We start from the raw sequence: 55,732 nt of genomic DNA, 5'->3' as shown, positions 1-55,732 counted from the left end.
AATATGCTGTCTTGATTACCGAAAATGTGGTTCGTTTAAGTCATAAAATTCGTGGGAAAAAACGAGATGAGTTATTCTTTTTGGGGAAAAACATGAAACCTGATTCATGGGGAGTTTTATGGCGCACAGCCGCAGCCTCAGAAGATGTAACAGTGCTTATTGCCGAAATCGAGGACTTAAAAAAATTAGCACAGATGATATCTAAGAAAGCGGAAAAGACCAAAGCGCCAGCAGCCGTATATGAAGAGAATACAACAACTTTTTTGGAATTTCCAAGTCTTTCCAAAGTAAAACTTGATGAAATTCGAAGCGAAGTTGTTGCAACAGTTAGAAACCATCACCAACTCAAAGCAATGGGTTACGATTTATCATTATTAGTTGATTTTGGTGAAAGAATTCTTGCCAAATTGCCTGAACATTATGTTATTATTAACGAGGCTGCAGATTTCGTATTTTCTGAAACATTTCCTTCATTAGGCTCTGAAGTCTGTATTGACCACGTTAAGTTTAATGGAAGGACACTTTTTCTATCGCCTGGGTATGTAATAAAAAGCGATCCAAATGAAAGAAAACTACTCATAAAACGAATGTTTAAGGCTGGAGGAAAATTTGATGGTCTTAATCTTCCCAAAGAAGAAGGTGATTATGGTGTTATGGAAATAATTGAAGGAGAATTTTTTGTAAAAACGACATATTTCTCGCGAGATGGAATTTACAAAGGAGAGTATCTCAATATAAATACTCCAGTGGAGATCTATCCAGGACTCTATCCAGAACCTCATCGGATCAGATACGTTGATCTTGAAGTCGATTTAATCCGAACTGAAGATTTTACACGTGTCATCGATTTAGAAAAACTTGAATATGCTAAAGAAGAATCTATAATTTCGGAACAGTTATTCAATCTCACAATGGAAAAAATGAGCCAATTAAAAAGCATGTTCAGAACAGAAGATTCTTCTTCTACTGCAAAATAGTTGATTAGAACTATATACTCTGCAAAGAAGGTGTCATAAATTTCTAATAACGGAAATCCATTTACCAAGATTAACTACGTCCCTACTGCAAAGGAACTCTTGGATCAAGCATTTCGAAAAGCGTCTCGTACTGAAGTTAAGATTCCCAGAAAAGTGCCACGCATCATAAGGACGAAACGAAAGGAAAGTAAGAAATTAAGAGTTATAGAGGGATTTCTAGATTCACGACTCAAACGCATAGTAAAACAGATTCCTTCGATAGATGATGTACATCCATTTTATTCTGAATTAGCTGATATACTGGTTGGCAGAGATCAACTCAAAAATGCGCTTGGCTCAATTTATGGTACACGTAGAGTGGTTAAGAAACTAATTCAAAACTATATCTACAAAATCAAGAGAGCAAAAGAATTAACTGAGGTTATTAAGTTAAGTCGAGCGGCATACGGGCGTATAAGTTCAATAATTAATAGAATTAAGAACAATTTAAACATAATTCAAGAAGCTAGACCAAAATTACGGAAATTGCCATCGGTTGATCCTAAAAAACTTACGATAGTTATTGCGGGATACCCGAATGTTGGGAAAAGTAGTTTTGTGGCACATGCATCTACGGCAAAACCAGAAATAGCTGAATATCCCTTCACCACGCGAGCTGTAACGATAGGCCATATACAAAGAGGTCTTTCAATATATCAACTTGTGGATACCCCTGGTCTTCTTGATCGTCCACTCGATAAAAGGAATCCAATAGAATTACAGGCAATTACTGCATTAAAATACTTGGCTCATGTTATTCTGTATATTGTAGATCCCTCAGAAACTTGTGGATATCCATTGAAGGAGCAAATTTCTTTATATGAGGATCTTAAAGAACTTTTTGGGGAACTTTATCTTGTCGTGAACAAGATAGATTTAGTAGACAAAAGCAGGAGTGACGAACTCCTGGAACTAATTAATGACGAATGCTTTGAAACAAACGCACTCACTGGGGATGGAGTTAATGAGACGATAGATAGAATTATTGACAAAAATTTAATGAACAGTTAAATTCAATTTTCATCGAATTGTGTATTCTTGGACTTCAATTCTTCCAATTTTAATTCAATGATTTCATTTGTTAAAACAGGATCTGCCCTTCCTCTGGTTTTCGCCATTACCTGTCCTACAAGATAACGAATAGCATTCTTGTTAGTCATGGCATCGCGAACGGCATCTGGGTATTCTTCAAAGACTTCTTTTACTTTATCAGAAATGATAGAAGTGTTATCAATTTTCTTAAGACCAAGTTCTTCTATTATGGTCTGCGGGGTCTTTCCTGTAGCAAGCATTTCCCGCAGAACTGTCTTACCAATTTTTCCACTAATCAGCTCTTGATCAATTAAACGGATCATATTTGCTAAATCTTCTGGTGTAAGGAGAATCTCAGTAAATTCAAGATCAAGTTCGTTTACAAAACGTAAAAAATCACTCATAAGCCAATTACTGACTTTTTTTGCACCCACGTCATAAGTTATGCATGTTTCAAAGAAATCTGCTAAATATTTCTCACTTGTCAATACTTCTGCATCGTAAACAGGGATTTGATAATCTCTCCGAAATCTTTCTTTTCGAGCATCTGGTAGCTCAGGCATGGTTGTTTTGATTTTTTTAATCCATTCATCTGAAATTTCAATAATCGGTAGATCAGGTTCCCTGAAGTATCTATAGTCATGTTCTTCCTCCTTCGTTCGAAGAGTAAAAGTTATTCTGCGATCTTCGTCCCAATGTCGAGTTTCTTGTGCTATAAACTCCCCGCGTCGAAGAGCTTGTTTTTGTCTAATAATTTCATAGTTTAAAGCACGTTTAACTTCTTTAAACGAACTAATGTTCTTTATTTCAACACGTCTTCCGTCTCCTACAGAAATATTTGCATCGCATCGAAGAGAGCCCTGTAAATTTACATCAGTTACACCTAAGTGCTCAAGTATTGAACGTAGTTTTCGAAGAAAGATGCGCGCTTCTTCAGGTGTGGAAAAATCAGGTTCAGTCACTATTTCTAGAAGAGTTATTCCCGATCTGTTGTAATCAACCAAAGTATAAGGAGATTTATCAATCATACCAATATGCTTTAAACGGCCTGGGTCTTCCTCAAGTTGGAGACGACGAATTCTTATTACTTTTTTTTGATGATTCATTTCAAAATCAACGTGGCCTCCAATCGCTATTGGGACGCCACCTGCTTTGTCGTACTGTGAAATTTGAAAATCTTTTGGCAAATCAATATAAAAATAGTTTTTACGGTAAAACGAACTATTTCTTGATATATTCGAATTAAGTGCAAGCGAAACCATCATTGCTAATTCTATAGCACGTTTATTAGTTACAGGTAATGTTCCAGGTAGGCCAAGGCAAATTGGACAACAAACTGAGTTTGGAGGCATACCACGATAATCAGTAGGACATCCACAAAATAATTTTGTTGTCAAAGCTGTAAGTTGTACATGTATTTCCAAGCCTATTTTCACATCTGAAATTGGTTCAGAAAACTCTGTTTTTCTAGTTGCGGAAGAAGTCAATTTTAACCCTCTTAAATATATTATTAGTTCTATTCTTGAAAGTTTCTAAAGAGAAATTTGTGATTTTGTTTACGTTTCTCCAGATATAATAGAGAGTCTCCAATCGAAGCCAGGTGTTCGAGATCCCATTTTGAATACCATTGGTCCTATTCTTTTGTGTTGACTCTTACGAAGCATGATTTCTACTTTTTTTATTATTTCTAATGGAATATTGAATTCTTTAGAAATCTCATCTGGTGTCATTAATTGCTCAAGACTACTTAAGATAATATCTAAGTCATTATATGATATTCCCAATTCTGATTCATCTGTTTGTCCGGGCCAAAGTCCTGCTGAAGGCGCCTTCTTGATTATTTCTGGGGGAATGTCGAGATATTCAGCTAGTTGTCTGACTTGACACTTAAATAGATCGCCTAAGGGTAAGATATCACAGCCTCCGTCACCAAATTTGGTAAAATATCCTACTAAAAGTTCACTTTTATTACCCGTGCCAATTACTAGCCAATTATGTAGATTAGCATAATAATATAAGAGACCCATCCTAAACCTAGTTGCAAGGTTACCGTTTACAATTTTTCTTTCTGGATCGAATACTTGGAATTGTTTGAAAGCGTTTAAGGATGGCGATATGTCCTCAATTGCATATTTCACACCAAGTAAAGTGGCACTTTTAATTGCGTCATCAATGTCTTGTTGTTGAGTTGTCTGTGTTGGCATTAACAGCCCAAAGGTTTTTTCGTGACCTAAAGCACGCACACATAAAGCGGCAGTTACAGATGAATCTATTCCACCACTTAAACCAATAATTACTCCATTAGCTTTCGCATCATCAATGCGCTTAACTATAAATTTACTGATCCTACTTACAGTAATTTCAGGGTTTATTTCTAAAGAGTGCATTTGTTTTAATCTCCAATTATGAGTGCATTTGTACTCTAATCCTGTAAATCCTAAACATGAATCGTATGAATCAATTAAGCATCGCTATTTATTTCTTTTCAATGGTGTTGAAATTCAGGTAAATTATATATTCACAGCACAAAAACACCTCATCCAAAAAAATGATAAACTGAGATACAATCAAAAGCTTTTAATGGGATAGAACGATTCATAGAGAACTAAAAAGTCGTATTTACTGGAGAGGATATACATTAAAAGAAATTATCCAACAAGACCTCTTGTAGGCGTTGGTGCAATAGTCCTAGATGGTGAAAAAGTATTAATGGTCAAAAGGGGAAACGAACCAGGTAGAGGAAAATGGTCCTTTCCTGGAGGTTTAGTAAACGTTGGAGAAGCAGTTAGAGAGGCTGCAAAACGGGAAGTTAAAGAAGAAACTGGTCTTTCGGTAAAAATCGGCGATCTTGCAGGAGTCATTGATGTAGTAATTAAAGATGACAACAGGAAAGTGCAATATCATTATGTCATTATCGACTTTTTTGCCACGAGAGAAAGTGGTGAGATTTCTCCAAGATCAGACGCAGAAGATGTCAGATGGGTTCTTCTTAAAGATCTCTTTTCTCTGGATGTAACTAAAACGGCAATTAATTTGCTAAGACAACTTAATTTGTTAAGTTAGTCGAAAGAGTACCGTAGTTACTATATGTGTTCATAAGATACTATGAAGATTCAGGGTTTTGAACATAAACTTGGACTTACGGTCTTGTTTGTTGATTTTTTGATTTCCAAAAAGTGATTCATCCAAATTTCTTTTCCTTCATCTATACTTAGGCCAGTGAAGGTTACATCTTTCACACAAGTGCCTTGTTCCTTCGGAAAAAAAGGAAACACCCGACAAAGGATTGGTCGAATCTTGTGAATAATACATGCTCCGTCATCTGCATTAAAAATACAGTAGCCATATTTTGTACGCATTGATACGGGATACTTGATAATCTCACCAGTAATTAGGTCTTTACGTGTAGTTGTTTCCATAAAGTCATCAATCTCAGGTATAAACATTCGAATTGCGTTTAGTTCCACCTCTGATAGTGAAATCCCCCCAACTCAGCAACATCCACACTTTTTGCAATCACCGTTTATTGCGTTTAATTTTGAATAATATTTTTTAAGAAGAGGATATGTTTCAACGAATTTTTCAACATCATCGTCCGAAAACTTATCGACGCGTATTCTAATTTCTTTTAATTTCATTTCTAAAACAATTTGCCCCATTTCCCTCCCAGCATTCTAAAAATATAATTTCATTAAATAATTAATCACAAAATGCTTATTTCTTCTACTATAAAGTCTTCTCCTCGGGTTTCAGAAGAAAATTCAAAATTAATGAAAACTCTTTTGCACTTTGCCTGCTCTATAATACTGTGACACTTTTGCTAAGTGAACGAGGCATATCTGGAGAGTAACCAAGTTTTACGGCTGCATAATACGAAAATAATTGAAGTGGCACAACGTACGGTATTGGAGATAAAAGGGGAGGTACACTTGGGATATTTACAGAATGATCAGCAAGTTCTCGAATTGTTTGATCCTGTTCGTCAATAAATGCGATAATTGTACCTTCTCGCGCTTTCATCTCCATGATGTTTCCGATTATATGATCATATGTCTCGTCTGGAGGGGCAATAAACATTATCGGGAATCCGGGAGTTATGAGCGCAATAGGTCCATGCTTACTTTCCCCCGCAGGGTACGCCTCAGCATGAACATAGGAAATTTCCTTTAATTTTAAGGATCCTTCAGCAGCGGTTGTCGTGTTAATGCCTCTTCCCAAAAAGAGAAAATTTTGCATATGGGCAAACTGTTCTGCTAGGCGCTTTACATGTTCTTCCTCTTTTGTAATAACGGTTTGTACAATATTAGGAATTTTATAAAGCGCATTTTGTAGATTTGATATCGTCTCAATATCTTTGCATTTTTTGCGTAGTGCTAAATTAAGTGCAATCATGGATAAAGTTGCGACTTGGGTTGTAAAGGTCTTTGTGGCGGCTACCCCGATCTCAGGCCCCGCTTGGGTGTAAATGACGTGATCAGAAAGGCGTGTGATCGACGAATCGACTGTATTGACAACTGAGATAATAGTCGCTTCCCGTTCTTTCGCGAAATTAATAGTCCTTATTGTATCAGCAGTTTCACCAGATTGGCTAACAGCTATTACATAGGCGTCTGATGGAAACGAAGGGCCAATTGCCTCTGGAAACTCTGACGACAAGAGAGCTGTAGGAAATACATTGCACAGTTGTGAAAAAAGATATCTTGCAGTGAGTGCTGCGTGAAAGGAGGTACCTGCTGCGGTAATAAAGATCTTGGATGCCTCATCTAATACTTCAGCAATTTTTTCCAGACGTTCAGGTCGTTGCCTTAATGTATCGCGTAGGGCTTTTGGTTGTTCATGAATCTCCTTTAGCATAAAATAGGAATATCCACCTTTTGATGCCATCTCTGGAGTCCATTTTATGGTAGTAATGTCCTTGGAAACCATTTTTTGAGTAGGAACAGAAAAAATTTGATATTCATTGGGTGTAAGAACAGCCAGTTCCTCATCATGAAGTATTATTGCCTTATTAGTCAAGGGTAAGAACGCTGGAATATCAGATGCACAACATATCACTTGGTCTCCTATCCCCAAGACAAGTGGGCTTCCATTTCTTGCACATATAATCTTTCTTGGCTCTGCTGCTGAAATAATAGTTAAACCATAAGATCCCTTTATACGTCTTAGAGCCTGAATTGTGGCATCCTTTAAGTTTAAACCCTGTTCCATGAACTCCTCGATGAGGTGAGGCACCACCTCAGTATCTGTATCTGACTTAAAGTGATGACCTCTCTCTGTTAGTTCTTTACGTAATTCTACAAAGTTTTCGATGATGCCATTATGATTGACAGCTATTTTCTCTTTGCAATCTGTGTGAGGATGAGCGTTTTCCTTAGTAGGAATTCCATGGGTTGCCCATCGCGTATGTGCGATTCCAATACTGCCAGGTAGTTCATCAAGATTAAGTCTTTCATTTACAACATCTATTTTTCCTTTATCTTTCTTTAAAATCATATGAGCATTTGCAATAGTAGCCATACCCACAGAATCGTAACCTCGATACTCAAGTCGCTTAAGAGATTCTCGTAACAGAGGTGCGACGTTACCTTGATTGAGAACAATACCTACAATACCACACATTATTTTAACTCCGTTTTAAGAAGCCTAAAGAATTTTGAATACAAGGGAACGTTGAAATGACTTTATAAATTTTTAGCTTTACATTCAGAAATTAAAGATATGACAATGCGACGCTCCTTTTTTCGAATGTAAAGCGCAAGTTGCCTTCAACAATTTTTAAGGTGTTTCTTGCATTAACACTAATAAATTAACTTAAATTTCTATGCGTATTAAATGGAAAACTGTTGTTTGAAGAAGATTAAAATCATGGTTTAAAATATAGAACAGCGATCTTATCTTACATTTAACCTTAAATTCAAATAAACTCAAATCTAGGCCAGTCTGCATGCAAATCATGCGAAAAAGGAGGCACAATTAATGAAAGAACAAAGTTATTTTGCTCACTACTCACAAGAGGTTAGAAATATCCTTAAAGAGAAAGAAATAGAGCCTGGTGACCGTATTCGAATTACATCTGAGGATATGAGTTATGAGGGCTACATTTTGCCTCGTATTGAGATTGGAGATCCTTCGAGCATTGTAATAAAACAGGATGATGGATATAACGTAAGTATTGCGTACCAGCCGGGTGTCGAGTTAGTTCGAATAGATAAAGGCATCAGTCTTGAAAGTTTTCAGAAAACATTTCCTGAGCAAAAAGCTGATCTTCCAGAGATTTCATTACTTGCAACCGGTGGCACGATTGCTAGTAGGATCGATTATTTAACAGGTGGCGTTGTTATGGCGTTCACCCCCGAGGAACTCTTCTTCGCTATACCCGAACTTTCGGAGATCGTTCGTTTTAAGGGATGTAATCTTCTTTTTAATCTTGCGAGCGAGGATTTATGGGTCAATGAATGGAAAAAAATGGCTGACGATGCCGCAAAAGAATTGAATTCAGGTGCTTCAGGAGTTGTTATAACTCACGGGACAGATTGTATGGGATATTCTGCAGCGATGCTAAGCTTTATGTTACGTGATCTTTCAAAGCCAGTTATACTTACAGGAGCACAACGCTCATCTGATCGTGGCAGTTTCGATGGTGCGATTAATTTAATTTGCGCATCATGGTTAGCAGGTCACGCAGATCTGGCAGGGGTATTTATATGTATGCACGGAGAGCCAGATGATTCATATTGCCTTATTAATAGAGGGACAAAGGTACGAAAAATGCATACAAGTCGACGTGACACATTTCGCCCCATTAATGAATTGCCGATTGGAAAGATTTGGCCAGACGGAAAGATGGAATTTCGTGAAGATGCTGAATATAAGAAACGAAGTGAAACTGAAGTAGTTGCAGATACAGCGTTTGAGGAAAAAATTGCCCTTATTAAAGCATACCCTGGTTCGAACCCAGAGATAATTGACTTTTTAGTTGACAAAGGCTATAGAGGTATCATTATTGAGGGCACTGGGCTCGGACATACACCTACTTCTCCACCACAAAACGAAAAACATCGTTCATGGTTGCCTCATGTGAAGAGTGCCTTAGAAATGGATCTCTTTATAGGAATGACGTCACAATGCCTTTATGGTCGAGTCAATCCTTATGTTTATCGAAATCTTCGACTGATGAGCAATGCGGGAGTCTTATATCTTGAAGACATGCTCCCAGAAACCGCCTATTTAAAATTGGGATGGGTTTTAGGGCATACGCAAGAACGAGAGGAAGTAAAACGTCTTATGTTGACAAATATGGCAGGTGAAATCACTAAAAGAACGGATGAGAGAGCTTTTTTGTATTAGGTGATTAAAATGGTGGATGAAAAAGCACTGAATTATGATGAACTTGGACTTATGGTAGGTCTAGAATTTCATCAACAACTAGATACTACTAAACTATTTTGTCGATGTCCTTCTTTGGTACGAACTGATGAACCCGACATAAAGGTCAAGAGGCGGTTACGTGCTGTTGCCGGAGAAACCGGAGAAGTTGATTTAGCGGCAGCATTTGAAGCAAAAAAAGAGGCAAGAGTGATTTACGAGGGGTATTCAGATACAACATGCTTGATTGAACTGGACGAAGAACCACCCACCCCCATAAATGAAGAAGCTGTTCGTATAGCTCTTGAAATTGCATTCATTTTCAAAATGAGACCAATCGATGAAGTTCAAGTGATGAGAAAGACAATCGTTGATGGATCTACGCCTATGGGTTTTCAGAGGACTGCAAAAATTGCGATTGGAACAAAAGATTCCTACCTTATGACCTCACAAGGAAAAGTGTTCATTACGCAACTTTACGTGGAAGAAGATGCTGCAAGGATCATAGAACAAACAAAAGAAGGAACTACATTCCGAGTTGATCGTCTTGGAATTCCGCTGATAGAGATCAGAACCGATCCTGACATTCACAGTCCTGAGCAAACTAAAGCGGTTGCTGAACGAATTGGTGCAATTTTGCGCGCCACTGGTAAGGTAAAGAGAGGATTAGGAACAATTCGACAGGATGTCAATGTATCAATAAGGGATGGAGCTCGCGTAGAAATTAAGGGTGCACAAGAATTGGACCTTATCGGGGAATACGTGAAAAATGAGGTATTAAGACAACAAAACATGATACAAATTCGAGAAGTGCTGGAAAAGCGAGTAGTTCGAGAAGATGACATCACTATAGAACACAAAGATGTTTCAACTATTTTTGCTGAAACGAAAGCCAAACTCCTGCAGAAAGCCCTGAAAAAAGGAGAACACGCCTTAGGTGTAAAACTTTCGAAATTTGGAGGCTTACTAGGCAGAGAACTTCAACCTGGTCGTAGATTGGGAACAGAATTTGCGGATGCGGTTAAAATCTATGCTGGACTTGGGGGTATTTTGCATTCAGATGAATTGCCTAATTATGGGATTTCTGAAGATGATGTTAACGAAGTGAGACAAAGTTTAGAATGTGGAACTGAAGATGGTTTCGTTCTTGTAATAGGTCCCAAAGGGAAATGTGAGCAAGCGATTTGGACCATATGTAATTTAGCGAAAATCTATATCACACACGTTCCAAAGGAAGTCCGAAGGCCAAATCCAGATGGAACAACTGCCTTTTTAAGACCTCTTCCAGGATCGGCAAGGATGTATCCTGAAACTGATGCTGTGCCCTTTCGTATATCTTCAGAGATGGTAGAAGAGATCAAACAACACCTTCCTGAACTTCCAGAAGAAAAGAAAACGCGTTTTATAGAAAAATATAGACTTTCAGAAGAATTAGCTGACGAGCTAGTCCTTCATCCGAATGTTTTTTGGTTCGATAAAATTGCTAGTAGTGGGCTGGGAGTAAAACCTACGTTAGTGGCGAGTACCATAATCGGCACATCTAAATACCTACAAAGAGAAGGTGTTCCATTCGAAAATATAACAGAAGATAAGTTCTATGAAATATTTGAATTTCTCTCCCAAGAAAAATTCGCAAAAGAAGCGCTCCCAGAAGTATTGGAATCAGTGGCAAAAGATCCAGATAAACCGCTAGATGAACTTGTGAGAAGTATAGGTCTCACCACTCTATCAAAGGATGAGGTAACAAACATTATTAAAGAAATAATCGCAAAAAATGAAGACTTAGTTAAAGAAAGGAAAATGGATGCACTTAAGCCTCTCATGGGAGAAGTGATGAAAAAGGTACGTGGAAAAATCGATGGAAAAACTGTAAGTTCATTGCTCAAACAACTTTTACAGGAGTTTTTATCATAATCTTTTACTTACATAAACTCCATCACGCGTATATCCTTGCTTGTAAAACCAGGGCTTTACACCTAAACCGCTAAGGACGGAAATTTTTTTGGAATCATATTCATCTTTGCTGAGGAGTTCAGCCTCATTTAATAGTAATTCTCCAATTTTTCGATGTTGCACTTGATGATGCCTTGGTTTCTCTCCAATGGGAACTAGTTCTCCAAAAACACGCAATTCTCTTACGATAGTTGTTCTCATGTCATTGATTTCTTTCCGATGTGCCTTCTCAGAAGGAACACGTAATCGTATAAATCCAAGCAGAATTTTTTGTACTGCGTCCTCGTAAGATATAAAATTTTCGATTCCTTCTGAAGCATTGAACGTTTCTATGAGGGTCTCAAGATTTTCTATTTTTGGAGTGATTCCTGATTTCCGATAAACGATACCTTGTTCGCGACATCTAATACAAGAGCATGTTATTCCACTCTTACTTAGTTCTTCATGAGCAAGCTCTCTAAGATTGCCTTTCTTAACACCATCTTCAATCATCTTTGCAGAAATATCTCTTTGAATTCGTTGTATACGAATCCATCTTGGAATGTTCGGTAAAACATGCGATAATAGATTTGTCATTGTTTCGGCGTTATAGGGTTTGTAATTTCCGCTCTGCCACAATTCGTACAACTCTGTGCCTTTAATAACTAAACAGGGGTAAATCTTCAAATTATCCGGCTTATAAAAAGGATTTTCAAAGACCTCTTGAAACATTATTAGATCTCTTTCTTCATTAGATCCTGGAAGACCTGGCATAATATGATATGCAACTTTCATTCCTGCATCCTTTAAAATACGAGTTGCGTCAATAACGTCCTGAACTGTGTGACCTCTTTTGCATATTTCAAATACTTCATCAAAAATAGTTTGTACACCCAATTCAACAGTAGTGACGCCTAAATGAAGCATTTCATCCGTTTGAGAAATCTTAGAGTAATCTGGACGGGTTTCAACGATAACTCCCACAAGTTTTCGTTGTGCTGTTTCGACAGCCCTTTTGAGTTCTTCAAAATCAGAATACCGTTCATCACATAGGGCTTCAAGACATCTGTGAACGAAACTTAGTTGATACTCATAGGGTAAATAAGTAACCGTTCCGCCTTTCAAGGATAGGAGAATCTTATCTGTGGCATGACCAATTAGTTCCAATTGATTAAGTCTTGTCTTTACCTGCAAATAGGGGTCGTAATCGTTTTGTATACCTCGCATCGTTGAAGGTTCGTGACCAGTATAACTCTTTGGAATATCTGAAAAAGTTGGACAATAGATACATGACTGATTAGGGCAGGGATAAGGCTTCACCATAACTGCAACAACAGCAACACCTGAGATTGTTCGCATACTCTTTGTCTTTAATATAGGAAGAAGAAGCATTTTTTCCTCTGGAGTTGTGTGGGAAAGAATAGTCGCATTCGAGACAATACCTACTGAAGGATATTTCTTTGCATGACGTTTTTTGAGTTTTTGAACAAGCTGTGCATCTACCTCAGATAAAGTCGTAAGTAAATCCTCAATAATTCCTCTACAAACTCTTTCTTCTAACGTACTGGACACTATAACTGCGCCTCAATTCTCTTTAAAACGTAGATTCATTTGTCTTAAAGACTTAAAATCTTTAAAAGACTTCGTTTGTTCACAATTTTAGTCAGTAATAGAGATAAGTCTACCTGAAGGGTCTCGCTTAGAATTCCCGAACTCATGCATAGTGCGAAGTACATTAGATTCAAAAATCGGGCCATCTTTACAGACGATTTGCTCATTAATACAGCAACTACCACATAATCCAATGCCGCACTTCATATATCTCTCAAGGCTTGCTTGGAAAGCAATATTTTGTGATTCTGCAATATTAAACGTAGTTTTAAGCATAAGTTCAGGACCACAAGCATAGATTTGATCAAACGTCTCCATTTGAAGAGTTTCATCCATCAACTCTGTCACTAGCCCGTGAAAGCCCATTGATCCATCATCTGTAGCTATTGATAAGCGAAATGTTTCACGTGTTGTATACTTTTGCAGCGGCTTCTGAAATAAGAGTTCATCTTTAGTTAACGCCCCAATAAGGACAGTCACGTATTTCTGCGCTTCAACAAGTTGTAGGATAAGTGGAAAGAGGCATGCCATACCGACTCCTCCTCCAACGACCAATATGCGACTACCTGCAATTTTAAACCCATTCCCATAGGGGCCTCTCACACCAACAAGTGAACCTTCGCTCATAGAATGCATCATTTCTGTAGAAGATCCTACTTTTTTCACAGTAATTCCAATAAGTTCTTTTTTGGGATTAATATGAGATAAGGACATAGGAATTTCATCATTGAATGTCCATACCATAAGAAATTGACCTGGAATTCCTTGCTGGGCTATTAAAGGAACTTTCATGAAAAAGGTTTTGATAGAGGGAGTGTTTGTTTCGATTTTTTCGATGGGTAACACAATAGGTTTGTTCATGGTATTATCACCTTTCCTGACCTTACAAAAACAATTCCTTGGCAGCTTTCTCAAACATATCAACATTGTTTCGCTCTATTTTGAGATCTGAGCACGCTATTTTTTCTAATCTTTTATCAGCACAGGTTTTATCATTTTTTATCGTATTTGGCATAAGAGAGATCTGTCGCTTTGTCAAGGGGACATTTGCAGCGATTTCTAATGCTTTCGGTACGCACTTTTCGCCGTATTTCTCTTCAATTTGTGAGAACAAATCGTATCCTTCTGCGTAAGGATTGATAACAGTCTTCTCATATTTTAAGGCAAAATACTCATGCTTCACATTGAGTTCTTCGCTTTCAAATACCGTTTTTCTGAAACTTTCTATCTCGTGATGTATCTGTTGAATAAACTGTGAATCTTTATCTGATATTTTTTCAAGCAGTTTTTCGAAAGTCTTTAACTCTAGCCAAGTTGCGAACCCTTCATCGACGATCAATGTAGAAACGGCAAGCCATTGAATCCCCATAGCATACTTATTTGATATTTTTTCTAGCTCTTTCATAAGTAATTCTACACCTTTTTGGTGGTATTCCAGTTCTAGCAATTTTTTCCCTAATGATGTATACTGTTGAAAGAAACCATGACCGAATTTTTCATGTATGATAATGCCCAGAAGATTCGCAATAGATTGCGGATAGAGATATGTCTCCAGATCATAAAGGATATTTACTTCACCAAGAGGGTCTACAAAAGCCATCTGTTGTATTGGGATCTTGGAAATGTCTGTCTTTTTTGAACGGTGCTTCTTCCCACCCTCGTCGGTTTTATAACGGAAATAATACTCTGCTAAAGCTTCGCGATATGAATTAATGTCATGGTATAGGACCGGAAATTCCCCTAGGATGATTCCTAGTTCCTTCAAAATACCCTTCACTAGATTGATTTTTTCATTGATTGTACATACCACGCCAGATTTTAATGCATTTTTGGGGTACACTTGTAACGTAAGAGGCAATGTAAAAGCGCGGCATTTCTCGTTTTTTGTGTTGAGATATAATAATCGTGGATGTGCTTTGTTATGAAGCGGTGTGGATGCCTGAACTTGGAATTCAATTTTTATTGGATTACCAGGAGATAAAAAGCGATTTATTTCTATCGTACCGTTCTTTGCCAATTGCGAATTTGAGACCACTTTTACACCTTTTTTTGGGATCAAACCATCAATTTGTTTCATATAGACTGAATTATCGGAATTGATTTCTATTGTGTACTGTATTTCGTCATTAACCTCTACTTGATCCTTATCAAGTGATATTGCAATGTTTACGCTACTGGGCTCGACTATAGTCGTAGAGTCAAATATTGGTGTATATAGTGTAAATGGTATGGTAATGGGTTTCAAGATGTTTTCGCGTATATCTTCCAATTGAAGTAGTGTAGTGATTATATCTTTTGTAAACCTATATCGTTCCATATCTTCAGCGTCTTTAAAATATTGCAGTGCCTCACCTAGCACTGCAGTCATATTATCCTTAAACTTGCTTTTTTCTGCAAGATCATCAGTTTTTTGGAATAATAATGAATAATAGATATAACTCAATAATTTCTCGAATCCAGAAACTCCTTTGGACGTCTTCTTGAACATTTTCAAGGATCTGGTTGCATTTACGAAAGATTGACTAGCGAGAGTAAAATTAGTATGCAATTCTGTGGTGCTATGGTCTATGTCACGGCGCATAATTTCTAAAGTATTCATCCATCCCCGACAAAAGAATTTTAGTCCATCACATAACTGTCTTAGTTGTTCGTCAGATGCTAACACTTTTGATGCAGTTTCAAATTGATCAGATGCATTTGCAAGATATGATGCTGCGCGTTTATATTCACCGTTTCTTATGTTAAGTTCGGATTTTTCAAGTCCGTATAGTCCTTTTGCAAATGAAGAATAGCCTGCTATGTGAATATTTCGATCTGTAAATGGTTTGAGTAGAGTATTGGCTTCCTTTAGCAACTTTATTGATCTCTCACTGTCTCCAGTACTACGATAAATTAATGCCTGTAAAATATTCGACTGAGCAAGGCAAAAAGTCTTTGAAGATTCGAAATAATCAAGTTGTAGATCATAAGCGCGTCTATCGATAAAATACTGAAATTGGGGTTTATAATCTTCAGCATAGTGTTTTGCAGTTTCATCAAATAAGCAGGTAATATTAGAAAGAATGGTAAATGTTTCCTTATATTTTTCCTCTATAAAACGTGTAGACGCATCTTCAAATAACGCGTAAATGTTATACAGTAGGCTTTCATATAAATAAAGCTTATTTGGTCGCAAAATAGAACTTGCTTCGCGATATAAGTTCGTAGCTTGTATATAACTACCTTTACGATGTTCTTCCTTAGCTTTTACGCCCAGCAACCGAGCTGATAGATAGGTTTCTAAATTTCTATAGTACGGATAATCTTTCCCTGCCTGAATTATTTTGGCTAACAACTGAAGGGCTAAATTATAATGCTTTATAGACAAATTATGCTTCTGGAAACTTTCAGCGATCATGGCAATTTTATATGCTTCAAAAAACGCGTCTGTGAAGACCTCAGTTTCCAGCGCTGAATAGTATGCCTTTTTTGCATAGAATACGCATTTTTCGAAATATATATGATTACGCTCGACTTTTGCAAGGTCCAAGTAAATTGAAGAAAGATCACGCCAAATGGAGTACGCTCTCTGTGACCAGACAGCTGTACTTTGTTCATCTTCTAGAAGTAATTCCTCACATTTTTTCAAATATTCATGTTTTTCTTTTTGTGAAGTGGCGAAAGACGCGGTCATCATATATACAAAGATAAGGTTATGATGTAAGTCAATTTTATCGCGTTCGCTTATCATATCTTTAGATTCGTATACGAACTTCAGTTTTTCTGCAGATTTTAAAGCTTTGTTAACGTAATAGTTATATTCTTTTTCACTAAAAACTTCAAAATAAAGGAAACTTAAGTAGGCTTCAGTTCGCACGGTATAATAATAAAACAGGAAGTGTGGCATTCGAATTAAGTTATTGTATTCTTCTAGTTTCTTACAATCATTCAATATATCATGGAGTAACTCTCTTTTTTCCTCATTTGTCCCTATTGTGTAGGCATAGCGTGATAAATTTAACCGTGTATGGTTTAATAAAGCCAAATATTCGAACTCGATTGAGCCATACGAGTGAGCAGCCTCAAACAAGACATCGTAAAGGCCTATAATTTTAATAAAATCTTTTTCAGTAGTAGCTTTATCACCACGTAGAACCATTTGTGACGTTTCGACAAAAGCAAAAATATAAGCTGACAAAACGTTTGCATCTCTGTTATTTGTACTGTTACTCGCATCCACAGCTTTATGTGTCAATGCTCTAGCGTTCTCTAACATATCGCGTCTTTGTTCAACATTTAATTTCTGAAATTTATGGATAAGTTGCGACATGAGTCCGTAGGCACGCCAAACACAGCCTAAAGAACAGTAGTCATCATATTCCGTATATGGATCGTTTGTTTTGGCCTGTGTTACTCTTTTGATGATTTTCCCACCCAAATTAAAGATGTCGAGAATAGAAGCTTCTTCATCTCTGTATTTCATGGTATGGTACTTTATAAAGCATTCAAGATGGTATGATCGTAGAAGCAGCCTCGTCTGGCTTTTTTCTTTCAAAATAAGACGTGCAATCTGAACTAGTTCAAGTGCTCGGTTGTAATGTTGTAGACGATCTTCATCGTTGTCAATTAATAAGCAATTTTCAATAAGTGCTTCAGCCATGTTTAAACTGATGACTGGATCGTTCCTTTGTTGCATTTTTTCTAATTGAGAGAGTATATTATGTATTTTCCCTTTTCGTGCTGTTAGGTCACGCAAATTGAAAAAAAATTGCATTTCGCTTTTAAAATCCATTTACTCTCGCCCAAGAAGAATATAATTCTGTGAATTCTGTAGCACGTTTATTCCGTTGCGCTCAGTTTGATATTAGTATGCATTACAATAGAAATAAAGCCTGTTGAAGAATATAAATGTAAGTAAATAATGTGGACTTGAACAACATCTTTTGGAAGTTCTTCCAATTATTCAAATTTTAGTTTATTTGTCTAGCCTCAAGAGTGTCTCTAATTTTGTGAGCATTTTGTCATAACGACATTTACTTTCATTTATTGAATCTTAGTTTTTATTCTTGTAACTATAATTCTCTTTAAAGAGAATCTGAGTTTCGGAAAAATACGTGGCCCTTATATTTGCGACCAAATAATGCCCAACGCTCAAAATATGTATTTTGTTATCTATTATTTTTTAAAAAACTATTTAAAAAAACATTCAGGAGGGCGAATTGTTGGATCCGGGTATACCTTTTCCATGGTAAACACTCTTAAGCGTCTTATATTGTATAAGACGACCACCAATGTTTTTTGAAGCACTAGAAGCACCTGAAGCGATTTTAAACTCATAATAAATCTTTTTTTTTGAAGAATAAAGCTTTTGTTTTTAGAAATATATAAATATAACACATAGTATTATAATATATATTCGACACAACTTAATAATAATATCAAAAGACAAACATGATAGGGCGTTATAACAATATAACTCGACAAAAGTTGATAATAATGCCAAAAGAAAAGGAAAATCAAGAATCGAACCAAAAAAAGGCAAAAGAAGGTAGTACTCTCTTATTTGCTGGGTTAAATATGATATCCTTCGCTGAGGATGACATAAATGCTCTATGTGATCTATTTAGTGTACTTGCTAGCGATAAAAGACTTGCTATATTGAAAACGACAGTCTTTGATAGCGCCACCCGATTGAAGGATTTAGCAAATGAATTAGGAAGGAGAAATAGCGCGCAAATTGCAATACACGCTAAAAAACTGCATGACTCTGGTTTCCTAAGAAAAGAGGGGACATCTCTTAGGGATTCTCGTGAATACATCCCTACAATTCCAGAGGTGACATATATTTTTCTTCGGTTAGCGTTAATATACACAAAGATTTTACAATCAAGAAGGACTGAACTTAAACTTGAAAAACTGAAAGAAGTTGCAGAAACTGCAAAAGAAACATTTGAAACCAGCCCTATTCAAGCGACTACCGTAAAGTTGTCTAGAATTCCCGCCCAATATGAAGAATCGATAAAACTTGCTCATACGGCCTTTCAAAAATTGGTGAAGCAGTTTACAAAGATAATCAATATAGATGAACTTTGACTTTTTTGAACGCATTATAAGATTTAAAGGGGGCTTTTATAGAATATTACTCGTATAAAGATCCCCTATAAGATTTAAGTCTATGAGTAAGTCCAATGATTTCTTCTAAACGAGTATAGCCTTTTCTTCTGAGATAACTTAGAATTCCTTCGGTTAATTCATTAAACATGTCTAGGAATGATGTCCGCAGAAGCCCAGTCCCTACTTGAATTGCAGTAGCTCCAGCAAGAAAGAATTCTATTGCATCTTCCCAAGAAACAATACCACCCACACCGATAAGAGGGATCCCTACTTCTTTATAGAGATCATAAATATGTTTGATTGCGATTGGTTTTATTGCAGGCCCAGAAAGCCCTCCAAACGCGTTTGATAATAAGGGCTGCCCAGTTTCAATGTCTATGCACATAGCGCGTACTGTGTTGATTGCAGTAATAGCATCGGCACCATTATTTTCAGCACTTTTTGCAATAGGAATCAGATCAGTCACGTTTGGTGTGAGTTTAATAAAAACAGGGATCTGCACGGTATTTTTTACGGCGTATACAATTTCACCTGATAATTGTGGATCCTGTCCGATAGATGCACCATATTTTCCTCCATGAGGACATGAAAGGTTAAGTTCAAGTGCATCAGCACCACTCTTTTCCATTTTCTTCGCAATTGTACAAAATTCATCAATATCTGCGCCAAATATACTAACAATTATTGGAACGTTTTCTTGTTTTGCCAAAATTATTTCTTTGGAAAACTCTAAATACCCAGGGTTTGAAAGCCCAACAGCATTCAAACAACTAAATTCATTTAAAGGAACGACTGTTGGATTATTGTAACCTTCTCTGGGCTCAGGACCGATAGATTTTGTGACAACCGCACCCGCACCGGCATTCGCTACCCGTTTAAGTACTGGTCCCGAAATACCGAGAACTCCAGCAGCTAACATAACAGGATTCTTAAGTTGTAATGTTGCAAGGTTAGTCGATAGAGTTAGCATAAAAATCTAAACTTCACTTTCATTCGTTTATCTTAACTCTTACTTTTATATTAGACTTCTTAACTTTTTCTGAAGAAGTATAGAAGAAACAATAGGATAAAATGGAAGCGATGACAAGCGTTTAACTTGCCATCGCTTAAGAGAGGCTTTGCAAGGTTAGTCGATAGACTTAGTAAACTCATAAACATGTTTACGACATTTATCGTCCCCTGCGAGTCATCCCTCCTCATCAAAGGCGTCAGACCTTTATAGATGAAGAGGTCTCATGCACAAGAACGTGCTAATCGCTATTAGCGAGAAGCACACCGTCTTGGATATCATCGAGATAAAGGTTAGCTATGAGGAGCAGGTGATTTTTCAAAGAAGAAAAGCCAAATTTTAAGGACTCATTGATCATATTAAGGTCTTGACATTTTCTGATGAACGTGTAAAGAGCATAAGGAGAATGTTGTTGCAATTCGATCTCTTTTTTAAGGGCATCAAAATCTATGTTTTCTGATTCTACCACACGATAACGTGAGAATGCAGTCCATCTAAATTTTCGAGAAATGGAAGCAGAGAGTCTGTCGTAATATTGGAGTATTGAGAGGAGAGGAAGCACTCTCACATCAATGTCATAGTTATGATGATTTTTTACTAGGTTGTAAACATCATCGTCAACAATACTGACTTCAGTATATATTTTACTGGTATGCCGTTCAGTATTTACAAAGTCATGGAGGAGCATGGCACAAATTAGTTTATTCTGCATATCAGAAAGTTTAGGAAGCTTTTTACGAATCCTAATCTTTTTGGATGTATGAAGTGGTTTCTTGATTTTGCTGACAGTTTTCCATATTATTTGTCCCATTCCCTCATGGGTATACCTCCCGATGCTGTCAATGGCGAGTGCTTCGTCAAGTTTATTTTCGGGCACAATAAACTCAATATTTCCATACCACGCTCTGTACGTTTTTGGGGCACGTCTTTCTCCTTTCTTCAATTTTCCGACGACCCGTGGACGACCCTGTATTGTGACAACACCAAGTTTATGGAAGAAATGCCTTCTTTTGCTTACGATAGGTGTCGTAGTGATACCCCTCATTTTAATCCAATGTTGTGCCACTTTTATTCACCTTTGTGAAGATTATCAATATATCGCCATTTTAAAAGGAGATATAAGCCCATGGGAAAGAAAAGGTTTTTGCCACCGTCTCTAATAAAGTAGATACGACTTTTATCGTCCCCTGCGAGTCATCCCTACTCATTAAAGGCGTCAGACCTTTATAGATGAAGAGGTCTCATGCACAAGAACGTGCTACTCGTTAAGAACAGGTAGCATACCATCTTGCGTGCCTTGTGTCCATGAAGGTATTGAATCCCTCCAACTCTCGATATCATCGAGTTCTAAGGGCGTTATCGACTCATTCTCAACAACTTTATAACTTCCATTTTCGCGGTCGATCTTTCTGGTAATTTCAACCTTCTGAAACTCGAAACTAATAATTTTGATACGTCCATAACCCGAACGCTTACCAGCACCAAGTGTTTCAATGTAGAGTAGAGATTCCATGAGAAACTTGATTTCATAGTCAGTTAATTCAGTTACATCAATACAGAAACTAAAATACCCTGAGAAATACGATTCCTTGAAGTCCTGAATAGGTATACCCGTGAACGATTTCGCTATTCTATATTCGCTAGCGATATGTACCTTTTGCACAGGAACTTCAGTGGTAAATTCTTTGTGCTTAATAGAAGCTATAGGATCTGACAAGACAGATATTGAGGACTCCTCGCGAAATGTACCAAAAATTCTTTTGAGGATGCATGGAGGTTCACATTCACCCAGTGGATGAAACCCTGAGGGAGTCACCTTTGTACCGTCTTTGAGTTCAGTTTTTTCGCTGGTATGACACACCTCGATACTACAATCCTGAGCAAGGCTCATACAGGCATGTCTTAGCATTCCACGTAATCCTTTGATATAATAAAGCTTAGTAGTGAATATTTTTGACCCGTTTTCGTAGGGAATTTGACCTAACAACAGCATGGTTGAATTTTTTTGAACAGAGGTGTTGATCGGTTTTGCAATGGGAGTATAGGCATGAATCATCATCAGTTTTTTTGTTTTTCTCATATTTCCAACCTCGATATAATCTCATTTATACATTCTATAACTAGATTTATAAACCCATCAAAAAAATTAGGTTTTCCCATCTCCTCTAATAAAATGGGTGTATAGTTGACTTCCTTTCTTTGAAAAAATTGTTCTAAGCGGTTTTTAGTATAGAAAATTATGGAAAAAGAACTCTCTCGCTATAACTAACAGAACAGCGAATCAATTTATAACTACTTTTTATTTAAAATTTTAAAACCATGTATCTAATCGTGGATAATTAATTAATTCTCTTTGAGTTTCCTTGTCTTCAATTTCACCTTGTTCCAAATAAATCGACTTAAGAATGAAGTCCAATTCTTTCTTCTCCCGAAGTTTTTTATAAACCACTCTAAATACCATAGAACCGTCTTTTTCACCATACGTAACCAAAGGTTCGAGTTTTCTAGTTCTTTCACTTTTAATTTTAACCTTTGAAAACATAGTCATGGCTTTCTGTATTATCTTGGTTGTAAATTGCTTTTTGTCAGTTGCACTCAAAGATGGCAATGTATACATTTTATGTAGATATTCAATTAACTCATCTAATTTTACTTCGAATATGTGTTCCTTCCTGTCTTTCCATTCGATTATCTTCTCTACACGACTTTTTTTGATTATCTCAGGGAATATCTGTGTCCAAAGCAGAACCATTACATATTCAAAAGGTGTTTGTTTACTTTCTTCATATATTTTAAATTTCGCTAAATCTTCTTTTAATTCTCCTAAAACCTTTTTGTAACCAACTTTTAAAATATCTGTAGCCTTCTTATCAGTAATAGTTCCATAATCCAATTTAATGTATATGAACTCGGTATTATTTGCTCCTGATTCAAGTGTATAAAGAAGAAGTGCAAAATTGTGTTTAAACAGATTATTGACATTCTCTTTTTCTAGATACTTAAACTTCAAAACGCCTATTGCATCTGTTGCTAATGATGGAGTCATTAGTATAATATCATGCTGATAAGAATCTAATTCCTTAAAAGATTCATCATATTTTTGCAACTGTTCGATAAGTTTTTCTACAATTTTCTCGACATATTCTTCTTCAGAAGTAAAATTTTTAGGTTCAGGAAGCGATCTTTTAAGCTCTCCTATCCATGCAGTATTGCTTAGTTTTGTAATAAAGTCAGGTGTTTGAGGATCTCCTTGTTTATTTTTGTAATTTAACTTACTACCAAAATAGAATTCACCTGATAACTCGTTTATAATCATTTTCCTTAAACATATCAGAGATTTTAGCGCTTTGATATAGTTGCTGATATCTATTTTTCTAAATCTCATTAATTCTTCATTATTATCTTTAGACATTTTCAACAACTCCATCATAATTATCAACAAGAAAGTTGACTAGAGCGCCAAAAGAAATGCTCGTAACTTGAGTTTGTGGAGTAACAAATATTTCATAAGGAGAACTGATCAAAATATCGTAACTTGAACCTGTTTGATAATCGTGAAGTATGAGATAAAGGTAGTTTCTTTCTTTAAATAATGTTGAATATCCCCAATTAAGCAAATATTTATGCAAAGCTTCTAAGAACCTATCGATATCTTCTGATGAATTGAAGACGTCTTCGTTTATAAAAAACCTTACTGGTCGGGGTTCTAAATTTTCAAGACTTCTCGATCTTTCCATTAGGATACTTGTATATATTTTTGAGTATTTAATAAGAATTTGAGAGATAAGAATCAAATGAATATTTGAATAATCTAAATTCCTATAATATGATATGACTCCTCGTCTATTTATCCTAATTTTACTCTTGGATCTTTTTTCAATTGCTAAATAAATACTATCTACCCAAAGAAAATCATCTGATGCCTTATCAAAGACTTCTCTAAAACTGATTTTCTCATAGGCAATTCTTGTCTCTGGCCTTACATAGTATCTTTTAACAACATAACTTAAAACGGTCAACTTCGCTTCTTCTTTTTCCTCTAGATAGTTTAATAAGTCTTTTATTTCATTTGAGCGTAAAAAAATTCTTGATAATAGCGGATAATGTTTATTGAAAAATGATAATACTTTTTTGAAATAATTTCCCTCAGAATTTGTAATCAAAATACAAAATGGCTTATTCTTATCTATTATAAGAAATACTTTTCTCCTATCACTTGAAATTATATCTAAATCTTTTACGATCTTCACATCTAACAAGACAACATCATCGTTTTCAAATTTAATTTTATAAGACGATTTTTGATATTCCTGGGGTGTTATTCTATCTAAGATGTCTAATAATTTGTACCTGAAATCATAGATGAACAATACCGTTTTAATAGGCACATTTGGGAATCTTTCTATTGTATCCAATCTTCTAAACAGTTCTCCTGCATCGGTAAAGTGATTAATCTTAGATACCATTCATACCACTAACTTATTTTAAACATCTATACTAATTATTATCTATTTTTGCTCAACTGAGTCGTTTGAAATTTAAGATAACTCAAACTCATCTATTAGAGATTTCTACATGTTTGGACAGATAATAATACCGTTTTGAAATAATCTTTTCAGTTGTTCGCCATAATTGTCGCTTATTAGTGATTTATCGATTATGTCAACTAACTTATTTTTTCCTTGTTGTTGATTTATCAGAAAAAATATTAAAGACATTCTTAGATAGTCGAGAAGTTTCAGGAGGTTTTTTTCCATTTTCTCTCTTTGGTTTTGTTTAATATACATACCGTGAACAACATCATTTCTGAATTTATACCCACTTTCTATCAATGTTCTTACTTCTTCAATATCCGGTCTCATAAATCCGAGTAACTTCGCAACTCTAACGCCCAATTTATACGCATTTTCGCCCCTATCCTTTTCAAGAGAAAATAAAGATTCTAATCCCATAATTGTAGTCATTACTTTTCGATCAATATCTAAAGATTCTAGAAGAGCAGAGTTGTATCTTTCAAGAGAAATAAGGAGCCCCCAATTTTTCTTTTCTTTTTTGTTAAAATTCAATTTCTGTTCAATTTCAATAACAATATCAATAAAATCTTTAAGTTCAGTTTCATTTACAGTATAATTTTTGATGGAAGTATAATTTCCATTCCAACTTATTTGAGAACCTCCCCAAATGATAGACTTTCTAGTTTCAATCTGATTAATAGGGTAAATTGAACCCAGTTTATATAGCCTTAATGCGTTAAGTATTCTATTGGCGTAGGCTCTACATTCTTTGTTATCTTTAGCGATCATATTCATTTCCAGTATTGATGAAGGAATTCTAATATGATGATGTCTTGGAATATCGAAGAAAATATCTCTAGTATATTCAAAATCCTCTTTTTGCGGTTTTCTAATGATTACGTTATCATTAATCTTTACCGATTCACATTCTAAGAAAATACCGTTTAAATAGAAAGTGTAATTATATTCTGAAGGATTTAATTCAAGATCAGAATTAAACAATACAGCATATTCTATAATTTGATTTTCTGAAAGTTCTTTATCTAAATTATTATAAATTATCTTCTGAATAAATCGCTCCAACCAAAAAGTGACTTGTGCTAACTCATTGCACCCTTCGGCCAGATCTTGGATGTTCTTTTTATATCTTGCTGCAATTGATTGAGCAAGTTGTGCGAAGGCTGGCTTTTTTTTGATTTTGTCTATGAAATTAAATATTATCATAGACCAGTCCGGTTTATGAACTATTTCTCCTGAAAATCCACAACTGTGTCCTGATTCGGTTAATTCAAATTTAGTAGGAAATTCTCTAATATAGGCTCTCATTGGTGGTTCTAGGTTTTCCTTAATAACATGTTCGTTAAATATTTTGACCGATTTTTTTGCTAAATTTACCAAATCTGTGACTATCATTTATTAGTTCCTTCTTAACGCATTTGAGTATCTACACATTTCTTGAAATCAAATTTCTAGAAATATTTTACGCTCCCACTATTGTGAAATATAATTTAGAATAAGATAATTTATTCTCTCGAATTATAAACAAGTATTGCTTTCTAAAAGGATAAATAAGTTTTTGGAAAAACATTAAAATGGTGAAAAAACCCTTATTTTCTCGTGAGAAATAAAATCCAGTAGATACAAAAGATACGTGATATTCTATTAAGTTCTTAAAAACTTAATAATAGAAGATGGGATCTGAATGACATCAATACGTGCATATATTGTGGAGAATGTTGCAGGAATCTATGGGGTCGATGAGAATAGCGAAATTATTTATCGTGCGCTTTTTCCAAGTACGCCAGAGAAAATTGTAGAAAAAATTGAACTTCTTCAATCAGGACAACTTATTGACGAATTAAAAGATGTTCTAGGTGTACTAAAGCAAAAAGAGGTTCAAGAAATCGTCCTTGAAGACGAAAAACTAGCAAGGAATATTCAGGAGCAATTTGATATTCAAACGTTAACTGAAAAAGGAAATTCAATATTCAAAAATTTTCGTGAACAGTCCTTCAGTATAGCAAAAGAAGAAGGGATCAATAACTTCCAGTTTATATTACAATCAGTAGGTTTGCTGCAATCACAAAAGAAGATAAAGCGTGCCTCTGAACGAAGAGATAAAATGGTTGCACAAGCGATTAAAGCTATAGATGATATCGATCAAACGTTAAATTTATTCTCAACTCGAATCCGAGAATGGTATGGTCTTCATTTTCCAGAATTGGATAAAGTCGAAAATCACGAAATATATGTTGGATTAGTAGGAGCATTGGGTCCACGCGATCGCTTTTTAGTTTCGGAAATTCAAAGAATAACAGGCGTACCTTTAGACAAGGCAAAAGAGATAGAGGGTTATGTTAAAAACTCAATTGGAGCAGAAATGGATGAAGCAGATCTAGAATCGCTTGTTAAGTTTGCACGAATTACAGATGACTTATACAAAGTCAGGAAAGAAAGTGAGCACTATATTGAAACTACAATGCGTGAAGTTGCGCCAAATGTGACTGCAATAGTCGGCGCACTACTAGGGGCTCGAATTATTAGCATTGCAGGAGGTCTTCTTGAACTAGCACGTCTTCCCGCTAGCACAGTTCAAGTCCTAGGTGCGGAGAAAGCACTATTTAGAGCCATTAAAACTGGGAGTAAACCTCCGAAACATGGTGTATTATTTCAGAAACCTGAGATTCACAATGCTAAGTGGTGGTTGCGAGGTAAAATAGCAAGAGCGATAGCTGGAAAGCTAACGATAGCAGCAAGAGTAGATGCTTACGCAGGCGAGTTTATTGGAGACGAATTAGTTATCGAAATTATGAAGCGTATTGAAGAGATTGAGAAAAAATATCCCTCTCCACCTGTAAGAAAAGAAGTAAAAGCAAAAAAGAAAAAGAAAAAGAAGAAGAAAAAGAAAAAGAAAGGCAAGGGAAAGAGAATGCACGAGAAGAAAAAACCGCCTGAGGGGTAAATATGAACGAAAATATTCATTTTATAGAAAAAAGGATCGCAACAAAGAATCTAGCTCCGGGGAAAACCGTCTACGGGGAGCGTTTACTTCAATTCGAAGGGGAAGAATTTCGCGAATGGGATCCGTATCGTAGTAAATTTGCTGCAGCTATTCGAAAAGGGTTAAAACAAATCCCTATCCAACCAAAAATGCATGTACTTTACTTGGGAGCTGCATCAGGCACAACAGCTAGTCATGTTTCAGATATTTTAGGACAAGAGGGTATAGTGTACTGTGTAGAATTTTCCCCTCGTGCGACGAGAGATTTGTTACGAGTATGTGAAAACAGATCCAATATGATTCCAATATTAGCGGATGCGAGGTTTCCAGAAACTTACAGGATGTTTATTGGACCTGTAGATGTGATTTATCAAGATGTTGCCCAGCCTGCTCAGGCGATCATTTTAGTTGATAATGCAAAACTTTTTCTTAAAAAAAGAGGTTTTGCGATGCTGGCTATTAAAGCAAGAAGTATAGATTCCTCCAAAGAGATATCTAAGATATTCTCAGAGGAAATTGATATTCTTAAAAAAAGTGGTTTCGTAGTGGAAGAGAACATTGAAAGTCTGAAACCTTTTGATAAAGATCACTGTATGGTGATCGGTCAACTTATTTCCTAAAACAAGTTTTGTCGCAACAAGAACAGATTATTTGAGATAAGACAATAGGAGGGAAGTTCATGAAGATAGCGATTATTGGTATAGGAGGAGTGGGAGGATATTATGGAGGGAAGCTAGCACAGAAATATGGCAGCACAGGTGAACATGATATTTTTTTCGTAGCTCGTGGCGAACATTTAGCCGAAATCAGGAAAAATGGACTCAAAGTGATAACTCAGGAAGAGGGGGAATTTACAGCGATACCTACTACTGCAACAGATGATCCAAAAGATCTAGGATTAGTAGATCTTGTGCTCTTCTGTGTAAAGACTTATGATCTTGAATCTGCAGCACAACAACTAATAGACAATATCCACGAAAAAACTGTAGCTATTACCATCCTCAATGGAGTCGATAACACAGATAGATTAAGAACTATACTAACAAGGAGCACGGTGCTGAATGGATGCGTATACATTAGTTCTACCATTCAGGCGCCTGGTGTCATAAGACAAATTGGTGGTCCCCGAAAATTGATATTTGGACCTGAAAACAACGATCCCGAAAAATATCGGTATATTGAGGAAATATTAAGGAATGCCGATATAAGGGCAGAGTTAACTGCCGACATCTCAGTCCAAGTTTGGACTAAGTACATTTTTATTGGTCCGCTGGCAACAATCGACTCATTGTTACGAAAACCTCTTGGTGCAATTATTGAAAATGAAAATAACAAGCAAATGTTGAAAGGGCTTATGGAAGAAGTTAATTTAATTGCCAAAAAGAGAGGAATATTTTTACCGGAGGATATCATTCCATTGTCCTTGGAGAAGGCGTCCGGCTTTCCATATGAGACAAAAACTTCGATGCAAAGAGATTTCGAAAGTGGAAGAAAAACAACAGAAATTGAGACATTTGCTGGTTATATTGTAAAAACTGGCAAGGAATTAGGAGTGGAAACACCATTATATCAGGAAGCCTATAATGAACTCCTCAAGAAACTTATCTAATGCATGGACAAGAATGTATTTTAGAAAATACAAGTGCAAATATTGTGAAATGCATCTAGTCTGCTTTTATAGATAGTTGCACTTCTCGAATGGTTTCAGGTATATCCCTTAACTCGTTAATAAGACTAAATACGACACTACGAAAGACTGCTTTAACAAACGGATGAAGTTTTATTACGTCATCGTTTACTTGTAATTTAACTTCCATTAAAAAACCTCCTTTCTTAGAACGCAAGAAAATGGAAACTTGCGAAGTATTTCCTCAACAACCGTGGTAAGCAGTAAGCATAAATTTATAAATCTCACGTACAGATTGAGTAGTGAGGTGAATAAGAAATGCCAGGTTCACATGGTTCATTGACCAAAGCAGGTAAGGTTCGCTCCCAGACACCAAAGGTTAAGGGTAAAGAGAGACATTCAGCAATACCGAGAATGCGAAATAAGAAAAATTATCTTAAACGATATGTAAAAGGGCGCGAAGTTGGTCAGGCACGTTAATTTTTAATAAAAATAACTATTCTTTCCTTAAATTTGTTTAATTAACATCTTATTTATTTTAATACGAGTCTTAATTTTCTATGTCAAGGCAGTGACAAAAGGTGAAATCAACTCCCAAGAAGTCCATAGATATTTTATTCAAATTAGACATCGCAAAAATAAATAATCATCTACCACGACAATTTAAGACTCTTGATACACTTTTAAAAGAAGACAAACCCTCTGTTTTGACGAAAGATGGGACGAAATTTATCTTTAACAAAAATGAGTTAGCAGAATTAAAATCACAATTACCAGAAGAGTTTCATTCTCAGCTGAGGTTGCCATTTCTTTTTATTCGTCGTACTGATCTCGGGAAATCTATTTTTGTTCTTAATGGAGGAAAACTTGAAAATTTAGTAGCTCGAAAACTCATTGACTTAATTGACGATCCCATCAATCAGTATAAAATATTTAATCTTGATCTTCCAAAGTATTTCTATTGGGCGGATTTGCGTGCGTTTAGGAAAAAATTTAAAACACTTTTTACGATCGGATTTAGCGCCGGCGCTAGCACCATCTAACTCAAAGTGTATTACAGGTAAAAGTTCTCACTTTCACCTCAATACGCCTCTTAGTACTCTTCCTCAAGATGGTCCAGTGAAAATCCTTGGAATTGATGAGGCTGGTAGAGGGGCGGTTCTAGGGAATTTAGTTATTGCTGGAGTATCTTTTAAAAAAACTGACATAAATGAACTTATCAATATAGGTGTAAAAGACTCAAAAAAACTGACGCCTAAGAAAAGAGAAGCATTGTTTCCTGAAATCATGAATTTGTGTAAAGAATGCAAGATTATAGAGGTCGAACCTCGGGAGATAGATGATTCAGTTTTCGATATTAAATCGAACTTAAATCTGCTCGAAATACAAAAAATGGGCGAGATAATTGACGCTCTAAAACCTTCAATGGTATATATTGATGCTATCACATCTAACCCTAAGAAATTCACGGAGATGTTAAAACAACATCTCGTTTACAAAAACACTACAATAATTGCTGAGAACAAAGCTGATGAATTGTACCCAATGGTAGCTGCCGCATCAATTATTGCTAAAGTAACAAGAGACCGCGCTATAGAAGCACTGAGAAAGGAATCTAAGTTTCAGGATATAGGAAGCGGATATCCTTCTGACCCACAAACTATAAGTTCCTTGAAAGATTGGATAAAAAATAGAAATATTCCTTTTTTCGTACGAAAAAGCTGGCACACATTTGTTAAGATGAGAGATTTGCAAAAAAATGCAAAAATTACACAATTTTTTGATGTTCGAGGAGAACGCTAACTAGAACTACCCTTACGCTTCTTAATCGTTCTTTTTAATTCATTTGGAGTCTCAAATTTTGATAATTCTTTGAGTCTCATAATTGGTACGCCTTCGATATTTTTGGTTGATGACCCCTCCAACACAAACATTGCAATTTTTCTCGTGATATCAGAAATGCTTCCTGTTATTTGAACTCTCTTTTTGATGTTTTTTTCGGATTTATGTCCTACACCAGCAATAATTAACTTTTGAGTCTCATTTTCTGTTTCTTTTTCTTTTGTGATAGCGTTAAATGGCGTACATTCCGTCCAGAAAACATCAAAACCTATTTCTAGTAATTTTTCTTGGATATTTTGTTCAAAATCATCAATCTTTGCTGGAGTATGTTGTTTTATATTGCCGAAATCATACTCTAAAAGATCAATTGGTAAACTTAAGTCGGTATCAAGAATTTTTTCTAGTCGCAGAAGGTTTTCTTTACTAGCATCCATTGTTCCACGTTCATACTCGTAAATGCAGCGTTCTGAAACACCAACTTTTTCTGCAAGTTGAGCCCGTGATAAATTCTCTTCTTCTCTTCTTTCTCTTAAGGTTTCTCCAAGAATTCTAGCATAAAGGCCACCACGTTTTGCAAATACTTTTGGAAAGAATTCATGAAATAGAATAGACGCTAAGGTAGGTGGGTTCACTGCAGGAACTGAATATCTATTGTACACCACACCATCTTCTAATAGTTCTCTGTGCGTTTTTTCTCCAACAAGTAAAGGTGTTCCTGAAAATAAGTTACCCAGAAGTTTCAATTCATCTGCATGATACTGTTGTAGACTGTCGATATTGATTAACACTTTAATAAGCCATAATATTACATCCTTTCGGGCAAAAAAATCAAAACAGGCAGATTTAAGATTACACTGTCCACTGATAGCAAACTTTTTTTGAACAAACAGTTTTTGCACGTATTGAGCGAGCTCAGAGCGATTGCCGAACATTAAGTTCACTACTCCCGCTTTTGTAAGCTCTTTCCCTATTAGGATGGGCAGGAAAGAGGCGTTTAGCCTAACATAAGTTGAATAATAATCCTTTTCCGTATTTAACTAATTCCACTTTGGTGATCACTACACTCTTGTCTTGTCCCTTCACATTTTTTAATATAACCCGTGTTCCATAACAATGGACTCCCTTTACTTTATAAGTGCTACCATCAAATTTTACTAGATCGTGGGGTTGTAAATGGTATCGTTGTCTCCTAATTGACGGTTTGAAGCCTTTACGGTTCAATTGTAAGGAACGGTTTCTCCTCTTAACTTGAATTACTTGATAAGGACGACATCGTTCTTGATTGGTGCCGCTTGAGATTACGAACGCGTCATTAACATGAGACTTTTCCAGATCTAACTTGTTACGCTGGTATTTGGTAATGTATCCGTAAGTATGTTCTGCTCCTAACTGCTCCACTATCCTCCAACGAATGTTGTTCAGACATGCAGCTGCTTTAAGAGGCTGCTTTGCCTGTTGCTGGATGACAGGGTATCCAAACTCCTCGGCAGTCTGATCTCCCTTCTTTACATTGCAGGCTCTACATGAGATCGTCAAATTCGACACGCGATCTGTTCCACCTCTACTAGAAGGGATAATATGCTCTACTTCTAAGGGAACGCCTGATCTGCCACAATAGGCACATGTACGCCCCCATTTCTCTAAAAGGTATTCTTTAACTTCGTAGCCCTGAAGTTCGCCCTGTTGATATTCCATTCCTGTAATTTCAGGATTCTGCATTTTTTGTGTATCTAAATTGCTGACCTCGATTCTTTTGAAGGTTATCGGCAGTAAAGACTTAAGTTTTTTAACTAGGCTAAGATGAGAAGCTAACCTGTGATGAGTACTATGGGCTATCCATCCTTCGTCCTTTTTCCTATTAAAAAAACGCGGTTTTCTATACCACAATCTGCCTCTACGAGTTCTACGATACCTTCGTCGTTCATCTATCTTTTTGGAAATGTCTTTGCGAAGTGTTAAAGTTCCGCTTATAACCTCTAACCTTTTTGTTGTTGCACTAAAGCCAATGTTCGTATATCCTATGTCCACTCCTAGTTTAATAGGCTGTCTTGCCTCTCCAGTTGCATAGGTTAATTGAATAGTAAAAGGACATCGTTTTACAACCTTTGCCTTACCCTCTCTTAATAATTTTTTTCCTTTTTTTTGAGTGGTTGGCATAAGCGGTTGCCCTCTCATGTTTAACACGTAGATAGGTACTCTCAAGACCTATCGTCTCCTTTAAATTGCTTTAAAGTAGGTTGGTCCACTTCGAGGCTGTTGTAAAGGCTTTCATGCCCGTGACACCGTCCCTACCCCTCAGGACTTATAATCAGCGGACGACAGAGCAAGGGGCTAGTGGAACACCCCAGGGTGTCATAACCTAAACAACTGCTGCTTCCCCTAATAAACGGAAGCCCTCTAATCAACTAAGAGGCTTGATTTTCACAAGCCTCTACCCTTTAGGGTGGGGTAGTTGACCTTCTGGGCAAACTATCAAGTTTTGTATAAACTGATTAAATTCTTTTATAAATATCTATCTTTGAGCAAACTGATTAAATAGTTCTTAGACCGAGAAGCCTACATATTTCTTGATAAGTATCTTCCATGTTCCCTCTATCAATTGTTAATACATTTACGTCGGATCTAGACTTTAATAATCGCACAAAAGGATGATTAATCTTGCCCATCGTGCCGATGACTGGTTTACTCGAATTTAATCCTCTTATCACGACGTCTTGAAATTTTTCAGAAAATAGTTCCATTTTACCAATCTCATCAATTACAACTATATCATAATTTTCAATAGCAGATTTGATCGCAGTGATAGCAAGTTCATTGAAAGAGTTAAGATCCACACCATATTTACTTACTCTAAATCTACTTTTAATTTCAACGTGGGCTAAAATCTCCTTTTTTTCAGTATGAAGATCAACTACCCAAAAACCAACTCGTCTATTTTTTTCTCTAATCTCTGGGGTTTGAATGCCTCCTATATTGTATCCCTTTGTTTCTAACATAGAACAAAGCTTAGCGACTAATGTACTCTTTCCAGTCCTGGGAGGTCCTTGTATAAGGGCATTTATCTTTTTAAGAGGGGTATAATCAGACATTCAACTCACAATTTACACTTCAATTGTGACTTGTATTGTTTTCAAATATGGTTTCTAAGTCATATTAAGAGAAATCTAGTTTTTTATACCATATCGAAGTTTAATTAAAGCCTAAAATGACATTTAAAATGGACAGATCAAATTTTTTGCATTAAATTATTTACTTGAAGTAAGTGATATCAGATATGAGTGAACCATATACCGCTACAGCGATTTTAGTAGAGCGAAGACATAGAGGAGAAAGATCGAGAATTGCAGAACTCAATAGACTTGCTTTAGACGCTGGATACACAGTTATTGATGTATTAGAGCAAATTGGAGAACCAAATTCTGCATTTCAAATCGGAAAAGGAAAGGTTAAGGAATTAGAGGAACTTGTAAATCAAATTATGCCTACCAAAGTTATTTTTGAGAACGAATTAAAACCTATTCAGATTTATAATCTTCAGAAGCGACTTAACTGTGAAGTTATCAGTAAAACTGAACTAATACTTGAAATATTCGCCCTGAGAGCAGGATCTAAGGAAGCAAAACTGCAAATTGAACTTGCGAGTCTTAAGTATGCGCTTCCACGTTTAAAGGAATATGTCAGTCTTTCTAAGAAGACTGAATTACCAGGATTTCATGGACCTGGTCAATATGCTGTTGAAAAACATTTTGAAAGCACTAAAAGAAAGATCAAGAGAATAGAAAATGAATTAGAACAATATAGGAAAAGAAGAACAATCAGTAGAAAAAGAAGAAAAAGATTAGACTTCTCACTTGTTGCATTGATGGGTTATACAAATAGTGGTAAAAGTTCATTACTCAATGCATTAACTGAGAGTTCTGTTCCTGTAGCAAACAAACTGTTCACAACATTGAATACGTTTACTAGACTTCTAAATATTAGAGGTTGTAAGATTCTAATAACAGATACTGTAGGACTTGTGGACGGCCTTTCTCATGATATGATCCGCGCCTTCCATAGTACATTAGAGGAGATAAACTTATCAGACGTAATTGCTATTTTAGTAGATCTTAGTGATACAAAAGATGAAATAATACGAAAGTACACAGTTTGTCTACAAACACTAAAAGAAATAACTGTTAACATGAATTCCTATTTTGTTGTTGCAAACAAAATAGATCGTTGTGATGAATTTGAAATCGAAGAAAAAATGCAACTCTTCAGAGATAAAATTTGTATACCTATTTCAGCACTTCAAAAAATCAATCTAAATAGAATAAGAGAAACTATTATGGATTTTATTCCTACTAAACGTGCATATATTACTGTTCCTTCAAACGGTAAAGTCATGAGTTTTATTTCATGGCTCTATGATCAGACATATGTCCTTGATCAACAGAATATGAACTCGGAGATCTCATTTGAAATTGAAGCGTCATCTCAGGTAATAACTAGAGCAAAAAAGTATGTAAACAACCTTAATGGATCTTTTGTTACCCAAAACGAATTTTAGATCGATTTTTTTATTTGACTATAGATTTGTTTTAACTGAAAACGATGAAATCCCGATATTTTTGAGAAAAATAAATTGCATTAAACTTACCTTTCTTTCACGCAACTAATATCTTCAATGATTTCTTACTGTTGCAAAAAGTTCAGTAGTAGCGGGTTTACCTCATTAGGGCGGACATAGTGAGGCATGTGTCCGCATTCTTTGATTAGGTGAAACCTTATATCAGGTACTGCATCACGAATCTTTTGACTATTGGAAAACGGTATCGTTTGATCGAACTCTCCCCAAAAAAGTTGCACAGGTAATTTCCTGCTTCCAAGTCTTTCATAGGTCTTTTTCAAATTACCAAATGGCAGATTTAGAATAGTAGATCGAATAGCTCTTAGCCAGCCAGTGTATCTCATTTGCTCAGCATATTTTTCCAGATACTCATTGATCCTATCGTAACGATAGAAGTCTCCTTTTTGATTCTCAATCATTTTTTCATGATTAAGACGCCTTAGTATCAATTTTTTCAATCCTGGTGTCTTTAAAACCGATGAAAAGGCACTTCTTCCCATAGGAAATCCAATGGGATCTATCAGCGATACTTTTTTCACTAATTCAGGATATTTATCAGCGAAAACGACGCAAATTCCACCACCCATTGAAAGTCCAACAAGACTGAATTTTTGTTGTGTTAAGCCAAGCTGATTAACCAATTCGAAGAGTTGTCGGATGAAAAGATCCATGTTATACTTTACTTTAGGGCGATCCGAATAGCCTCGACCGAATAAATCGTATCTCAATACCTTAAAGCCTTTTTTTACTAAAAACTTGAAGTTTTGATCCCACACGAAAAACGGTGATGAGAACCCATGCACCAGAACAACAACGTCTCTACTGGATCCTTCTAATTCATAATGGACAATTCCATCCGAAAGTTCAATGAATTTTCCTGGCAAGGCTTCTCTAAGGTCATCCGTCAATTCGAATGACTCGTATACCATATTTTCCTAATTCTCCTAGTTACTCTTCGTCCTTCTTCTTTTTGCGAAATTTCACAACTTCCCCAAGTGTAGTAAAATCTGTCCCTTTCGTTTTAGGGGGTGTATACTCTTCTTTCTCAATAGGTTTGTGGATTTTGATGTTCAGAATTGACTCCAATTTTATAATGGATTTTGGATCTGTGGGTTTCGTTTTACCAGTCTCAAGTTTTTGAATCACAGATCCCTTTACGTTTAATTCTTGTCCAAGTTCTTCTTGTGTCAATTCCATTTTTTCACGTGCTTTTCGAATAATCGCTGAGTAATCCTCTACGATTTCATAACGACTGAAGAACTTTTCTGGAGAAGGAATAGTAACTTTTTTTCTCTTGCTTTTAGGAGTGTGTGTGCGGGTAGTAGTTTTTCTTTTTCTTCGTACAGGGATTACAGAAGTTTCTGCAGTGACTGGAGGAGATCTTTTAGTTGCTTCGCCAAAACGCGCGCAACTAATGCAAACGATCATTTTCGTACCTTCAATCAATCTTTCAATCCCTCTACCCTCAATTACATTTCCACATATCTCGCAATATCTTACTACGTTTCTTTTGGGCAAATTTATCTCCTCAAATTTGTACAGTAGACATCCAAGAATTAGAGCACAGTGAGAATTTTGTGAAACCTTACAATTATTTATAAAACGGGGTCATTATGTATAAAATCCCACGCTTTATAATAATCATCAATCTTTCCATGAGAGGAAAGACCAGCCTTAAGGTTATCGGGCTATGCGCTCGTCACCGAGTTCAACACATGCTTCATTAATACGGTTTTTTTAAGTATTTCGGCAGTCTTGAAGGAGGTTATCCCGCTGTGCTCAAAAAGGTCATGGATCATCGACCATCTACGGTAAGGACTACCCTTTTTCAAATGAGGTTCTATGAACTCCTCAACTTGTGAAAGTACCCAATCGTAAATGGGTGGAAATGCTTCCTTAATGCCCAGACCTCTTCGAGCTATTACACAACTTGCTAAGTGATGTACCGACAAATTATGTAACCTTGAATAGTTATATCTGCCCATGATAGAGGTATATCCTGGGAATACCTTTCGAATGGATACACCGCGCTTTTTACACTTTCTCTCTAATAGTTGCAAGGCGGTGGTCTTCATATTGCTTAATTTTCGGTTGCGTTTTGTATTATATGAAAATTCTTGGTTGAATTGCAAATCCTCAACCACGATGCCTTTATCTTTATTAATGCAATAATTGACGATCTTATCCATCTTGTAGGAGATGTACAAGTTACGTTTATCTGTTCGATAGCTGTGAAGGTTGCCAAATGATATATTATGGTAGGAGAGTAAATTACCGTTTTTATCCACATTGGTAAGAGCAATAAAATTATAGTTGAAATCTAAGCCGATGGCACCATGTTCGTAGCCATAACTTGGTGCGGGTTCTGGGAGTTCATACGACACATGGACAAAGTAGCGTATTTCTCCCTTGAAGAGTTTCCTTTTCACTGTCACTGTGCATTTATCAGCATTAAGAATTTGTTGAAACCACTTTTCCTGCACATGATTCACTGATATATGGATAATAAGCCATTTCCGTCCCTTTTGCTTAGAGAAAGTTCGTATCTTGACTGTCTTATCAGGCAATACCTTGATATTCAGGTTTTTAACTCCGTGCTGTTTCTTTCCGATACAACTAAAGGAAGAATCACGCCTTATCCTGAACTCTTCTCTACTTATTTTTCCAAGAATTCGGTCTCTGAACAATTTCTTAGTGCCGAATACCACGGGTTCAAGGTGCAAATTGTTTAATTTAGCCATTATCGAAGATCTACGCGCGTATAACCCTTTTAACCGTCTGCCATGTTTATTTTTCTCCTTTATTGCGTTGATTTTCTTAGTAATGACCTTTATCTGCTGTTTCATGTATTTCCGTCGTTTTTCCAGCCATGTTTGTTGTGCTTCCAGTTTCGCCTTGTTATCATTCAAGATGGTGTTGACATAAGGGTTATTGTAACACAGACTCATCAAACATAGTTGTATGGTTTTGTCCTCACCGAAGCTTGCTGCCATATAATCGTCGCCATGAAACAATAGGTTATAACCGATGCGTTTCACCCGGTTATAGATTGTGAAGATCTCATGGAGTTTGCGTTCTTGTATCCCATCAGGATACATCCTGAATTTGATGGTCTGGATCATGATGATCGACTTCTCCTTTATACCTTGTATTACGGTTCATTAATAAACCCCAAGCTTTCAGGAGGACCTCGCATTGTATCGTCGAATATATCTTTCTGAAGAAAAGAAATCTTTGTCTTTGAGAAAAGTGCTTTAATGCATAGAAATATAAAAACACATTTATTCGTTACTACGTTCAATAAGACTAATGAGTGAACTGAGGGAACTTAATGAACGAAGGTACAGGATCATCAAACGACAGAGAAGAATTTGCAAGTGATGTGATAAGAACACTTGAAAATAGAATTCGTATGATAGAGACCGAAAGAGAGATACTTAAGGCTGATAAAATCAAACTAGAGCGCGAACTTGAGGAACTAGTCTCGAAAATGGATAGAAAAACGGGAATGATGAAACACTTTGAGCAAAGAATTAGAACGCTTGAGACCGAAAAACAAATACTCAAAACTGATAAGACAAAACTAGAACGCGAACTTCAAACATTGCACACTGAGCTTGAGCAATTACGCGCACCTCCACTTTTAGCTGGTAGCATTATTGATGTCTTACAAGATAAGCGCGTTATTGTGAAGAGTACTACGGGTCCTCACTTCGTGGTTCAAGTTTCACCCTCTCTTGACCCTTCTACGGTTACAAATTCAGCACGTGTTGCTCTTAACCAACGTTCGATGTCAATAGTTGAAATTTTGCCTCCTGTCATGGATCCTATGGTTCGTGGAATGGAAGTAGAAGAATCACCACAGGTTACTTATCAAGATATAGGAGGACTTTCTGACCAAATTAAAGAAATACGTGAAATTGTTGAGTTACCCATGTTAAGACCAGAACTTTTTGAACAAGTGGGCATTGAGCCACCGAAAGGACTTCTCCTTTACGGACCACCAGGAACTGGTAAGACACTACTTGCTCGTGCTGTTGCCCACGAGACTTCAGCGAAATTTATTCGCGTTATTGGATCTGAATTAGTTCAGAAGTATATTGGAGAAGGAGCGCGATTAGTGCGTGAAATATTCACTTTCGCACGAGAAAAATCACCAAGTATTGTTTTCATTGATGAACTTGACGCTATTGGTGGAAAGAGACTGGAAATCGCTACAAGCGGTGATAGAGAAGTACAAAGGACACTTATGCAATTACTAAGTGCTATGGATGGATTTGATCCTCGTGGGGATGTTAAACTTGTCGCTGCAACCAATCGTCCAGATATACTAGATCCAGCGCTTCTTCGACCTGGTCGCTTTGATCGGATTATTGAGGTTCCTTTGCCAGATAGGGAAGCTATGGCGTCAATTTACAAAATTCATTCCAGTAATATGAAATTAGATTCTGAAATTGATTTTACTCGGTTGATGAATTCAAGTGAGGGTGCATCTGGAGCAGACATAAAAAATATTTGCACAGAAGCAGGAATGTTTGCAATTCGTCGAATAATTGCAAATCCTGAAGATGAGGATGAGTCAATTCTAGCTACAGTAGAAGATTTCGAAAATGCTATTGAGAAAGTTTTAGGCAAAAGCAGAGCGGATGAAAGAAAAGCGCAGTTCTACGCCTAGTTCGTAGGGTTATTCTGCACTATTTTTTAGCACCTATTTTTTGTTGCATTGATTATTTCTGAATCGAAACTTTCCGTTATTTATATTTAGGACTAATCACTTCTTTTTTGCGAAGTGTTTCAATTTCCTGCGTTGAATAATTAAGAGATCTTAAAATCTCTTCAGTGTGTTCCCCATACCCTGGCGCTCTGGTTCTTATATTGCCAGGCGTTTCTGAAAGCTTGAATGGCATACCTATGTACTTAATGTTGCCAAAGCGCTCATCTTTAAAATCTACAATCATTTCACGTGCTTGAACTTGTGGATCCGCCATTATCTCGTCTAATTCATAGACTGGTGAAATGCAAATATCGGTCTGTTTTGATAGTTCAAACCATTCATCTCTGGTTTTGGTCAATATGACTTTTTTTAGGATTTCACTAATTTCTTTTTTTTCCATATCAGCTGGCTCAAGTAAATCTTCTCGTTTGATTGTGGTGCAAAGGTTTCTCCAAAACTTTTTTTCTAATGCTCCAACTGCCACAAATTTATTATCTTTAGCCTTATAAATTCCATATCCCGGACGCCCGCCCGTAAGCAAGTCATCACCTCTCATGGGAATTTCCTTTGATGCCCAAAAACGAGGAAACGCAAACGCTAACCAAGTCATCGCTCCATCAAGCATTGAAACGTCAATATATTGCCCTCGTCCTGTTTTGTTACGTGCAATTATACTCATTAAAATTGCTAAGACCGTATTTAAACTTCCAGCACCAATATCTGCCACTTGCACACCAATTAATTTTGGTTGATCTGGCTCTCCTGTTAAACTTGCAACCCCTGCAACTCCTAGATAATTCACATCGTGGCCTGGTAGGTCTCTGTATGGTCCGGTCTGACCATATCCTGACAATGAGCAGTATATAATCTGGGAGTTAACTCTACTTATTGTATCATAATCTATCTGAAGTTTTTTCACAACCCCTGGTCTAAAACTCTCAAGAACCACGTCAGATTTCTCGGCTAATCTATAGAAAATCTCCTGCCCTTCTGGATCCTTTAAATCAAGAATGATAGACTTCTTATTTCGGTTCAGATGAAGAAAGGCTGCGCTCTCTTTGTTTGTATCTTTAGTGTAAAATGGTGGCCACCAGCGCATATAATCTCCTTGAATCGGATCCTCAATTTTTATCACTTCAGCTCCAAAATCAGCTAATAACATAGTAGCAAATGGTCCTGGTAGAAGTCGTGATAAATCAAGGACTCTGATTCCTTCTAGAGGTAATGTCATATAAACAACATTACATAGAGTTCATTCTATAAAGGCTTTAGATAAGCTGAAACTCTTCCATGAACGATGCCCGGGGCATAATCTTTTATGAGTCTTACTTTTTTTTCCTTTATTTCGAATCCAAGTGCTTCACTCGCTGTTTTTATTTTTTTAATAGACAAATAGGGGAACTCATGGTGAGGTAGAGTCTCATGATAGTGTATCCATCCACCCTTTTTTGATCTTAATGCATTGATGCCTTTTTGCAGGTATTTATCTGTATTAAACAAGTAGCCTAGAATCACATGATCAGCACATTTTTCAGGTGCTATTTCATTGCAGTCTCCTAATAGAGGAATAATTTGATCCTCAAGTTTGTTAAGTTGAATATTTTCACACAAATATGAAAAAGCAAGTTCGTTGAGTTCGATTGAATAGACTTTTTTTGGTTTGCTATGTTTCCCTATAGGAATCGACCATTGTCCAACACAAGCAAAAAAATCTACGACCACATCATTCTCTTGGACAAATCCCGGCAATCGTTGGCGTTCTTCAGTGTTTCCAGGAGAAAACATTATTTTTGTTGGATCAAGTTTGAAAATACAGCCCACTTCTTTGTGTATGGTTTCAGTGTGCGGATCTCCATAAACAAATTTGTATTGAGGTATTCGGAAATCGCCAGATATGGTTCCAATCTGCATGATCGCGGTTCTTACAGGTCTATGATCTACATCTAATAAAAATTTACCAATCATTTCTTTCCATGGATCTAACTTGGGATGAAGTTGAAAAAGAAGCACATGTCCTAAAATAAACCATCTGCGAGGTAGATATGGGAGGAGTTCTTCAGGGATAGTGTCTCGGCACTTTTGATGAAGCGAGTTAACACTTACCATATGATTTTTACGCACCTCGTGTTATCATAATGATTGAGTTTTCAAAGCAAGTATGGCTTTCGCTAAATCACCACCAGCATCTACAAGCGCAGCACGTGCTGTTTCGACATCAACTCCTGATTGCTGGGCTACTAAATGAACATCCTCTTCTGGAATCACTGCTACAGCTTCGTCTTCTACTTCACCAGAAAGTGGTCTTTCTTCTGCACTCTGCCCTACTACTTGCCAGAGTTTTTGTCCCGCTTGTGTCATAACAGTGACTTGAGGTTCTTTTATTACTAGTTCTTTCTCCAAAGTCCGGATGATGACTTCTTGTACATCTTCTATTTCTTTTAGACCCATTTGTTTCATCATACGCTTCATTTGTCTTGGAGAAATCTTCTTCCCTTTTTTGACCATTTTTTCGTTCTCCTTAGAAAATTTTTGAGTTATATGTAGGTTGAACTATATAAAAAAATGGTGATAAGACAAAGTTCTGGTTTCAGGAGACGACAACCGACGGTATCCTATACCCTTATTATAATTTAATCATGAGATGTGTAAGTTATCATTAGGCATTAATATAAGTAAATATTATATCATTTTTCACCAATACCTCGCCTTACTTTTACTGCTATCCCTTTTTGAAAGGCGAGCATTTCATTTCCAGATAATACACTTTTTCCAACAGCAAGAAGGTTATTAAGACTATCTACTACAATCACTTCAGACTTAGGACGAACATCAGGACTTGTATAGATTACATGTTTTGCAAATACATTTCTGCCTTTTCTAACAAACGGAACAGATTCATCATTGACTTGAACCTTAAAGCGGATATCTCCTCTTGTTTTTTCAAGAATTTGTTGCGCTCCGGTTATGGTCAAAGCAAAAAGTCCATCTTTAGGGCGTAATGTTGCAAGCAGTTCATCATTCAAGTAAACATGACGAATCCGCTTTGTACTTGGTGAAAGTGCTATAACTACCTCTGAAGGGAATAACAGGTCTCCGATATTTTCCCCAAATTGGTAGTTGGCAATCCCTTGGATTTTCCTAAGTTTTTCCCACGATTCTAGGTCCATTCAATTCAACCTTCTGAAATAGATGTGAGGAATATTATTAATAATTAGCAAAATTTTAAAAGAAAAATACACTTGACAAAAGTCCATGAATTAAATTTCATCAATGAGGTAATTATTATGACTTATGATACTATGAAGGAATATAGAACTTCTAGCGAAGTTACAGGTCCACTTCTTTTTGTTGAAGGCGTGTCAGGTGTAGGATATGCAGAAATTGTTGAAGTAGAAACACCTTCTGGTGAAAGAAGAAGAGGACAAGTACTTGAAGTAACAGAGAGCCTTGCCGTAGTTCAGGTTTTTGAAGGTACATCTGGCTTGGACACATCGGCAACGTCAGTAAGATTTCTTGGTGAAACACTCAAACTTCCTGTCTCTGCCGATATATTAGGACGTGTTTTTGATGGAAGTGGAGAACCGATAGATCGTGGTCCGAAGATTATTCCTGATGACCATTTCGACATTACAGGCGCTCCAATTAACCCAGAAGCGCGAACTTATCCAAGAGAGTTTATCCAAACAGGCATTTCTACAATAGACGGATTAAATACACTCGTTCGTGGACAAAAACTGCCACTTTTCTCAGGTGCAGGGCTTCCACACAATTATATCGCCGCTCAAATTGCACGGCAAGCTAAGGTTTTAGGAGAGGCGGAAGAGTTTGCTATCGTTTTCGCTGCCATGGGTATTACTTATGAAGAGGCAGCTTACTTCCGTAGAGACTTTGAGGAGACAGGTGCGCTAGAACGTGTTACTCTCTTTCTGAATCTGGCTGATGATCCTGCTGTCGAGCGTATAATTACACCACGCGTAGCACTAACTTGTGCAGAGTATCTCGCGTATGAACAAGATTATCAGGTTTTGGTTATTCTTACAGATATGACGAACTATTGCGAATCCCTACGGGAAATTTCTGCTGCCCGAGAAGAAGTACCGGCTAGAAGGGGTTATCCAGGTTACCTTTACACCGACCTTGCAAGCATTTATGAGAGGGCAGGAAGAATTACAGGAAGAAAGGGTACAATCACACAGATGCCGATCCTTACAATGCCTTCGGATGATATAACACACCCCATACCCGACCTAAGCGGTTATATAACCGAAGGACAAATTTACATCGATAGGGGATTGCATCGACGCGGGATCTATCCACCAATCGACGTCTTACCTTCACTATCACGCTTGATGAAAGAAGGTATTGGAAAAGGACTAACACGTGAAGACCACAGAGAAGTTGCCGACCAGTTGTACTATGGTTACTCTGAAGGAAGAGATCTGCGAGAACTTGTAGCAGTAGTAGGAGAAGAGGCGCTTACAGAGAGAGATAAAAGATACTTAGAGTTCAGTGAGCGCTTCGAACGAGAATTCACAAGCCAACGGATGGATGAGGATCGCTCAATCGATGAGACATTGGATATTGGCTGGGAACTTCTTACAAAATTACCCGAAAAAGAACTCAAAAGGATCGACCCTGATACAATTAAAAAATGGCATCCTTCATATCGCGCGCAGTAAGAATAAGATATTCTTTACTAATATTCTTTCCTTTATATGAGGATCACGGAGGAAAAGTAAATGAGTGAACTTATGGCGGGCGTCCGACCCACAAGAATGGAATTATTGTCTTTAAAAGACAGACAGTCACTTGCCGTGAAAGGTCACGGACTTTTGAGTGAAAAAATGGATGCCCTTATTATGGAGTTCTTTGCGATTCTAGAAGACGTTAAAACAGTACGAACAGAACTCTCTGAAATGGTTTCAAGAGCATTTACCTCGTTAAAAGAAACCAAAATGGTTTTAGGGGCGATGAGGCTCAAAGAAATCTCTGCAATAGCACCATCTTTGTTCAAAATAGAAGCCGAAACAAGAAATCTAATGGGAGTCCGGGTCCCTGTTTTACATCTTGAGAAAAAACGTGAAGGTAATGAAACAACACCCTTTTACGGATTTATAGACACACCGACAACGCTAGACGAATCAGTGACCCTTTTCCAGAAGATACTTGAAAAGATCTGCAACTACGCCCAAGTCATCGCAACAATGGAACGGTTAGCCGATGAGATTATCAGCACTAAACGTCGGGTTAATGCCTTGAATTATGTAATTATCCCGCGTCTTGCAACAACAATCAATTTCATTGAACAGTACCTAGAAGAACGTGAAAGGGAATCTTTTGTTAGGATGAGACATATCAAGAGGTTGTTAGAGAAGAAGGGAAGCCAGGATAAAAGCAAAGAAGAAGCCAACAATATGCTAGATTTATAAAGAACTTTCTTTTAGAAGATCAATTAAAATCAGATCACTGCAAGGCAAACACATGAAACCCTTTATTTTTTAGAATAAAAAATGCCGCGCATTACCTAATTAACAATACTTTAAATGTTAGAACTTACATACTACATAGAATTGAGTTTAAGAATATTTGAGAATAATTAGATCTCCATTATATATGCAGTTGAACCAATACAAGAAATGAAATGATACAATAAATCAATGATACTGGAGTTTAGGAGAAAGACAAGAGTGACAACTTTAGAAGATAATGCAATGAAGATCATTCTTAATACAGGAGTGCAAGGTATTTTGCAGTCTGATCTTTGGAAAAAGCTGGAAACTACAAGCCGAGAAGGTTCAAGACTAGCTGTACGCTTAGAAAAAAAAGGCCTAATTAACAGAAAAAAGGAACTTGTGGATGGAAGATGGAGCTTCAGACTTATTGCAAAAACCTCAAGTACCTCGAAAATTGGATCTGAAAATACTCTTGGGGGATGTCCCTGTTTCACTTGCGGTGATTTGGCGAGATGTGGAGATCTACAATCAATATCGCCCGTTTTTTGTGTCCGTTTGGATCACTGGCTTCTAAAACTCGCGAAAACTTCTTTGAATAATGCATCGTCATAGATGTTCAATAAGGGAAGGGGATATAAACAGAGGTATTTTTTATCATTAAACTATGAATTAATTGAGGAGCATTTATAGATGGGTAAACGGTGGTTAAACGAAAGAAAAAAGGATTTTTATTACAAAAAAGCTAAAAAAGAGAATCTCCGCTCAAGAGCTGCTTTTAAAATCATTCAGTTAAATAACAAATTCCAGTTAATAAAGCAAGGCGACAGTGTTTTAGATTTAGGGTCCGCTCCAGGTGGTTGGCTAAAAGCGATTAAAGACCTTGTGGGTGAGGGAATAGTTGTAGGGGTTGATTTACAGCCTATAACTCCGATTCCCCAGGTGAAGTTAATTTTAGGTGATATCACGGACGAAAATACTATAACTGAAATTAAAGAATATAACACTAGCTTTAATGTAATAACCTCTGATTGTAGCCCTAATGTAAGCGGAAACTGGGAGATCGATCATGCCCGCCAAATATATCTAGCTGAGATATCATTAGGGCTGTGTAACCATTTTCTCATTAGGGGAGGTAACTTCATCGTTAAGGTTTTTCAAGGAGAGTTTTTTAAAGAGTTCATTGATAAAATGAAAAAAATCTTTGAGAAAGTCTTGATAAGCAAGCCTGATGCTTCGAGAAAAAGAAGTTCTGAAATATATGTAGTTGGTCGTTACTATGACCCCAAATATTCTTGAGAATGTCAAGGCAAAGGTATACTCTGATTTCTATCAGCGAGCCTTAGACGATATAATTATTTATGAACGCAAATCTAGTGATCTTGTAGACCTTTCTTTGCTAGTTGGTTTGTGTAGAAATCTTTTTTTTGAGGACCACGAACGAATTCGAAGTAAATTAGAACAAATAAATCAAAAACTAGATCTTCGTATTAATTATATCCGTTATTGTCAGCATACATTCCCACGTTGTAATGCACGACAAATGTTGGAAATTCAAGAGACTCCTGCATCTCAAATTTCTAGAGTGATCTGGGGGTTTCAATCAGTTATGCTACACTTCTTTTTTAAAATCCCATCGGGTCATGATTTTCCCCTTCGATGTGAAAAACATGCGAATATTTTAACAGAAGATAATTTTCGATTAACGCGAATTAATCTTTCACGCGGAGTCGCAATTTTTCAAACTCCCCAAATTGAAGTAGAACTGAAATTTACAGGAGATTGGGTGATTTACATCCCTTATCATGTTGAGAGATGGGGAAAACTTGTAGAAAGCGCCAAATCATCAGAGATGGCACTGCTTCAACCAAGGCTTCAAACTACGGGTGATCGTGTCTCTATAATAGCACGTCTTGTTTGGAATAAAGAAAAAATGGATCAAAAAGAAGCTGATAAAAGGTTTATAGAATTAGCCACACAAAATGGGTTTGAAGTCGGGCAAAAATTATTTCCGATTTTCTTTCTATCACATCAAAAACTAAGCCCTCTAAAAGATCTTGTACAAGACAACCGAGAAGATATTAAGGAAATCACTTTTGATTCACTTACTTTAAGAAATACTATTGATCTTGCAAAGGATATTTCAAAAGCTAAAGAAATTAGTGAAGAACTTCTTAAGTTACTTCACTGACAGGCCTCATTCGATTTTCACACATTTCATTAATACACCTTTAACATCTTCTACACCTGCATCAGTACGAAGCGCAGTAGGCTTGAAATGCGTTCTTGTTACTTTAAAACCATTTTTCTCTAAATCGCTCATTACGTGCTCTATTTTTGGAACTCGAATGGATAATTCGTCGCATAATGAATGAACATCATAATATAGAGGAGGACCGTCTGCTTCTTCAATAACCCTATCTAAAAGGCGTGTAACACGTTTTTTTGCATCATCAAACTTTCTTTTCTCAGCTTCACTTTTTATTCTTTCACAAAACGATTTATCGAATAATTCCCCCGCGAATAAAGGCCCACCAATTGATAAAACTGAATTGCAATTAGGACAAAACTGAACGAGATGAGTAGACATTCCTCTAACAAGCTCTCTATAACTACATGAAAAACAATGTAACACATAACCCAATTCCTGCAAAGAGATATTTGCTTTTGTATCACCATGATCTGTCTCCACATAAACTCGAATATAGTGATCTGTACTATGGACGAATCTCACTTTGGTGCCCATGCTAAATCGAGCGGCGGTCCTTACAATACATCCTGCTAATAGTCTAACAGCGATTTCATGGCAATATTTTGTCTTTAAGGAGTATCCTCCGTATTTTCTAAGGCTAACGTTTGGATAGACACCACAAAGAGGAGCCATATCAGTTGCTGTAGCACACAATAAACTATTTTTTTTTCTAAGTGCACGGACGGAAGAATCAATGAACGTTACAGGAGATCCGAAGGGGTCGATATCAATAACGTCAAATCGATTTCCGCTTGAAGTTTGCTTATCAAGAAAGAGGTTCGCATCTTCGTTTGATACAGTAACTTTATCTTGCAATTCATTTTCTCTTATATTCTCTCTTGTCAGTTCGTATGCAGACTTGTTTTTATCATTAAGATGTATTTGTTGAACATCAGGAATTTCTAATGCAATTCGAATACCTCGGACTCCACAACCTGTTAATGGTTCACAGAACCGAATTTGGCGTTGTTTTTCTTCTTGTTGAAACACCTGAACTGCTAGTAGTGATATGTCCCTATTCAATTCCATTAATGGATTATAAAAAACAGGTGTCTTTACAAAATTTGTATCCTTTTCTGCGGTATCTGGTATATAGAAAGAGACTCTTCCTTCAGTAATTTTACGTAATGGAAATGATATTCTTTCTCCTTTACTAACAGGCGTCATCCAGGTTTCACACTTTTGTTTGCATTTGTTTAACTTAGAATGAATAACTTAAAAATATTATTAGACTGATCCTAATATTCTGTTGGAAGGGATAAATTTGTCGAAAGAAGTCGCAATTTTACGATATGGTCATCGTCCCGCACGTGATAAGCGAGTTAGCACACATACCGCGCTTGTTGCCAGAGCATTTGGAGCGGATGGGATATTCTTCGATACAACTGATAAAGAACTTAAAGTTAATATAGAGGGAGTAGTAGAACGATTCGGAGGACCATTCTTTGTTGAAATGGGGGGCTCATGGAGTGATATAATTGAAAGATGGCAAACTAAGGGAGGAGAGGTTATTCATTTAACGATGTATGGGCTTCCACTTCCTGAAGTTATCGAAGGGATAAAGCAATCACCAAAGAAAAAACTAATCATTGTAGGTTCAGAAAAGGTACCCGGAGAGATTTACCAGATATCGGAGTATAATGTTGCTGTTACGAACCAGCCACATTCTGAAATCGCAGCCCTTTGCATTTTTTTGGATCGATTATTCGAAGGAAACGCTGTTAGGGGAAGTATACAATTTAAGGGGGCTAAATTAAAAATAATTCCGACTGCACGAGGTAAACGCGTGATGGAGTGCAATTCTTGACAAAGGTAAAGTTATACTCGCTGAACTTTAAGAAACATCGTGTTTTTTAAAGAATATTGAACCAGTATAATAAAAAATATCACTATATCAAAATGTAGTGAAATAAAAGCGATCATTTGTTCAATTGAAAAAAGCAAATTGCTCTTATCTGCAAGGAAACATGTCGCTACCTGCGTTTTAATAAATATGATTGACTACCTTTTCAGGCATTGACGGAATTTTTTTTCTAGAACGCGCTATAAGATCTTATTTCTGTGAACTTCTTACTATTTACCACTATTATGTCAGATTTTTTCTATTAAGCAAAACTCTGGATACATAGAATTTCTTGATCTAAGTTGCTATTCTCCCAAAATCGTGGTTATTAACACACAACTAAAGATATGAGAATCCATAATTGTCCTAATAGATCATTACAATAGTGCGATTACTCCTAATAAAAGACATTTAAACTTTAACATCGTATACTATGAGATGGGGGTATTTCAAGGAAAGCTACATGGCGTTCATTGACGTCCAGAAAAAAAGGCGGTTTAGCTACCGCTTCTAGGAGGAATCGAAGATCCAGCAAGAGACAAAGCACCAAGATATACTTAATACCTTCGTAGAAGAGATCGGAGGCAATGACGCACTCCAGATAATTGAGATCTTATCTGAAGAACAAGAAATAACAGATGAAGAAATTGCTTCAGAAACTGAACTCAGATTAAACGTTGTAAGGAAAATCCTCTATAAATTGTATGATAATCAGTTAGCTGCGTATAGGAGAACGCGAGATCAGAATACTGGATGGTTCGTATATTATTGGAAATTGGTTCCTGACCGCGTAAAAGAACTGTTACTGAAACGAAAGAGACAAGTGCTAAAAATACTTGAAGATCGGCTCTCATACGAGCAAATGAACATGTTTTTTGAATGCTCGACACCAACTTGCCCTCGCTGTACATTCAATCAAGCTGTAGAAAATTCATTTAAATGTCCAACTTGTGGTGGAGTGCTAAACCATCAACAAAACGAACAAATAGTATCGACACTTGAGGAAAAACTGCTGAAATTAAGACGCACAATTGAGAATGGTACTTCAGCTTCTTAGTTAATTAAATCTTTGTTAAATACAGGCATAAGATAGTTTCTTTTGTATTTTAAATCAGGTACGTTTCTTTTCAGGGAAGAATTGGATACTAAGAAACGCTTTTCGAATAATGCAAAATGTTTTTAATCAGTTCCGTTACAAACATTTGGAACTCGACTACAATAACCAAAATTGTAAGAATTTTATGACAATATGAATTTCATACAGCTTAGGTGAAATAGAAAAATGAATGTTAACGAAATAGCCCAAGAGATCCAAACCAATTATGATATCGTTGGAAGAGAGCATGAACTCAAGAAAGTGGTCATAGCTCATCTTGCTGGACAACATGCTCTTATTGAAGGGTCAGTTGGAGTTGGAAAAACAACTTTAGCAAAAGCTGTGGCATCACATTTTAACAAAGACTTCCTGAGGGTCGATGGTGACGAACGTTTTACAGAAACGAAATTGACTGGTATATTCGACCCTCCATTAGTTGTTAAAGAAGGATGGACGTGGAATTCTTTTGTGCCTGGTCCTTTAACTGAAGCTATGCAGGCTGGCGCAATTTTATTTATTAATGAGGCTAATAGACTTCCAGAGGGCACGCAAAACGTGCTTTTACCTGCTCTTGATGAACGGCAAATCATTATTCCCAAACTTGGAACAGTTACAGGAGAAAACGGTTTTCAGATAATTGCTACTCAAAATCCTGAAGAATTTATTGGCACAACTTCTCTTTGTGAAGCTCTAAGAGACCGATTTGTATGGGTCAAATTAGATTTCCAAGATGAAGAGGAAGAAAGACGAATTGTGAAACTCCAATCCCAATGTGAAGATGAAGATACCATCAAAAAAGTAGTCGCAATTGTGCGTACTACAAGAGGTTATGCTGACCTTCGACGAGGGTCCTCAGTTAGAGGTGCTATTGATCTCGCAAACATTATTCGATTTTATGACTCCCCAACGTATGAAGATTGGGTAAGCAGCGCAATTATGGCGTTGGCAACCAAGATCGAACTTGAGGATGGATTAGAGAAATCGGTTGAAGATGTTATACGAGAAATCGTAGGATATGTATTGGGGGATTTTTAGAACAGGAGAGGACATTTTCATTTCAACCAGATGTCCTTGATGATGTATCACAAAAAGAATTTTCTCCATCATGGAATTTCTCAAAAGAAGATATCTTAGAATCTGAAATTGCAGCCGGATCCAAAAAATCTCCAAAATCTTATTCTCAGTTGGCAGAAGGTCTTCCCTATAGCACGATCTCTCGACTTGCTGAAACTGCCATTCAAAATGAGAATCTTTCTGCTCTTCTAGGGCTCTCAATGTGCAGTCAACGAGCTGTAGCTGATACATTATCTTCTAAAGATGGTGTTGAATTATTTTCCAATAATATTCAGAAGAGTTCAGAAGCCATTCCCGAGTTATTCTTTCTCCTTAAGAAGTCATTTTCTCAAGGATATCTCCCGATTTTTCGGAGATTAACGCGAAATTTTATCATAAAATCCGCTATGCGGATAAGTGGGCGGGGATTAAGAGGCGATCTAAAGAGGGATACTATATATGTGCCTGGAATGTCTGAGTTCTCTGTGGAAGAAACTATTGATCGCTTCTTGGAACAGAATTCAGAACATCTTAAATATAGCGACATCGTAGGCATAGAAAAAACCGAACGAAAAAAGACAGGCGTGTTGATGTTAGATACCTCAGGGTCGATGTATGGTGAAAAGCTGGTAAACGCGTGTCTTACAGTCGCAGTACTGTCGCATCATATGCATAAGGATGAATATTCAGTGATTATTTTCAATAATGACGCAAATACTATCAAAAAAATAGATGCGAATACTGAAATTTCCGAGTTGATTGAAGGAATTCTTGACATGGAACCCGCTGGATACACCAATATAGAAGCAGCTTTAAAAGAAGGACTAAAAGAATTAGAGAAAAAAAGGCAGAATCCACGAAAATGGGGCATTATTGTAACGGACGGAGAATACAATAAAGGAGGAGATCCCAGACCATTTGCCCGTAGTTTCCAAAAACTTCATGTCATCCAGTCGCCTTCCCAAAACTCTGCCAGAAAAAAAGGAGAACATATATGTAAAGATCTGGCAAGATTTGGAAAAGGACGTTATGCAAAAGTTCATTCACACTCCGAAATTCCAAGAGTGTTGATGAATCTGCTGAAAAAGGTATAGTTGTTTTTTCGCTCTATGATTTTTACTCAATTTTTCCAAACTCATAAACATGTCATAGGCTTTTTGTGATTTTGTAAAATGAATATGCAATTTTGGGAACATTACCGTATTACCTATTAATGTTAAGAATTGCAGACGCATCTTCTCCGCACAGAAAACAAAAGATTGGGACAGAATTTATCAAGGTTTGATGCGTTTCTTCTTTTGATTGGCTTCGCGATGAAAAAATTTTTTCTTCAAAAAAATTTCGATCGCGGCAACCAAAAAATCAAAATTTGCTGGGGTGACGCGCATGGAATGGGATATACAAGATGTGCTTAAAAACGTGTTTGGAAAAATCGTGGAAGTTGGTTTCAAGGAAGACGGAAAATATGCAGATATATATCTTAAAAACCTTTTAAATCCGTTAAAAGAATACATCTACAGGTTCTGGGAAGTCGTAGATGCGAAACAAGTACTACCGCGTGATTATCAACTGTTTTCGCAATTTATGACAGCAATCGCAGATATTTTCGTTGGTGTAGAGGCTTTCTTGTCAGGAGTCCTTGACAGGACGAAGCTCCTCGATTTGATGCAAAGAAATGAGAAAGCTCTTTTGACATCCGATGCTACAACACTTTTCCTCGCTTCATAACTGGGAAACGAACGAATCAAAGGAGATAGCAAGATGGAAATGAATGATTTAAGTAAAAAAATAGATGAGAATAAAAGAGATCACACAAAGCGTTTTCTCTTCTACAAAGAAGATGTTTTTCCTGTTCCCTTCTGACTAGGTGGTGAAAAAAGTTTCGACAATGTCTTTGTACAACCCATTAAACATCGTTGGCATTGAAAACGGTGAGAAAACTATTTTGGAAGAGTGTCCGAAAATGAAAACGGAATATAATCGCATGAAAATAATTGTCGCAGGTGACGGGGGAGTAGGTAAAACAAGTTTACTAAACAGATACATCTCAAATGACTTTATTGAAAGCATGAGTTTAACAGTTGGTTCAGACTTTTTCAGTCAAGCCTGTGATTTCAAGGAGCATAAAATAAAAATTCAAATATGGGATTTTGGAGGCGAGCCACGATTTAGATTCATTTTGCCGGATTATTGTATCGGCGCCAGTGGCGTGTTATTGGCCTTTGACCTATCAGATTTTTCCACGTTACTAAGTGTTAAGGAATGGCTACAACTTATCAGGGGGAATACCGAAAATCCCGTAACAATTCTTGTTGGAACGAAAGCAGACAATACAAATCTTTTGGATGAAGAAATTATTAAAGAGTTTTGTATACAAAACGAAATCGACGAATACATACCAACAAGTTCCAAAACAGGAAAAAACGTGGATTTTGTCTTTAAAGAGTTAATTCGGCGAGTTATCGCCCGAGAAATGAGTTTTGGTGGGGTTAAAAATGTCGAACAATCTAGCAGAGTATGAAAATCATAATCAAGATCCGAATCTAGAAATTCTGTTCTTCACTTCGCCTACTAGTCATCAACCTAAACTAGAGAGGCGACTTCTAAAGGCAATTGAGCAAAGAGAATTGCCTATAAAAGTAACAAAAATAGATGTTTTAAGAGCTCCTGAGGCAGCGGAAGAACATAATATAGTAGCATGTCCTACACTAATTTTCCGAAATTTTATGAAAATCTATGGAAATTGTGAAGAAGAGCTAGACGAGTTGGTAAAGCTTTACTCATCTTCAGAATTTAAACATCAATCATCTATGACTTCTATTGGTGGTGTAAGTCATGTCTAACATTCATGAAGAAAAAATCAAAAGCCATAATCATGATTCAAGTAATAACTACGATTCATTTCTGGAGATTTTCTTTTTTACCTCCCCCTTATGCGGCCCTTGTCCTAAAATGGAACAATGTCTTTTGGAAGTTATAGATAGGAAAATGTTGCCAATAAAAATGATTAAAATAGACGTTTTAAAAACGCCTGAGGTAGCTGAGAAACATGATATCGTGGCCTGCCCAACAGTTATTTTTCCCGACTTTTTGAGAGTGTGTGGGAGCTACGACTCCGAGATCCTTGAGGAGCTAGTAACTACTTATTTTGCATCAGCTTTTGAATTTCCAACAGTCGAAGAATTTACAATGGCAAACAAGTAATCGTACAAAAGGGACTTATTCAGGGCGGCGATCTGGGATATATTTAGATTGCTTGCCAGACGCAAAAAACTCTTTTGTCAAATATAAACCGCAATAACAATGCCCATATTCTTCAAGATCAGGTTTAGCATACTCACAAGGGCAGATAATATCCTTATCTTCTTCTCTAACTCCATCGGCAAGTCGACAAGGACAGGCAAAATATCCATATCGATTCCAATTAGTAGTTAGACCTTCAAAGAGCAACTCGTTAAGTTCTTTATCGTGATTTAACTCCCATCCTTGATGTTTAGCAGTCATTTTAGCAAATAGTTTTGCATCTTCAATATTTTTTTCCTTTTGGGATACAGTCAAAACACTCACCATTCAAAATATGTACTTGTGTTAAATAAAAATCTATTTTAGTTGCTTATTACTTGCCAAAAATTGAATAGTATTCAGTTTCGTCAAAACCAACTAAGCACTTT

The 55,732-nt window shown here is 36.6% G+C and carries 54 protein-coding genes; 27 read left to right on the top strand and 27 right to left on the bottom strand.

The genetic code is table 11. From position 1 onward, the window contains the following. Nucleotides 1-977 (top strand): ribonuclease E/G (locus QVB70_RS11855; RefSeq protein WP_287586458.1); only part of this gene is annotated, 977 nt, incomplete at its 5' end. 39 nt (nt 978-1,016) lie between these two features. Beyond that, nucleotides 1,017-2,027, top strand: coding sequence for a GTPase (locus tag QVB70_RS11850; RefSeq protein ID WP_342766566.1), 1,011 nt, complete (start codon nt 1,017-1,019; stop codon nt 2,025-2,027). Nucleotides 2,028-2,029: 2 nt separating this feature from the next. On the opposite strand, the gene gatB is transcribed toward QVB70_RS11850, so the two are convergent. Beyond that, on the bottom strand, nt 2,030-3,535 hold the full coding sequence (gene gatB / locus QVB70_RS11845; RefSeq protein ID WP_287586455.1) for an Asp-tRNA(Asn)/Glu-tRNA(Gln) amidotransferase subunit GatB: 1,506 nt from the start codon (nt 3,533-3,535) through the stop codon (nt 2,030-2,032). A gap of 69 nt (nt 3,536-3,604) precedes the next feature. Next, entirely contained in the window at nt 3,605-4,435 is an 831-nt protein-coding gene (locus QVB70_RS11840) for an NAD+ synthase (protein WP_287586452.1), read from the bottom strand. Nucleotides 4,436-4,670: 235 nt separating this feature from the next. On the opposite strand from QVB70_RS11840, the gene QVB70_RS11835 reads away from it, so the two are divergent. Beyond that, nucleotides 4,671-5,111 (top strand): NUDIX hydrolase, encoded by a 441-nt coding sequence (locus QVB70_RS11835; RefSeq protein ID WP_342766565.1) that lies wholly within the window; start codon nt 4,671-4,673, stop codon nt 5,109-5,111. Between the two features lie 50 nt (nt 5,112-5,161). On the opposite strand, the gene QVB70_RS11830 is transcribed toward QVB70_RS11835, so the two are convergent. The 3 genes from QVB70_RS11830 to glmS all read right to left on the bottom strand — a co-directional run bounded on the left by QVB70_RS11830 (nt 5,162) and on the right by glmS (nt 7,667). Continuing rightward, on the bottom strand, nt 5,162-5,515 hold the full coding sequence (locus QVB70_RS11830) for a hypothetical protein (RefSeq protein ID WP_287586450.1): 354 nt from the start codon (nt 5,513-5,515) through the stop codon (nt 5,162-5,164). A gap of 24 nt (nt 5,516-5,539) precedes the next feature. Further along, nucleotides 5,540-5,707 (bottom strand): hypothetical protein, encoded by a 168-nt coding sequence (locus QVB70_RS11825; RefSeq protein ID WP_287586448.1) that lies wholly within the window; start codon nt 5,705-5,707, stop codon nt 5,540-5,542. A gap of 139 nt (nt 5,708-5,846) precedes the next feature. Beyond that, nucleotides 5,847-7,667, bottom strand: coding sequence for a glutamine--fructose-6-phosphate transaminase (isomerizing) (gene glmS / locus QVB70_RS11820; protein ID WP_287586446.1), 1,821 nt, complete (start codon nt 7,665-7,667; stop codon nt 5,847-5,849). 357 nt (nt 7,668-8,024) lie between these two features. Here glmS and gatD point away from each other — a divergent pair, with 357 nt between their 5' ends. Both gatD and gatE read left to right on the top strand, forming a co-directional pair. Then, nucleotides 8,025-9,395, top strand: coding sequence for a Glu-tRNA(Gln) amidotransferase subunit GatD (gene gatD / locus QVB70_RS11815; protein ID WP_287586443.1), 1,371 nt, complete (start codon nt 8,025-8,027; stop codon nt 9,393-9,395). 9 nt (nt 9,396-9,404) lie between these two features. Further along, entirely contained in the window at nt 9,405-11,327 is a 1,923-nt protein-coding gene (gene gatE, locus QVB70_RS11810) for a Glu-tRNA(Gln) amidotransferase subunit GatE (RefSeq protein WP_287586440.1), read from the top strand. Here gatE and QVB70_RS11805 read toward each other — a convergent pair. The 3 genes from QVB70_RS11805 to QVB70_RS11795 form a co-directional block, all read right to left on the bottom strand. Continuing rightward, nucleotides 11,322-12,917: a tRNA uridine(34) 5-carboxymethylaminomethyl modification radical SAM/GNAT enzyme Elp3 gene (locus QVB70_RS11805; RefSeq protein WP_287586438.1), complete on the bottom strand. Its 1,596-nt coding sequence runs from the start codon at nt 12,915-12,917 to the stop codon at nt 11,322-11,324. The two genes, gatE and QVB70_RS11805, sit on opposite strands and share 6 nt — an antisense overlap. 87 nt (nt 12,918-13,004) lie before the next feature. Further along, complete coding sequence (locus tag QVB70_RS11800) at nt 13,005-13,817, bottom strand: dihydroorotate dehydrogenase electron transfer subunit (RefSeq protein ID WP_287586435.1); 813 nt, start codon at nt 13,815-13,817, stop codon at nt 13,005-13,007. A gap of 22 nt (nt 13,818-13,839) precedes the next feature. Then, nucleotides 13,840-17,727, bottom strand: coding sequence for a hypothetical protein (locus tag QVB70_RS11795; RefSeq protein ID WP_287586432.1), 3,888 nt, complete (start codon nt 17,725-17,727; stop codon nt 13,840-13,842). A gap of 704 nt (nt 17,728-18,431) precedes the next feature. Between QVB70_RS11795 and QVB70_RS11790 the strand changes: the two genes are divergently transcribed. Further along, entirely contained in the window at nt 18,432-19,028 is a 597-nt protein-coding gene (locus tag QVB70_RS11790) for a hypothetical protein (protein WP_287586430.1), read from the top strand. A 46-nt stretch (nt 19,029-19,074) separates the two neighbouring features. Here QVB70_RS11790 and QVB70_RS11785 read toward each other — a convergent pair whose 3' ends face one another. The 6 genes from QVB70_RS11785 to QVB70_RS11760 form a co-directional block, all read right to left on the bottom strand. Then, entirely contained in the window at nt 19,075-20,019 is a 945-nt protein-coding gene (locus tag QVB70_RS11785; protein ID WP_287586427.1) for a dihydroorotate dehydrogenase, read from the bottom strand. Between the two features lie 280 nt (nt 20,020-20,299). Next, nucleotides 20,300-21,124 carry a hypothetical protein gene (locus QVB70_RS11780; protein WP_287586423.1) on the bottom strand — a complete coding sequence of 275 codons (825 nt, stop codon included), beginning with the start codon at nt 21,122-21,124 and terminating at the stop codon, nt 20,300-20,302. Between the two features lie 192 nt (nt 21,125-21,316). Beyond that, complete coding sequence (locus QVB70_RS11775) at nt 21,317-22,138, bottom strand: RAMP superfamily CRISPR-associated protein (protein WP_287586422.1); 822 nt, start codon at nt 22,136-22,138, stop codon at nt 21,317-21,319. 231 nt (nt 22,139-22,369) lie between these two features. After that, a complete protein-coding gene (locus QVB70_RS11770) occupies nt 22,370-23,470 on the bottom strand; it encodes a hypothetical protein (RefSeq protein WP_287586421.1) in 1,101 nt (366 codons plus the stop codon). Further along, entirely contained in the window at nt 23,463-24,524 is a 1,062-nt protein-coding gene (locus QVB70_RS11765; RefSeq protein ID WP_287586419.1) for a hypothetical protein, read from the bottom strand. Before QVB70_RS11765 ends, QVB70_RS11770 begins: the two co-directional genes overlap by 8 nt. A 105-nt stretch (nt 24,525-24,629) precedes the next feature. Further along, a complete protein-coding gene (locus QVB70_RS11760; protein ID WP_287586417.1) occupies nt 24,630-25,985 on the bottom strand; it encodes a HEPN domain-containing protein in 1,356 nt (451 codons plus the stop codon). Between the two features lie 289 nt (nt 25,986-26,274). Here QVB70_RS11760 and QVB70_RS11755 point away from each other — a divergent pair, with 289 nt between their 5' ends. The 3 genes from QVB70_RS11755 to QVB70_RS11745 are packed head-to-tail and all read left to right on the top strand — an operon-like array spanning nt 26,275 to nt 29,182. After that, a complete protein-coding gene (locus tag QVB70_RS11755) occupies nt 26,275-27,534 on the top strand; it encodes a hypothetical protein (RefSeq protein WP_287586415.1) in 1,260 nt (419 codons plus the stop codon). A 2-nt stretch (nt 27,535-27,536) separates the two neighbouring features. Continuing rightward, complete coding sequence (locus QVB70_RS11750) at nt 27,537-28,193, top strand: fibrillarin-like rRNA/tRNA 2'-O-methyltransferase (protein WP_287586413.1); 657 nt, start codon at nt 27,537-27,539, stop codon at nt 28,191-28,193. A gap of 59 nt (nt 28,194-28,252) precedes the next feature. Then, on the top strand, nt 28,253-29,182 hold the full coding sequence (locus QVB70_RS11745; protein WP_287586411.1) for a 2-dehydropantoate 2-reductase: 930 nt from the start codon (nt 28,253-28,255) through the stop codon (nt 29,180-29,182). A gap of 55 nt (nt 29,183-29,237) precedes the next feature. On the opposite strand, the gene QVB70_RS11740 is transcribed toward QVB70_RS11745, so the two are convergent. Beyond that, on the bottom strand, nt 29,238-29,390 hold the full coding sequence (locus QVB70_RS11740; RefSeq protein ID WP_287586410.1) for a hypothetical protein: 153 nt from the start codon (nt 29,388-29,390) through the stop codon (nt 29,238-29,240). 128 nt (nt 29,391-29,518) lie between these two features. Between QVB70_RS11740 and QVB70_RS11735 the strand changes: the two genes are divergently transcribed. The 3 genes from QVB70_RS11735 to rnhB all read left to right on the top strand — a co-directional run bounded on the left by QVB70_RS11735 (nt 29,519) and on the right by rnhB (nt 31,003). Then, nucleotides 29,519-29,680, top strand: a complete 162-nt coding sequence (locus QVB70_RS11735) for a 30S ribosomal protein S30e (RefSeq protein WP_287586409.1) — start codon at nt 29,519-29,521, stop codon at nt 29,678-29,680. Between the two features lie 101 nt (nt 29,681-29,781). Continuing rightward, nucleotides 29,782-30,243: a DUF61 family protein gene (locus tag QVB70_RS11730; RefSeq protein ID WP_287586406.1), complete on the top strand. Its 462-nt coding sequence runs from the start codon at nt 29,782-29,784 to the stop codon at nt 30,241-30,243. Nucleotides 30,244-30,319: 76 nt separating this feature from the next. Beyond that, nucleotides 30,320-31,003 carry a ribonuclease HII gene (gene rnhB, locus QVB70_RS11725; RefSeq protein WP_287586405.1) on the top strand — a complete coding sequence of 228 codons (684 nt, stop codon included), beginning with the start codon at nt 30,320-30,322 and terminating at the stop codon, nt 31,001-31,003. On the opposite strand, the gene QVB70_RS11720 is transcribed toward rnhB, so the two are convergent. The 3 genes from QVB70_RS11720 to QVB70_RS11710 form a co-directional block, all read right to left on the bottom strand. Beyond that, entirely contained in the window at nt 31,000-31,974 is a 975-nt protein-coding gene (locus QVB70_RS11720) for a transcriptional regulator (RefSeq protein ID WP_287586402.1), read from the bottom strand. The genes rnhB and QVB70_RS11720 overlap by 4 nt on opposite strands. A gap of 67 nt (nt 31,975-32,041) precedes the next feature. Next, complete coding sequence (gene iscB / locus QVB70_RS11715) at nt 32,042-33,226, bottom strand: RNA-guided endonuclease IscB (RefSeq protein WP_287586465.1); 1,185 nt, start codon at nt 33,224-33,226, stop codon at nt 32,042-32,044. A gap of 347 nt (nt 33,227-33,573) precedes the next feature. Beyond that, nucleotides 33,574-34,131 (bottom strand): NTPase, encoded by a 558-nt coding sequence (locus QVB70_RS11710; protein ID WP_287586400.1) that lies wholly within the window; start codon nt 34,129-34,131, stop codon nt 33,574-33,576. A 185-nt stretch (nt 34,132-34,316) separates the two neighbouring features. Between QVB70_RS11710 and hflX the strand changes: the two genes are divergently transcribed. Beyond that, nucleotides 34,317-35,594: a GTPase HflX gene (hflX, locus tag QVB70_RS11705; RefSeq protein WP_287586398.1), complete on the top strand. Its 1,278-nt coding sequence runs from the start codon at nt 34,317-34,319 to the stop codon at nt 35,592-35,594. A 125-nt stretch (nt 35,595-35,719) separates the two neighbouring features. Here hflX and QVB70_RS11700 read toward each other — a convergent pair whose 3' ends face one another. The 3 genes from QVB70_RS11700 to QVB70_RS11690 all read right to left on the bottom strand — a co-directional run bounded on the left by QVB70_RS11700 (nt 35,720) and on the right by QVB70_RS11690 (nt 38,776). Next, complete coding sequence (locus QVB70_RS11700; RefSeq protein ID WP_287586395.1) at nt 35,720-36,583, bottom strand: alpha/beta hydrolase; 864 nt, start codon at nt 36,581-36,583, stop codon at nt 35,720-35,722. A gap of 19 nt (nt 36,584-36,602) precedes the next feature. Then, a complete protein-coding gene (locus QVB70_RS11695; RefSeq protein ID WP_287586392.1) occupies nt 36,603-37,172 on the bottom strand; it encodes a multiprotein bridging factor aMBF1 in 570 nt (189 codons plus the stop codon). A 170-nt stretch (nt 37,173-37,342) separates the two neighbouring features. Continuing rightward, nucleotides 37,343-38,776: an IS200/IS605 family accessory protein TnpB-related protein gene (locus QVB70_RS11690; RefSeq protein WP_287586388.1), complete on the bottom strand. Its 1,434-nt coding sequence runs from the start codon at nt 38,774-38,776 to the stop codon at nt 37,343-37,345. A 368-nt stretch (nt 38,777-39,144) separates the two neighbouring features. On the opposite strand from QVB70_RS11690, the gene QVB70_RS11685 reads away from it, so the two are divergent. Then, nucleotides 39,145-40,329, top strand: coding sequence for a proteasome-activating nucleotidase (locus QVB70_RS11685; protein ID WP_342766564.1), 1,185 nt, complete (start codon nt 39,145-39,147; stop codon nt 40,327-40,329). A gap of 76 nt (nt 40,330-40,405) precedes the next feature. Here QVB70_RS11685 and QVB70_RS11680 read toward each other — a convergent pair whose 3' ends face one another. The 4 genes from QVB70_RS11680 to QVB70_RS11665 all read right to left on the bottom strand — a co-directional run bounded on the left by QVB70_RS11680 (nt 40,406) and on the right by QVB70_RS11665 (nt 43,535). Then, nucleotides 40,406-41,599 carry a CoA transferase gene (locus tag QVB70_RS11680; protein ID WP_287586382.1) on the bottom strand — a complete coding sequence of 398 codons (1,194 nt, stop codon included), beginning with the start codon at nt 41,597-41,599 and terminating at the stop codon, nt 40,406-40,408. 26 nt (nt 41,600-41,625) lie between these two features. Next, on the bottom strand, nt 41,626-42,474 hold the full coding sequence (locus tag QVB70_RS11675) for a class I SAM-dependent methyltransferase family protein (RefSeq protein WP_287586379.1): 849 nt from the start codon (nt 42,472-42,474) through the stop codon (nt 41,626-41,628). A 24-nt stretch (nt 42,475-42,498) separates the two neighbouring features. Then, nucleotides 42,499-42,873: a nascent polypeptide-associated complex protein gene (locus QVB70_RS11670; protein WP_287586378.1), complete on the bottom strand. Its 375-nt coding sequence runs from the start codon at nt 42,871-42,873 to the stop codon at nt 42,499-42,501. A 179-nt stretch (nt 42,874-43,052) separates the two neighbouring features. Next, the gene (locus QVB70_RS11665) at nt 43,053-43,535 is read right to left on the bottom strand and encodes a PUA domain-containing protein (protein WP_287586375.1); all 483 of its coding nucleotides are present in this window, start codon (nt 43,533-43,535) and stop codon (nt 43,053-43,055) included. A gap of 117 nt (nt 43,536-43,652) precedes the next feature. Between QVB70_RS11665 and QVB70_RS11660 the strand changes: the two genes are divergently transcribed. The 5 genes from QVB70_RS11660 to QVB70_RS11640 all read left to right on the top strand — a co-directional run bounded on the left by QVB70_RS11660 (nt 43,653) and on the right by QVB70_RS11640 (nt 48,009). Next, nucleotides 43,653-45,047, top strand: coding sequence for a V-type ATP synthase subunit B (locus tag QVB70_RS11660; protein WP_287586373.1), 1,395 nt, complete (start codon nt 43,653-43,655; stop codon nt 45,045-45,047). Nucleotides 45,048-45,107: 60 nt separating this feature from the next. Then, a complete protein-coding gene (locus QVB70_RS11655; protein ID WP_287586371.1) occupies nt 45,108-45,797 on the top strand; it encodes a V-type ATP synthase subunit D in 690 nt (229 codons plus the stop codon). Between the two features lie 258 nt (nt 45,798-46,055). Continuing rightward, a complete protein-coding gene (locus QVB70_RS11650) occupies nt 46,056-46,433 on the top strand; it encodes a hypothetical protein (protein WP_287586368.1) in 378 nt (125 codons plus the stop codon). A 78-nt stretch (nt 46,434-46,511) separates the two neighbouring features. Further along, nucleotides 46,512-47,117 carry an RlmE family RNA methyltransferase gene (locus tag QVB70_RS11645; protein WP_287586364.1) on the top strand — a complete coding sequence of 202 codons (606 nt, stop codon included), beginning with the start codon at nt 46,512-46,514 and terminating at the stop codon, nt 47,115-47,117. Further along, nucleotides 47,098-48,009 (top strand): hypothetical protein, encoded by a 912-nt coding sequence (locus QVB70_RS11640; protein ID WP_287586362.1) that lies wholly within the window; start codon nt 47,098-47,100, stop codon nt 48,007-48,009. Before QVB70_RS11645 ends, QVB70_RS11640 begins: the two co-directional genes overlap by 20 nt. A gap of 6 nt (nt 48,010-48,015) precedes the next feature. Here the strand turns inward: QVB70_RS11640 and QVB70_RS11635 are convergent, their stop codons facing one another. Further along, nucleotides 48,016-49,236, bottom strand: coding sequence for a tRNA (guanine(10)-N(2))-dimethyltransferase (locus tag QVB70_RS11635; protein WP_287586360.1), 1,221 nt, complete (start codon nt 49,234-49,236; stop codon nt 48,016-48,018). Nucleotides 49,237-49,333: 97 nt separating this feature from the next. Here QVB70_RS11635 and QVB70_RS11630 point away from each other — a divergent pair, with 97 nt between their 5' ends. The 8 genes from QVB70_RS11630 to QVB70_RS11595 all read left to right on the top strand — a co-directional run bounded on the left by QVB70_RS11630 (nt 49,334) and on the right by QVB70_RS11595 (nt 55,265). Beyond that, nucleotides 49,334-49,876, top strand: coding sequence for a tRNA (cytidine(56)-2'-O)-methyltransferase (locus QVB70_RS11630; protein WP_287586356.1), 543 nt, complete (start codon nt 49,334-49,336; stop codon nt 49,874-49,876). Between the two features lie 562 nt (nt 49,877-50,438). Beyond that, nucleotides 50,439-50,969 (top strand): transcription factor E, encoded by a 531-nt coding sequence (gene tfe / locus QVB70_RS11625; RefSeq protein WP_287586461.1) that lies wholly within the window; start codon nt 50,439-50,441, stop codon nt 50,967-50,969. A gap of 225 nt (nt 50,970-51,194) precedes the next feature. Continuing rightward, on the top strand, nt 51,195-52,043 hold the full coding sequence (locus tag QVB70_RS11620) for a MoxR family ATPase (protein WP_287586354.1): 849 nt from the start codon (nt 51,195-51,197) through the stop codon (nt 52,041-52,043). Nucleotides 52,044-52,192: 149 nt separating this feature from the next. Continuing rightward, nucleotides 52,193-53,155 (top strand): vWA domain-containing protein, encoded by a 963-nt coding sequence (locus QVB70_RS11615; RefSeq protein ID WP_287586351.1) that lies wholly within the window; start codon nt 52,193-52,195, stop codon nt 53,153-53,155. Nucleotides 53,156-53,447: 292 nt separating this feature from the next. Then, the gene (locus tag QVB70_RS11610; protein ID WP_287586348.1) at nt 53,448-53,789 is read left to right on the top strand and encodes a hypothetical protein; all 342 of its coding nucleotides are present in this window, start codon (nt 53,448-53,450) and stop codon (nt 53,787-53,789) included. A gap of 160 nt (nt 53,790-53,949) precedes the next feature. Then, nucleotides 53,950-54,582 carry a Rab family GTPase gene (locus QVB70_RS11605; RefSeq protein WP_287586346.1) on the top strand — a complete coding sequence of 211 codons (633 nt, stop codon included), beginning with the start codon at nt 53,950-53,952 and terminating at the stop codon, nt 54,580-54,582. After that, on the top strand, nt 54,557-54,904 hold the full coding sequence (locus QVB70_RS11600) for a thioredoxin family protein (RefSeq protein WP_287586343.1): 348 nt from the start codon (nt 54,557-54,559) through the stop codon (nt 54,902-54,904). Before QVB70_RS11605 ends, QVB70_RS11600 begins: the two co-directional genes overlap by 26 nt. Beyond that, complete coding sequence (locus QVB70_RS11595) at nt 54,897-55,265, top strand: thioredoxin family protein (RefSeq protein WP_287586341.1); 369 nt, start codon at nt 54,897-54,899, stop codon at nt 55,263-55,265. The genes QVB70_RS11600 and QVB70_RS11595 overlap by 8 nt, the downstream gene beginning before the upstream one ends. A gap of 15 nt (nt 55,266-55,280) precedes the next feature. Here QVB70_RS11595 and QVB70_RS11590 read toward each other — a convergent pair whose 3' ends face one another. Then, a complete protein-coding gene (locus QVB70_RS11590) occupies nt 55,281-55,619 on the bottom strand; it encodes a ferredoxin-thioredoxin reductase catalytic domain-containing protein (protein WP_287586339.1) in 339 nt (112 codons plus the stop codon). Nucleotides 55,620-55,732 lie beyond the last annotated feature (113 nt).

The sequence above is a fragment of the Candidatus Borrarchaeum sp. genome, assembly GCF_019058535.1.
Taxonomy (GTDB): domain Archaea; phylum Asgardarchaeota; class Sifarchaeia; order Borrarchaeales; family Borrarchaeaceae; genus Borrarchaeum; species Borrarchaeum weybense.
The sequence above is the reverse complement of the archived record's forward strand: the minus strand, read 5'-3'. Positions and strand labels throughout refer to the sequence as shown.

What these genes read in the sequence shown, in the direction of transcription:
- QVB70_RS11840 (WP_287586452.1), bottom strand. Translation starts at nt 4,435, where the DNA reads ATGCACTCTTTAGAAATAAACCCTGAAATTACTGTAAGTAGGATCAGT.
- QVB70_RS11825 (WP_287586448.1), bottom strand. Translation starts at nt 5,707, where the DNA reads ATGGGGCAAATTGTTTTAGAAATGAAATTAAAAGAAATTAGAATACGC.
- glmS (WP_287586446.1), bottom strand. Translation starts at nt 7,667, where the DNA reads ATGTGTGGTATTGTAGGTATTGTTCTCAATCAAGGTAACGTCGCACCT.
- gatD (WP_287586443.1), top strand. Translation starts at nt 8,025, where the DNA reads ATGAAAGAACAAAGTTATTTTGCTCACTACTCACAAGAGGTTAGAAAT.
- gatE (WP_287586440.1), top strand. Translation starts at nt 9,405, where the DNA reads ATGGTGGATGAAAAAGCACTGAATTATGATGAACTTGGACTTATGGTA.
- QVB70_RS11800 (WP_287586435.1), bottom strand. Translation starts at nt 13,817, where the DNA reads ATGAACAAACCTATTGTGTTACCCATCGAAAAAATCGAAACAAACACT.
- QVB70_RS11795 (WP_287586432.1), bottom strand. Translation starts at nt 17,727, where the DNA reads ATGGATTTTAAAAGCGAAATGCAATTTTTTTTCAATTTGCGTGACCTA.
- QVB70_RS11790 (WP_287586430.1), top strand. Translation starts at nt 18,432, where the DNA reads ATGCCAAAAGAAAAGGAAAATCAAGAATCGAACCAAAAAAAGGCAAAA.
- QVB70_RS11785 (WP_287586427.1), bottom strand. Translation starts at nt 20,019, where the DNA reads ATGCTAACTCTATCGACTAACCTTGCAACATTACAACTTAAGAATCCT.
- QVB70_RS11775 (WP_287586422.1), bottom strand. Translation starts at nt 22,138, where the DNA reads ATGAGAAAAACAAAAAAACTGATGATGATTCATGCCTATACTCCCATT.
- QVB70_RS11770 (WP_287586421.1), bottom strand. Translation starts at nt 23,470, where the DNA reads ATGTCTAAAGATAATAATGAAGAATTAATGAGATTTAGAAAAATAGAT.
- QVB70_RS11765 (WP_287586419.1), bottom strand. Translation starts at nt 24,524, where the DNA reads ATGGTATCTAAGATTAATCACTTTACCGATGCAGGAGAACTGTTTAGA.
- QVB70_RS11760 (WP_287586417.1), bottom strand. Translation starts at nt 25,985, where the DNA reads ATGATAGTCACAGATTTGGTAAATTTAGCAAAAAAATCGGTCAAAATA.
- QVB70_RS11755 (WP_287586415.1), top strand. Translation starts at nt 26,275, where the DNA reads ATGACATCAATACGTGCATATATTGTGGAGAATGTTGCAGGAATCTAT.
- QVB70_RS11750 (WP_287586413.1), top strand. Translation starts at nt 27,537, where the DNA reads ATGAACGAAAATATTCATTTTATAGAAAAAAGGATCGCAACAAAGAAT.
- QVB70_RS11745 (WP_287586411.1), top strand. Translation starts at nt 28,253, where the DNA reads ATGAAGATAGCGATTATTGGTATAGGAGGAGTGGGAGGATATTATGGA.
- QVB70_RS11740 (WP_287586410.1), bottom strand. Translation starts at nt 29,390, where the DNA reads ATGGAAGTTAAATTACAAGTAAACGATGACGTAATAAAACTTCATCCG.
- QVB70_RS11735 (WP_287586409.1), top strand. Translation starts at nt 29,519, where the DNA reads ATGCCAGGTTCACATGGTTCATTGACCAAAGCAGGTAAGGTTCGCTCC.
- QVB70_RS11720 (WP_287586402.1), bottom strand. Translation starts at nt 31,974, where the DNA reads ATGTTCGGCAATCGCTCTGAGCTCGCTCAATACGTGCAAAAACTGTTT.
- QVB70_RS11710 (WP_287586400.1), bottom strand. Translation starts at nt 34,131, where the DNA reads ATGTCTGATTATACCCCTCTTAAAAAGATAAATGCCCTTATACAAGGA.
- hflX (WP_287586398.1), top strand. Translation starts at nt 34,317, where the DNA reads ATGAGTGAACCATATACCGCTACAGCGATTTTAGTAGAGCGAAGACAT.
- QVB70_RS11700 (WP_287586395.1), bottom strand. Translation starts at nt 36,583, where the DNA reads ATGGTATACGAGTCATTCGAATTGACGGATGACCTTAGAGAAGCCTTG.
- QVB70_RS11690 (WP_287586388.1), bottom strand. Translation starts at nt 38,776, where the DNA reads ATGATCCAGACCATCAAATTCAGGATGTATCCTGATGGGATACAAGAA.
- QVB70_RS11685 (WP_342766564.1), top strand. Translation starts at nt 39,145, where the DNA reads ATGGATAGAAAAACGGGAATGATGAAACACTTTGAGCAAAGAATTAGA.
- QVB70_RS11680 (WP_287586382.1), bottom strand. Translation starts at nt 41,599, where the DNA reads ATGACATTACCTCTAGAAGGAATCAGAGTCCTTGATTTATCACGACTT.
- QVB70_RS11675 (WP_287586379.1), bottom strand. Translation starts at nt 42,474, where the DNA reads ATGGTAAGTGTTAACTCGCTTCATCAAAAGTGCCGAGACACTATCCCT.
- QVB70_RS11670 (WP_287586378.1), bottom strand. Translation starts at nt 42,873, where the DNA reads ATGGTCAAAAAAGGGAAGAAGATTTCTCCAAGACAAATGAAGCGTATG.
- QVB70_RS11665 (WP_287586375.1), bottom strand. Translation starts at nt 43,535, where the DNA reads ATGGACCTAGAATCGTGGGAAAAACTTAGGAAAATCCAAGGGATTGCC.
- QVB70_RS11660 (WP_287586373.1), top strand. Translation starts at nt 43,653, where the DNA reads ATGACTTATGATACTATGAAGGAATATAGAACTTCTAGCGAAGTTACA.
- QVB70_RS11655 (WP_287586371.1), top strand. Translation starts at nt 45,108, where the DNA reads ATGAGTGAACTTATGGCGGGCGTCCGACCCACAAGAATGGAATTATTG.
- QVB70_RS11645 (WP_287586364.1), top strand. Translation starts at nt 46,512, where the DNA reads ATGGGTAAACGGTGGTTAAACGAAAGAAAAAAGGATTTTTATTACAAA.
- QVB70_RS11640 (WP_287586362.1), top strand. Translation starts at nt 47,098, where the DNA reads ATGACCCCAAATATTCTTGAGAATGTCAAGGCAAAGGTATACTCTGAT.
- QVB70_RS11635 (WP_287586360.1), bottom strand. Translation starts at nt 49,236, where the DNA reads ATGACGCCTGTTAGTAAAGGAGAAAGAATATCATTTCCATTACGTAAA.
- QVB70_RS11620 (WP_287586354.1), top strand. Translation starts at nt 51,195, where the DNA reads ATGAATGTTAACGAAATAGCCCAAGAGATCCAAACCAATTATGATATC.
- QVB70_RS11610 (WP_287586348.1), top strand. Translation starts at nt 53,448, where the DNA reads ATGGAATGGGATATACAAGATGTGCTTAAAAACGTGTTTGGAAAAATC.
- QVB70_RS11605 (WP_287586346.1), top strand. Translation starts at nt 53,950, where the DNA reads ATGTCTTTGTACAACCCATTAAACATCGTTGGCATTGAAAACGGTGAG.
- QVB70_RS11600 (WP_287586343.1), top strand. Translation starts at nt 54,557, where the DNA reads ATGTCGAACAATCTAGCAGAGTATGAAAATCATAATCAAGATCCGAAT.
- QVB70_RS11595 (WP_287586341.1), top strand. Translation starts at nt 54,897, where the DNA reads ATGTCTAACATTCATGAAGAAAAAATCAAAAGCCATAATCATGATTCA.